This window comes from Kribbella sp. NPDC058693 (genome assembly GCF_042715335.1).
Classification (GTDB): Bacteria; Actinomycetota; Actinomycetes; order Propionibacteriales; family Kribbellaceae; genus Kribbella; species Kribbella jiaozuonensis.
The window spans coordinates 1,603,260-1,643,872 of record NZ_JBHXSQ010000003.1; the positions used below are offsets into that span (position 1 = coordinate 1,603,260).

Sequence of the window (40,613 nt, forward strand, 5' to 3'; positions counted from 1 at the left end):
CAACAACCCCGTCAAAAACCCACGCGAAGAACACGCAGCCCTCACGCGAACGCCCGCCGTCCCGGCACCCACCCCGGGTGGGGGTCGGAGCCGGCACGGTTGTTGTCAGCGCACGAGGACGATCGAGTTGATCGGGGTGAAGTCGTGCGGTTCGGCCGGGCCCGTCCAGCGGTAGACCGGACCGCAGCCGGTGCCGTTGGAGCCCGTGCAGATTTGGAAGCCCGCGCCGCCGGTCTGGCTGTTGATCAGCGTCTTGGTGCCGATCACGTTCGACAGGTTGTGCGCGCCGTAGCTGTACCAGATGTTCTTGCTCAGGATGCTGCCGTTCGGCTCCTGCAGACAGACTGCCCCCGACGGGCACGCCGTCGCCGTACCTGCGGTCGCCGCGTCGGCGGTCGGCGCGAGCGCCACGCCCGTACCGATCACAGCGGCGGCGATTCCGGCGGCAGTCATCGCGATCTTGCGCATGCTTTCGTCCCCTCTTGTCCGTACGGTCCCCGGTCGGAGACCGCACTTCGAAGTTAGGAGACTTCCGCCGCGCTGTGGGGCGCTCCGGCCCGGTTTCGGTCTGCTCCGAAACGGGTTGCGATCAGGCGCTGCTACTTCACCAGCACGAACGAATTGATCGTGGTGAGGTCGGACGGTTGGGACTCGCCGACCCAGCGGTTCACCGGGCCGCAGGGTGCGCCGCCGTTGTAGCCCTTGCAGACCTTGAAGCCTGCGTTGTTGGTCTGGTTGTTGACGATCACATGAAAGCCGATGACGCCCGACAGGTTGTGCGGGCCGAAGCTCCAGAAGATGTTCTTGGCCAGGATGTGCCCGTCGGTCTCACGTATGCAGACCGCCCCCCTCGGGCATGGCGTCGCCGCTTGAGCGCTGGGCACCAGCGCCATACCCATCCCGAGCACACCGGCAGCAATCCCCGCGGCAGTTGTCGCGATCTTGCGCATGCTGTTTCCCCTCGTGTCCGAGCCCTCCGATCGAAGGCTTCGGCCGCGAAAGTAGTCCGCGCGGGGTCTGCCACAGAGCCGCTTCGAAAGACTTCGAAGCGACCGTGCTCAGCTCATCCGAGTCTCGGCGAAGTCCAGCCAACGCGCGGTGTCGGCCGGCCCGTGATGCCGAATCGACCAGTCGACCAGACGCAAACTCATATGCGCCCAGTACAACCGCAGCACGCCGGGCTCCAACACACCCTCAAGCAACTCATCGAACCACCCGAGCTCCGCGTCGAGCGGCTCCGAGCCCGCGTCGAACCGAAGCCCTGTCTCGCCGTCGAACCGGGGTCGGGTCTCGCCGTCGAGCTGGAGCGGGGACTCGCCGTCGAACCGCGGCTGCGTCTGGGCGGCGAACTGGGATCGGGGCTCGGCGTCAAGCACGGGTCGCGTCGCCGCGTCGAGCGGCGGTCGCGTGTCGGCATCGGGCTGGAGTTGGATCGCGGCGACGTGCGGCGGTCGCCTCTCGGCGTCGAACCGCAGGCGCGACTCCGCGTCGAACCGTAGGGTGACGAGGCCGAAGCGGCGGTCGCCTCGGCCGATGCCGTCCCAGTCGACGATGCCGGTCAGCTCGCCGGCTTCGTCGACCAGCACGTTGCCGGTGTGGAAGTCGAGGTGGACGAGGTCGTCACCGGTCATCCCGCTCGGCTCGTCGCGACCGACCTCGCGTACCCAGTCGAGCAGCCGTCGCGTGCGACCGTCGTACCGCAGGAGAGACTCGTGCAGGCAGAAGCCCGGTCCGCTCTCGAGCAGATACATCGACGGCACCGGCAGATCAGCGCCCAGCCCCGCGAACCGATCGGTCAACGCGATCATCCCCTCGAGCAGCGCCCGGTCGACCACCTCAGGCGGCCGACCCGGCAGACGCTCCTGGACGACGGCCACCCCGTCGGTCACCTCGGTCAACAGCTGGTACTGCGGCACCGGCAACCCACCCGACCGCGCCGCGTCGAGGACCCTCGCCGTACGCCGCAGGTCGTCAAGCGAACCGAACCCGCGCGTGAGAACCCCATCCCGCCCATCAGGCCACCGCACAAACCCGGCGCCAACCTCACCCGCAGCCGCCCGCCCGACGAAGGTCAGCCCGGCCCCCGACCGCTCATTCACCTCACGAAGCAGTTCCTGAGCGTCGAGCTTGGCAACCGGCGCAGGCATCCCGTCATCAGACACGACCGCCGACCGTACTCGCGGTCGACCCCTGGCACCATCTGAATTGTTTGATGAGGATGTCAGCCCATCGCGGTGCTACGCGCGGCTCCTTCGTCGCCGTGCTGCGCGCCGCCCCGCCCATCCTTTCCGGCTATCGCCGGCGCATCCTTTCCGGCTGTCGCCGGACTTGCGGGCTATCGCCCGCACCCGTGCGGGCGACCGCCTCCGTGGTGCAGCTGGTTCGTATCTGGCGAGGTGGCTGCGGCGCGGGGGCCCGTCGTCCGGCGGGTTTGTATCTGGCGAGGCGGCTGCGGCAGGCCTCGTGGTGCGGCGGGTTCGTGCCTGTCGAGGTGGCTGACGGCGGGCCCACCGCGGTGCCACGCTCAGCTCCTTCGTCGCGGTGGTGCGCGTCGCTCCCACCCATCCAGCGCTCGAGCGTACGAACCTGCCCCTCGGCGCGTGACCGCTACGCCGTGGCGTCGGCTCGTGGTGGCGTCGGCTGGTGGGTGGCGTCGGCTGGTGGGTGGCGTCGGCTGGTGGGTGGCGTCGGCTGGTGGGTGGCGTCGGCTGGTGGGTGGCGTCGGCTGGTGGGTTGGGCTGGTGGTGGGTGCTGTTGGCACGACCTCGCTCCGCCGGGCATGACGAGGTGGGGCCATCCACGATCCGCCTCGACGAGTGCGGACCGGTGTCGCCACGGGTCCTCCCGCAGCCACCTCGCCAGATACGAACCAGCCGCACCGCGGGTGCAGTCGCACGCGCGGCAGCGCGCACGGGTGCGGGCGGCAGCCCGCAAGTCCGGCGACAGCCGGAAGGTCCCGGCGGCAGCCGGAAAGATGCTCCGGGCGATAAGCCCGGGGGTGGGTGGGGCGGCGCGGAGCACGGCGACGAAGGAGCCGCGCGTAGCACCGCGATGGGTCTACTCACACGACGAACTTGTTCGTAACGAACATGTTCGTTAGGCTGGAAGCATGGATGAGCCGAGGAGTCGGCGGGAGCGGCCGGCTAAGGAGGCGTTGACGCGGCGGGGGATTGTCGCGGCTGCTGTCGACGTGATGGGGGCCGAGGGGCTGGGTCGCGTCACGATGCGGCGGTTGGCGAAGGAGCTTGATACCGGGCCTGCTTCGCTCTACGTCTACTTCCGCAACACGGCCCAGTTGCACGCTGCCGTGCTCGACGAGTTGCTCGGCGCCGTGGACCTCTCGCCGGTCGACGCGAAGGGCGACTGGCGGGATCGGCTTCAGGCGGTGTTGGCGTCGTACACGCTGGTGCTTTTCGAGTATCCGAGCCTCGCGCAGTCGGCCGTGAGTGCGCGGCCATCCGGCCAGAACTATCTGAGGCTGGTCGAGTCGATCCTGACGTTGCTCGACGAAGGTGATGTGCCGCCCCGGCAGGCGTCATGGGGTGTCGATCTGCTGCTGCAACTGGCCACCTCGACCGCTGCCGAGCATGCGGGTGGCGACGACCCCGAGGAATGGAACGCGGTGGCCGCCGCCCTTCGAGCGGTCCAACCCGAGACGCATCCGCGGATCGCGGCGCTGGGGGAGGACCTGCTGAGCGGGGCCGGCCCGGACCGGACCTCCTGGGGCGTCCGCGCACTGATCAACGGAGTGCTCGCCACTCCACGCACGGAAGACGGAGTGCTCGGCACTCCACGTACAGAAAACGGAGTGCTCGGCACTCCGCGCACAGAAGGAGAACGAGCATGATCGCGATCATTGGCGCCGGCCTCGGCGGTTTGACGCTGGCCCGCATTCTGCACGTCAACGGCATCGAGGCCGTTGTCTACGAAGCTGAATCGTCACCGACCGTCCGCACGCAGGGCGGCATGCTCGACATCCACGAGGAGTCCGGTCAGGCGGCGCTGAAGGCAGCCGGTCTGTACGACGATTTCCTGCGGATCATCATGCCCGGCGGCGAGTCGATGAAGGTCTACGACCAGCACGCCGTACTGCGGTTGTCGCACGACCACGAGGGCAGCGGCCGGCCGGAGGTGCATCGTCGTGACCTGCGTGACCTGCTGCTCGGGAGCTTGCCGGACGGTATGATCCGCTGGGGCTCGAAGGTCGTCGGCATCTCCAACGATCGCGAGGTTCGGCTGGCCGACGGAAGCACGTTCACCGCCGACCTTCTGATCGGGGCGGACGGTGCGTGGTCGAAGGTACGGCCACTGGTTTCGGACGCGACCCCGGCGTACCTCGGCCTCTCGTTCGCCGAGCTGAATCTGCTCGACCCCGACACGCGCCACCGGGACGCAGCCGAGCTGATCGGCGGCGGCATGATGATGGCCCTCGGTAATGGTCGCGGCTTCCTGGCCCACCGTGAACCCGATCGCCTGCACGTGTACGCCGCAGCGCGAGTCGACGAGCCGTGGACCGCGGTCACGAATGACGACCTGCTGGCCGAGTTCAAGGACTGGGACGACCGCTACCTCCGTCTCGTCCAGGAAGCCGACGGCGAGCTGACCCCGCGCGCGATCCACGCCCTGCCGATCGGGCACCGCTGGAGCCGGGTCCCCGGCGTCACCCTCCTCGGCGACGCCGCCCACCTGATGTCCCCGTTCGCAGGCGAAGGCGCCAACCTGGCCATGCAGGACGCCGCCGACCTGGCCGCCGCCCTCATCGCCAACCCCGAGGACACCGAGGCAGCCCTCACCACCTACGAATCAACCCTCTTCCCCCGAGCCGAAGAAGCCGCCAAGGAATCAGCCGAGAACCTGAACATCTCCTTCGCCCCCGACGCCCCAACAGGCATCCTCAACTTCTTCGCCGGCATGGGCTGAGGCCGGCATGCGCAGGGCCGGTAGCTGCCTAGCCGCGATCGGAGGCGGCGGGGAAGACGGCGCCCGTGTACTTCTCGCCGGGGCCTTGGCCGGGCTCGTCCTGGATTGAGCTGGCTTCGCGGAAGGCTAGTTGGAGGGAGCGGAGGCCGTCCTTGAGCGGTGCGGCGTGGTGGTGGCCGAGGGAGGGGGCGGCTGCGTCGAGGAGGCCGGCCAGGGAATCGATCAGGGAGCGGGCCTCGTCGAGGTCTTTGTGGTCGGGCAGGTCGGCGGCCAGGCCGAGGTTGACGGCGGCGGCGCTCATCAGGTGAAGTGCGGCGGTCGAGATGATCTCGACGGCAGGAACCTCGGCGATGTCACGAGAAGCGGTCGAGAGCGGGTCCGGCTGCACGGCGTCGGGCTGCGAAGTGGCATCTGCGTCGGTCATGCTGTTACTCTTACATGGCGACCGACCCGGTCTGTTGGTGACCCCTGAGTGGAATATTCGAGGGTTACCAGTGGTTCTGGTCTAAGCGGAGGGCCACCTCCCACCCAGTCGATGAACAGTCGGCGGGTCCCGGTCAACGCTGAGGAATTCTGGAGGATATCCGGAGCATCACAGCGATCGTACGGCGTACCACCCGGAGGGGTTGGGGCGTCGTCGATCTGGGAATTGGGCCTTCGTGTGATCGCACGAGGGCCCTTTGTGTTTTCCAGGGGGCTCGCGGCGATGACGAGGTGGCACCAGTACTAGTTCAACCCAGGAGGACCCATCACCACTGATTTGCGCGTCAACGAGCGCATCCGCGTTCCCGAGGTGCGACTGGTCGGACCGAACGGTGAGCAGGTTGGCATCGTCCGGATCGAAGACGCACTGCGGCTGGCCCAGGAGGCCGATCTCGACCTGGTCGAGGTCGCGGCAACCGCGCGGCCTCCGGTCTGCAAGCTGATGGATTTCGGCAAGTACAAGTATGAGACCGCGCAGAAGGCGCGCGAGTCCCGCCGGAACCAGACCAACACCATCATCAAAGAGATGAAGCTGCGGCCGAAGATCGACCCGCACGACTACGAGACCAAGAAGGGTCACGTGGTCCGGTTCCTGAAGGCCGGGGACAAGGTCAAGATCACCATCATGTTCCGCGGACGTGAGCAGTCCCGGCCCGAGCTCGGGTTCCGGTTGCTGCAGCGGCTGGCCGAAGACGTGAACGAGCTCGGCTTCGTCGAGTCCTCGCCGCGCCAGGACGGCCGGAACATGATCATGGTGCTCGGACCGCACAAGAAGAAGTCCGAGGCGCGCGTGGACGTGGAAGCCGAGAAGGCGCAGCGCAAGGCCGAGCGGGAGGCCGAGGAGCAGGCGGAGCGCGCGGAACGCGCCGAGCAGGCCCAGGCCCACGAGGCAGAACGCGCCGCCGGCGTCACGAAGAAGCCGAAGGGTCCGGCCGACAACCTCGACCCGGAGTGACGGAACGCTCCGGCCGCCAGGTCAGTCACAGCAGCCGGAGCCGGTCACACCAGAGTTCGAGTCAACGAAGATAATCAGGAGCACAACAGCCATGCCGAAGATGAAGACCCACTCGGGGATGAAGAAGCGCGTCCGGATCACCGGCACGGGCAAGGTTCGCCGCGAGCAGACCGGTGTCCGTCACCTCGCCGAGGCGAAGACGTCGAAGCGTAAGCGGCGCCTGAGCGGCACCGTCGAGGTTGCACCCGCGTTCGCGAAGAAGGCCAAGAAGCTTCTCGGCATCTGAGCAGCACCCATAACCCCCCGAACATCCCCGCCGAGTGGGCCTACCTCTCTCCGGCGCAGAAATACAAGGAGTAACACCTCATGGCACGCGTGAAGCGGGCAGTCAACGCCCACAAGAAGCGTCGTACCGTACTGGAGCAGGCCAGCGGCTACCGCGGCCAGCGCTCGCGGCTGTACCGCAAGGCCAAGGAGCAGGTCACCCACTCGCTCGTCTACGCCTACCGTGACCGCAAGGCGCGCAAGGGCGACTTCCGCAAGCTGTGGATCCAGCGGATCAACGCCGCGGTCCGAGCCGAGGACCTGACCTACAACCGCTTCATCCAGGGCCTGCGGCTGGCCGAGGTCGAGGTCGACCGCAAGATCCTGGCCGACCTGGCTGTCAACGACCCGGCGGCGTTCTCCGCGCTCGTGCAGGTGGCCAAGGCCGCCCTGCCGGCGGACGTGAACGCGCCGAAGACCGACGCCGCGGCCTGAGCAACACCCGTACACCACAGTGGCGAGTCCCGGTCTGCTGACCGCGCAATCAACGCGCATCAAGCAGGCTCGGCGGCTCGCCACTCGTGCGTTCCGGCGCAAAGCCGGCCGCTTCCTCGTCGAAGGCCCGCAGGCGGTCCGGGAAGCTCTCGAGCACCGCGAGCTCGTCGTCGAGGTGTACGCCGAACCCGAGGTCGCGACCCGTCATCGTGACCTGTATGACCTCGCCGCGGCGGCCGGCGTCCCGTGGTTCGAGGTCAACCGTGCCGCTGTCGAGGCATTGAGCGAGACCGTCACCTCGCAGGGCGTCGTCGCCGTCTGCACGCTGGTGACCGTGCCGTTCGCGCCGACCGGCAAGCTGATCGCGGCCGGCGTACAGGTCCGCGACCCCGGCAACGTCGGCACCTTGATCCGTACTGCGGACGCGGCCGGCGCGGATGCCGTCGTACTGTCCGCGGAGTCCGTCGACCCGCACAACCCGAAGGCGGTCCGGGCCAGCGTCGGCAGCATCTTCCACGTGCCCGTCACCGTGGACGTCGACATCGTCACGGCCGTCGAGGCCTGGCGCGAGCAGGGTCTGCAGGTGCTCGCCGCCGACGGGTACGGCGCTACCGATCTCGACACCTGCATCGACGACGGGACGCTCGCCAAGCCGACTGTGTGGCTGTTCGGCAACGAGGCCCACGGCCTGCCTGACGACCTCAACGCCATCGTCGACCACTCCGTGAAGGTCCCGATCTACGGCCGCGCCGAGTCGCTCAACCTCGCAACCGCCGCCGCGATCTGCCTGTACGCCTCCGCCCGCGCCCAACGCCGATGACCTTCGATCAACCGGGCCGGTTCTGGCGCGGAAACCTCCACACCCACACGAACCTGTCCGACGGAGCGCTGTCGCCACGCGAGACCGCGGACGTGTACCGCAACGCCGGGTACGACTTCGTCGCGATCACCGACCACTTCCGGCCCGAGTACGGGTACCCGGTCACCGACACCAGAGACCTGCGGACGGACGGATTCACCACGCTGATCGGCGCCGAGCTCCACGCCCCGCGGACCGAAGCCGGTCAGCAGTGGCACATCATCGCGGCCGGCCTGCCGCTGAACTTCGCGTCCCCGTCCAACTCCGAGACCGGTCCTGAACTCGCCCGCCGAGCCCGGGCCGCCGGCGCCTTCATCGGCATGGCTCACCCGTCAGCGTCACTCCTCACAGCGGCCGACGCCGAGAGCCTCGACGCCGCCCACTCGATCGAGGTCTACAACGCCCTGTCCGACCGCGAGAACCGCGGCGACAGCTGGCACCTCGCCGACGTCCTGCTCAACCGCGGCCACCGCCTCACGACGTACGCCGCCGACGACGCCCACCTCCAACCCCAGGACCCGCCGCCCTGCCAGGCCTGGGTCCACGTCCGCGCCGAAGCCCTCGACCCGGACGCCCTCCTGACCGCGTTGAAGGCCGGTCACTTCTATTCCAGCACCGGCCCCGAGCTGTACGACGTACGCATCGAAGGCGACGTCATCGCCGTCCGCTGCTCACCCGCCACCAAGATCCTCCTCACCGGCGGCCACCCCGGCGCAGAACTTGCCCAAGGCACCGACCTCACCGAGTGCGCGCTTCCCCTCACCCTCTTCCGCAACACCCATTGCCGCATCACGATCGAGGACGCCTCCGGCCACCGCGCCTGGACCAACCCGATCCAGCTGCCACGCTGATTGACGGGGCGGGGCATCGCGTGTCAGCGTTGGGCTAGCGCGCGCCAGGGCGCCTCTTCTCCGCGGCAAGCACTGAGTGCACCTGGATGGTGGGAGTAGTACCTGTATCGACCGGTGAACCCTTCGGGACGGTCTGATTCAGCGGAGCGGGCTGTCTGGAAGGACTGATGATGTCGACTACACCCCTGCCCGCGAAGGCGAGTCTCAGCCAGTTGCGCGCCCGGGCGAAGGAGCTCCGCAAGGCGGTCGTCAAAGGCCGGCCCGATGCCATCGAGCGGGCTCGCGCGCATCACCCGGCGTATGACGAGGCGACCTTCACGTTGCGGGACGCACAGCTGACGATCGCTCGGGAGTACGGCCTGGCCAGCTGGCCGGAGTTGATGGAGAAGGTCGCCACCGAGCTGGTGGAAGGCCGCGAGCTGCACCGGTACTTCGGCGTCGAGCTCAACAACGAGACCTGGGACCTGCTCGAAGAGATCGACGAGACGAGCCCGCTCGAAGACCAGGAGCGGTTGCTGTACGGCGCTTACGCCGCCTGCCTGCACTGGTTGGAGGCGGGCAACGAAGCGAATCACGCGCGCGGCGAACACCTGATCGCACGGGTGGCGCTCCGGATCGGACGCGTCGAGGTCGGGCTGCAACATGCAAAGCGTTGTCTCGAGCTGATCGAGACGTACCCCGAGCAGATGGGCGACTGGGACGAACCGTTCGCCCGCGAGGCACTGGCTCGGGCGCTGGCGGCGACAGGTCAGCCAGCCGCCGCACGCGTCGAGCTGGAGAAAGCTCGTGAGCTGACGAAGCTCGTTGCCAGTGAGGGCGATCGCAAGGTGCTGGACGAGGAGCTCGCCAAGGAGCCGTGGTTCGGCCTTACTTCTTGACGCGGGCCTGCAGACCGTCGAGCAGCGCGTCGAGGCCGAAGACGAAGTTCTCGGTGAGCTCGGAGTCCAGGTTCACCGACGTACGGCGGCGGACCGACTCCTGCATCTGCGGGTAGTCGGTCGCCACCGACTGCGCCTGCTCGAGCAGCTCGCTCACCCAGCTCTCCTCGGAGCGGCCGGACTTCCGGACCATCTCCCGGGTCGCGACCTCGGCGCTGACCGTGCCGAGCACGTACGACATCACGCTCCCCATCGCGAGATCGACCTCGCGCGGCGTGAACCCGGCCGCTCCGAACAGCACCAGACCGCGCTCGCCGAGCGACATCGCGTTCGGCCCGATGCTCGGCCGCGTGTACATCACCTCGGGCAGCCACGGATGCCGCAGTACGGCGGACCGCAGGCTGTGCCCGAACAGCAGCGCCCCGCTCCGCCACCCGGCCAGCTCCGGCTCGGGTACGTCGATCTCCGCCCAGACCTGGTCGATCAGCAGGTCGACGAGGTCGTCCTTCGTCGGCACATGCCAGTACAGGCTGGTCGCGCCGGAGCCGAGCCGGGCGGCGAGCTTGCGCATGCTCAGCCCGCCGACCCCCTCGCTGTCGAGGATCTCCATCGCGGTCTTCACGATCTGCTCCCGGCTGAGCGTCTCGCGCGCCGGTGCAGCTGAGCGTTGCCGGGACCAGATCGTTTCCCTCATGCGCCCATCCTACAAAGCACTCGCACACCGTACGAGTTTGTCGTACAGTGTGCGAGTGACTAGTACACCGTTCGAGTCCTCCGAGACGTCCGCTGACACGCCCGCAGCGACCGGTCACCCGCGTCGCTGGTGGATCCTGCTGATCCTGTGCCTGAGCCTGATGGTTCTGGTCGTCGACAACACCGTGCTGAACCTGGCGATCCCGTCGCTGATGCGCGACCTGGGCGCGACGCCGGCGGACATCCAGTGGGTGATCGACGCCTACATCCTGGCGTTCGCCGGGCTGCTGCTGACCGCGGGAAGCCTGTCCGACCGATTCGGCCGGCGGAAGATGCTGCTCCTCGGCCTGGTGATCTTCGGCGCGGCCTCGCTGCTGGCGACGCTGGCCGACAATCCGTGGCAGCTGATCGCCTGCCGCTTCCTGATGGGCGTCGGCGGATCGCTGCTGATGCCGAGCACGCTGTCGCTGCTGTTCACCGTGTTCCCGCCGGAGGAGCAGCGCAAGGCGATGGCCGGCTGGTCGATGGTCGCGATGCTCGGCGTGGTCGCCGGTCCGACCATCGGCGGCGTGCTGCTGAACCACTTCTGGTGGGGTTCGATCTTCCTGCTGAACGTGCCGATCGCCGCGCTCGCGATCATCGGCACGCTTGCGCTGATCCCCGAGTCGAAGGGTCCGGCGCGCGACGTCGACCCGGTCGGCGCCGTGCTGACGATCGTCGGAATGGCGTCGATCGTCTGGGCGATCGTGTCGATCCCGGCGCACGGCTGGGGATCCGCCCGGGTCCTTGGTGGTCTCGCGGTCGGAGTGGTCGCGTTGACCGCGTTCGCGCTGTGGGAGAAGCGGAGTGAGCACCCGATGGTGCCGCTCGCGCTGTTCCGGGATCGCCGGTTCAGCGGTACGAGTTTCTCGATCGTGCTGCTGTCGTTCACTGCGGGCGGGTTGCTGCTGGCGTTGACGCAGTACCTGCAGTTCGTGCTCGGGTACAGCCCGTTGAAGGCTGGGCTGGCGCTGATTCCGTACGCCGTTGCCGCGGCCGCCTTCAACGGGCTCGGGGCTGCGCTGGGCAAGAAGGTCGCGGACCGGACGCTGATCTCTCTCGGGCTGCTGATCATCGCGGGCAGCTTCGCGATCCTGACGCGGGTGTCCGACTCGAGCGGATACGGGCTGCTGATCATCGGCCTGCTGGTGATGGGCATCGGCGGTGGCCTGGCGGGACCAGCGGCGTACACGCTGTTGATGCAGGCCGTTCCGGCGGAGCATCGCGGTGTGGGTTCGGCGATGAACGACACCGTGCAGCAGACCGGTGCGGCGCTGTCGGTCGCCGTACTGGGCAGTGTGCTCGCGGCGGCGTACTCCTCGGCGCTGCCGGACTCCGTGCCGGAGGCAGCCCGGAAGTCGATCGCGGACACCCTCGCACTCGGGCCGGATTTCTTCGCCTCCGCCAAGCACGCATTCATTGACGCGATGTCGATCTCGATGACCGTCGGAGCCGGCGGTGCGATCGCGGGTGCAGTGGTTGCGTTGGTGCTGCTGCCGCGTGGCGAGGCCAAGGTGCAGGACTCCGCTCAGGCACAGGTGGACGACCCAGTGCACTGACACGATGTGCGCATGCTGCAGGGGAGTGACGCGCAGGGAGTCGTGAATCTGATGCTCTCTTGCACGTTGGTGCTGATCCCGGTCGCTCTCGTGACATTCGCGATCGGCTGGCGGAGATCACACCGGTTCGTTCTCAAATGGGCGCAGGCCGCCGGCGTCGTGTCCACGATGCTGGCTCTCGGGTACGTCGTGACCGCGGCGACCTGCCTCATCCTGGAAGACCGCGCGCCGGGGCCATCGGCGTATCCGATCTTCCTGCTGCCGGTCGGCGTCGGCGCGCTGCTGGCCGCGCTGGCGGTCCTCGGCGCGATCGTCCGGGGCAGATACAAAATGGGCTGATCCACAGGGTTGTGGACAGCCGATTCACGCTCTTGGGGTTCGGGTTTCTAGACTGCAATTCGCAGAAGTTCCGAATTGAGAGCGAGCCATGTCCGGTCCCAACACTGATTACGACCCGGTCGAAGTGACGCCGCTGCATGCCGAAGAGGTGGAGCGGACCCGCGACGAGGCACTGACGGCGTTTACCGAGGCGGCCGATCTGGCCGCCCTGCAGGAAGCCAAGTCCACCCACCTCGGCGACAAATCGCCGATCGTGCTGGCCAACCGGGAGATCGGCGCGCTGCCGCCGCAGGCCCGCAAGGAGGCCGGTCAGCGGATCGGCGCGGCCCGGAAGGCGATCAACGAGGGCTTCGCGTCCCGGCTCGCCGTCCTCGAGGCCGCGCACGAGGAGCAGATGCTGGCCACCGAGCGTGTCGACGTGACGCTGCCGTGGCACACCCCCGAGCTCGGCGCGCGGCACCCGCTCTCGCTGATCTCCGAGCAGGTCGCGGACGTCTTCACCGCGCTCGGCTGGGATGTCGCCGAAGGCCCGGAAGTAGAGGCCGAGTGGCTCAACTTCGACGCGCTGAACTTCCAGCCCGACCACCCGGCGCGGCAGATGCAGGACACGTTCTTCGTCGAGCCGGCCGGCTCCGGCAAGGTGCTGCGGACGCACACGTCGCCGGTGCAGGCGCGGTCGATGCTGAGCCGCAAGCCGCCGATCTACGTGATCTGCCCGGGCCGCGTGTTCCGCACCGACGAGCTCGACGCGACCCATACGCCGGTCTTCTACCAGGTCGAGGGCCTGGTGGTGGACGAGGGCATCACGCTCGCGCACCTGAAGGGCACGCTCGACCACTTCGTCGTCTCGATGTTCGGCGAGGGTCTCGAGGCGCGTCTGAGGCCGAACTTCTTCCCGTTCACCGAGCCGTCGGCCGAGGTCGACCTGAAGTGCTTCGTCTGCCGCGGCGAGTCCGTCGGCAACCCCGACCGCCCGTGCCGCACCTGCGGCAGCGAGGGCTGGATCGAGTGGGGCGGCTGCGGCGTGGTGAACCCGCGGGTCCTGCAGGCCAACGGCATCGACACCGAGCGGTACTCCGGTTTCGCGTTCGGCATGGGTCTGGAGCGGACGCTGATGTTCCGCAACGGGGTCGAGGACATGCGGGACATGGTCGAGGGTGACGTGCGGTTCAGCCGCCAGTTCGGGATGGAGATCTGATGCGGGTCCCACTGTCATGGCTTCGTGAGTACGTCGACCTCCCGGCCGGGGTGACCGGTCGCGACGTCGGGGAGAAGCTGATCCGGGCCGGCCTCGAGGTCGAGACCGTCGAGGAGTCCGACCTGACCGGTCCGCTCGTCGTCGGCAAGGTGCTGACGTTCGAGGACGAGCCGCAGAAGAACGGCAAGACGATCCGCTGGTGCTCGCTCGACATCGGCAAGGACGAGCCGCAGTGGGTCGTCTGCGGCGCGAACAACTTCGCCGTCGGCGATCTCGTGGTCGTCGTGCTGCCGGGTGCGGTGCTGCCCGGTGGGTTCGCGATCTCGGCGCGGAAGACGTACGGGCATATCTCCAACGGGATGATCTGCTCTAGCGCGGAGCTCGGCCTCGGCGATGACGGTACGCACGGCATCGTCGTACTGGAGCCGGGTGAGGCGACGCCGGGCGATGACGCGATCGAGCTGCTGGCGCTGGCCGACGACGTGCTCGATATCGCGGTGACGCCGGATCGCGGGTACTGCCTGTCGATCCGCGGGGTCGCGCGCGAGGCGGCCACGGCGTACGGCGTTGCGTTGAAGGATCCTGCTCAGCTGGCGCTGGATGGGTCGGGTTCCGGTGGGTACCCGGTGCGGGTGGACGATGCCGAGGCGTGCAGCGTGTTCGTCACCCGGACGGTGACCGGGATCGACGCGAAGGCGTTGTCGCCGCGGTGGATGCAGAAGCGGCTGCTCGCGTCCGGGATGCGGCCGATCTCGATCGGGGTCGACGTCACGAACTACGTGATGCTCGAGCTCGGTCAGCCGATCCACGGGTACGACAAGGCCCGGCTGTCCGGCGAGATCGTCGTACGGCGGGCGAATGCCGGCGAGAAGCTGATGACGCTCGACGACCAGACCCGTGAGCTGGACGTCGAGGACCTGCTGATCACCGACGACTCCGGCGCGATCGGTGTCGCCGGAGTGATGGGTGGGGCGTCGACGGAGATCTCCGACGCGACCACGGACGTGGTGATCGAGGCCGCGCACTTCGACCCGATCGTCATCGCGCGCGCGTCCCGCCGGCACAAGCTGTCGTCGGAGGCGTCCCGCCGCTTCGAGCGCGAGGTCGACCCGCTGCTGCCGAGGTACGCCGCCCAGCGGGTCGCCGACCTGCTGGCCGAGTACGCCAACGGCACAATCCTCCCCGACGAAACAGTCGTAGACACCCACCCGTCCCCGGCTCCCGTCAACTTCCGCGCCGACCACGCAGCCCGCGTTGCGGGTGCGCCGATCACCATCGCCGACACGCTGCAGCACCTGCGGTCGGTCGGTTGCACCGTCGACCGCGCCGCCGCGGACGCGGTGCCCGCGCCGCTCGCGGCGGGCGTCCACGCCCCCGCCCTCGTCATCGACGCCCCGGCCCGGCCTGCGGCCGGCCCGGGCGGGGAAGAGGCTGAAGGCGGACCGGCCGCCGTCGGCGGCTCCGCGACGGCCGTCGACCTTGCTGGTGATGATCTGCTGACGGTGACTCCGCCGTCGTGGCGGCCTGATCTGCGGGACCCCAACGACTTTGCCGAAGAGGTTATTCGGTTGTTCGGGTTCGACAACGTGCCGTCGATCCTGCCTGCCGCGCCTGGTGGGCAGGGGCTGACGGTTTCGCAGCGGCGGCGGCGTCGGGTGGCGACGGCGCTGGTCGGTGCGGGGCTGACCGAGGTGGTGTCCTACCCGTTCACGGGTGAGGCGGACTTCGACGCGATGGGCTTCCCCGCCGACGACCCACGCCGTACGACGGTGAAGCTGGTCAACCCGATCTCCGACGAAGAGCCGTCGATGCAGACCACGCTGCTCGCGACCCTGCTCCGGACCGCGGAGCGCAACGTCGGCCGCGGCGCGACCGACCTGGCGATCTTCCAGACCGGCCTCGTCTTCCTCCCGAAGGCCGAGACCAAGCCCGCGCCGCTCCCGTCGGTCGCGCACCGGCCGAGCGACGCCGAGATCCAGTCGCTGTACGACGCCCTGCCGGACCAGCCGCTGCACATCGGCGTAGTTCTGACCGGCTCCCTGACCCCGACCGGTTGGTGGGGCAAGGGCCGACCGGCGGGCTGGGCCGACGCCGTCCAGATCGCCAGGCTGATCTCGTCTGCAGTCGGTGTCGAGCCCGTAGTCACGAACGTCGAGCTCGCGCCCTGGCACCCAGGCCGCTGCGCGCAATTCTCGGTCAACGGCAAGGTGGTCGGCCACGCCGGCGAGCTGCACCCGAAGGTCTGCCAGGCGTTCGGTCTGCCGACCCGCTCGAGTGCCGTCGAGCTCGACCTCGAAGCGTTGATCGCGGCCGGCCCCGAGTCGATCACGGCGCACCCCTTCTCGTCGTACCCGGTGGCCAAGGAGGACGTGGCGTTGATCGTCGCGGCCGACGTGGCAGCGGCCGACGTGCAGGCCGCGCTGGCCGAGGGCGCAGGTCAGCTGCTCGAGTCGGTCCGGCTGTTCGACGTGTACACCGGCGAGCAGATCGGCGAGGGCAAGAAGTCGCTCGCGTTCGCGCTGCGCTTCCGGGCGCCGGACCGGACCCTGAAGGAGAACGAGGTCGCCGATGCCCGGCAGGCCGCCGTCCAGGTCACCGTCGACCGGTTCAACGCCGTCCAACGGGTCGGCTAGTTCCATGACCGAGGAGGCGCGATGAGCGGCCGTCACCCGCGGGTGGCGGTCGCCGCGCCCAACGAGGCGGCCGCGGAGGCCGGCGTGCGGGTTGCCGCCGAGGGTGGCAACGCGGTGGACGCTGCGATCGCGGCCACCCTGGTCACGATGGTGAACGAGATCGGCGTCGTCTCGCCGGCCTCGGGTGGATTCGTCACGTTGCAGGTGGCTGGTGGTGAGGCGATCACCATCGACGGCTGGGTCGAGATGCCCGGCCGTGGCCTGTCGAGCGATCGGTTCGGCCAAGGCGTCTGGGACATCACCACGGACTACGGCGGCGGTACGACGACCACCGTCGGCCACGGCTCCGTCGCGACTCCCGGCGGGATGAAGGCCCTCGATCTCGCCCATCGGCGGGCCGGTAAGGCAGCGTGGCGTGAGGTCGTCCAGCCCGCGATCGAGGTGGCCCGCAACGGCTTCCCGCTCAGCCGCACGTCCGGGTACTACCTCGGCTTCACCCACGAGATCATCTTCGGCTGGCACCAGCCCAGCCACGGCGTCGTCCACAACGAGGACGGCGAGGTGATCAAGGCCGGCAGCACCGTCGTGATCCCCGAGCTCGCCGAAGCCCTGGAGCTGATCGCCCGCGACGGCGCCGAGACCATGTACACCGGCCGGCTCGCGCAGCTCCTGATCCACGACATGGCCGCGAACGACGGCATCCTCACCGCCGAGGACCTCGCGGCGTACGAGGCCGTCGTCCGTCCGGCTCTCGTCGTCAAGCAGAACGGCTGGCGCCTGGCGACCAACCCGCCGCCGGCCGTCGGGGGAGTCGCCGCCGCCGCGATGCTCGCGCTGCTCGACGGCGTACCGGCCGACGGCAGCTGGAACCAGTTCGAGATCGAGCGACTCGTCGACGTGCAGCACGCCGTACTCGGCCGCCGCCTCGCGGAGCTCGACGAAGAAGACGTCCGGCGGCTCGAAGGCCAGAAGCTGCTCGACCTGGCCGCGGCCGGCGACCTGCGCGCGCTGACCTCACCGAGTACGGCGACGGTATCGGTCGTCGACGACGAAGGCGACGCGTGCGCGATCACCGTCTCGTCCGGCTACGGCTCCGGCGTACTCACCCCAGGCACAGGCATCTGGCTGAACAACGCCCTCGGTGAGCAGGAGCTCCTGCACGGCGGCCCGCACAGCCTCGCGCCGGGCACCCGCCTCACCTCGAACATGGCTCCCAGCGTCGCCCGTCGCGAGAGCGACGGCGCCGTACTGGCGATCAGCTCGCCGGGATCTGACCGGATCCCGACCGCGCTCGCCCAGGTCTACGCGCTCTATACCCACGGCGGTCTCTCGCTCCGCGAAGCCGTCGAGCATCCACGCCTGCATGTCCGCGTCCGCGAGGACATCGTCGTCGACTACGAGGACGACCTCCCGGTCTCCGGCTCGACCGCGCTCCCGACCCGCCCGATGCCGCCGCACTCGATGTACTTCGGCGGCGTGGCGGCCGCGTTCTGGGATCCGACCGACGGCCTCCTCGCCGTCGGCGACCCCCGCCGGACCGGCGCGGTGGCCATCTCCCCCTGAGTGCCCTAGTAAGGTCAGCCACCTCAGATCCGAAAGGTGACCCGATGCGGGACCCGCACCCCGAGCTCTCCGTCGTCGTACCGATGTACGACGAGGAGGAGGTGCTGCCGATCTTCTTCGAGCGGATGCACCCGCTGCTCGACGGCCTGGGGATCACCTACGAGCTGCTCGTCGTCGACGACGGCAGCCGGGACAAGACCGCCTCCCTGCTGCTCGCGGCCGCCGAGGACTGGCCGCAGCTCCGGGTGGTCCGGCTGCTCCGCAACAGCGGTCACCAGGCCGCGCAGTCGGCCGGCTTCCGGCGCGCCCGCGGTCAGTACGTCGTCACGATCGACGCCGACCTCCAGGATCCGCCGGAGGTCATCGCCGAGTTCCTCGAAACGGTCAACGAGCAGGACGTCGACGTTGTGTACGGCGTACGCTCCGACCGCTCCAGCGACTCGTGGGCCAAGCGCACCAGCGCCCGGCTCTACTACCGGTTGATGTGCCGCCTGGTCGGCAAGGACATCCCGTTCGACGCGGCCGACTTCCGACTGGTGACGCGACGCGTGGTCGATGCGGTGAACGCGTTGCCGGACGACGGGCGGGTCTTCCGCCTGGTGATCCCGTGGCTCGGCTTCCCGAGCGCCGAGGTGCGGTACGTGCGGGCGGAGCGAGCCGCCGGCACGACGAAGTACAACTTCTCGAAGATGCTGCGGCTCGCGTTCGACAGCGTGACCGCGTTCTCCGCCGCGCCGCTGCGGCTGGCGACCTGGCTGGGGCTGCTCGGTGGCGCGATGTCCGGGTTGTTCGTCGTCGGTGCGCTGGTGATCAAGCTGACCGGCCGGAGCATTCCCGGCTGGACGTCGACCGTGCTCGCGGTCAGCGTGATCGGCGCGATCCAGTTGCTGTGCCTCGGTCTGCTCGGTGAGTACGTCGCGCGCCTGTTCCAGTCGAGTCAGCGCAGACCGCAGTTCCTCGTCGGGTACGACAGCCTCGGCGACCACGGCCATCAGGAACCGCTGCACCACAAGGCCCCGTCTGACAGATGAAAAGGTCGCTTCCGTGGCTGCTGCCGATTCTGGTAGCGGCCGGCGGGTTCGTTTCGCTGGGCGATGTCGGAACGGGTCCGATCGTCAAGTACGCCGCGTACTTCGCGTTGGCGATCGCGCTGCCCGGCACGCTGCTGCTCCGCGCGGCCTGGCGCAGTACCGGTAACTGGGCCGAGGACCTCGGACTCGGCTCGGTCGTCGGCGCGACCTGGCAGCTGATCGGCTGGGCGATCTTCACCGCGCTCGGCTGGCAACGCTGGTTGATCGTCTGGCCGGCGCTGGTCCTGATCGGCTTCGCGATCTTCGGGCGCTCCCATTGGCGCATCGTCGATCCGAGACCGCTGCCGGTTGTCTGGACCTGGGGACTGGCCGTCTCGGCGGCGGTGATGATGGGCGCGGCCACGTTCGGCGTGATGGCGTACCACCCGATGCCACCGCACGGCGAGGCGTACTACCCGGACCTCCTCTACCACCTGTCGATGGTGAACGAGCTGACCCGGACGGTGCCGCCCGAGATCCCACAGGTGGTGGGGGAGCGGCTCGAGTACCACTGGTTCGCGAACGCCGACATGGCCGCCGCAGTCGACACCACCCGCCTCACTCCGATGGTCGTGCTGTTCCGGCTCTGGATACTGCCCTGGCTGGTCGTTTCACTCCTCGTCTGCGCGACACTGGCCCGCACCGTCAGCCGCACGTGGTGGACCGGCGTACTCGCGGCTCTCGCACTGGCCGCGCCGCAACTGTTCCTACTTGTCGACACGAGCGTGAACCTCGCACCGCCGGTCAGCTTGCTCAGTCCGTCGCAGACATTCGGCATGGTCGCCGGCGTGGCAGTCGCGATCTTCCTGATCGAGCTTCTGTTCAAGGGCGGCACCCACCGGCTATGGCTGCTCGCTGTTCCCGTTGCAGTCGTCGGCGGCGGTTCGAAGCCCACAGTGCTCCCTCTGCTGGTCGCAGCAGTCGGCCTGGCCGCGCTGTACCTACTGATCACCACGCGACGTCTGCCGTGGCGTCTGATCGGTACGACGGTCGCACTGCTTCTGGTAGGTGCAGTCACCTTCCTGACGGTGGCCGGCAGCACCAGTGGGTCGCAGCTGCAGTTCCTCGCCGTACTGAAGTCGCTGCCGGTCTACACAGCGGCCACCGGCGACACCACGCAACCAGGTGACGGCGGTCTGATCCTCCCAGCGCTCGCACACGGCCATGTGCTCGGCACACTCAGCCTGCTGCTCGGGCTACTGCTGACTCTGCAAGCGATGTCCTGGGCCGGGTTCGGTGTTGTCGGCCGCAAGGATCCGGTCGCGTGGTTCCTGCTCGGCGCGATGATCGCGGGCTGGGCCGGCTACCTGCTGATCGACCACCCGTCGGTGAGCGAGTCGTACTTCGTCTACATGGCCGCACCGTTCAGCCTGGCCGGAGCCGGATGGTTCGCCGCGACCAGTGCACGCGCCTCGCGTCGACCAATCCCGATAGCGATCGCGGCCTTCGCGCTCTCGATCGTGTACGCCGGCATGCTCGTCTGGGCCCGTGGTGTGCCGGCCGCGTCAACCGGTCGGCAGCTGTGGTTGAGCACGCGGATGTTGCTCGTCGTCCTCGGCATCACGCTGGTCCTGCTCGCGGCGTGGCGGCTGTTCTTCCGGCAAGCAGGCGGCGGCATGTTCGTCGTACTCGTGCTGTTGTCGACGGCACCCATCAGCTCGTTCCTGCAAAGCGCCGTACGCGGTGACACCGAGAAGGCGCCGACCTATCGGGCCGCGCGCTGGTGGGTGTACCCGGACGAGGCCGAGGCAGCGTTGTGGCTCGGTGAGAACTCGGCGCCGACCGACGTCGTCGCGACCAACACCTGGTGCCGCCCGGCCGGTACGACGGCGCCGGGCTGCGATGCGCGCGGGTACCTCGTCAGCGGGATCGCCGGTCGTCGCACCTTGATCGAGGGCTGGGCGTACACGAACCAGGCGATGGCCAAACAGGGCAACGGCGGCCGCCGCTACACCGAGCAGGCGTCGCCATGGCCGGACCGCGTCGCCCTCACCAACCAGGCCCTCACTGCGCCGACCGCCGTGGTACTGCGACGGATGCGCGACAAGTACGGCGTCCGCTGGCTGTATGCCGATGCGCGCAACGGCCCGGTCTCGCCCGCACTCGACCAGCTCGCCGTACGCCGACACAGCATCGGCAAGGTCGTCATCTACGAACTCGGAGAGTGATTCTCCCGTAACATTGGGTCGGCGCGGACCGTTGTGTCTACGCAGGTCCGCCCGCCCGCGGCCGATGCACTTCGGCACCCTGATCGTTCGGGAGGGCGGGACACATGCGGGCTACCCGACCGGGGGCCATTCTTCTTGCCACCGGCCTGTTGAGCCTGGCCACTGTCACCGCGAACGCGTATCAGGTGCCGGCCACTCCGTTCACCGAGCAGGCGACCGCGGTCATGCCGGGTTCGGCGTTGCGGCAGACGATCACGGCGAGCGGGCACACCGAGCTCGGAGACCCGACAACAGCCGGCTTCCGTGGTATCGGCCCGACGACCTACCAGCCCGCGATCGGCAAGGACGTCCCCGCGCAGGACGTCGTGGTCAACACCGGCGACTGCGCGTCGACCGGCGGCTGCGGCGATCGCGGCACGGTGACGATCGCGTTCTCCCAGCCCGTCCGCAACCCGGTCCTGCACCTCGGCGGCATCGGCGGCTCCGTCACCCGGACCGACAGCGGCAAGCCGATCGCGCAGTCCGAGCTGCACTCGATCCTGAAGCTGACCACCGCCGGCCTCAGCCTGACGAAGCTTGGGCAAGGCAACAACCTCGCCGTCACCAGCGACACGATCACCGCCGCCAACCACGACGCCGGCCCGAACTGCGTCAACACCAAATCCCCGTCCGGTCTCGACACCTCCGCGACCGCCGCATGCGGATCGGTCCGGGTGAACGGCATCGTCAACAAGCTCACGTTCGCGATCAGCGCGCAATTCACGAAGCACCCGAAGCTCCCGGCCATCAACAACGCCTCCTCCGGCGACGCGTTCTCGATCGTCGCGTCCACGCCCGAGGACTTCGGTGACGCACCCACGTCGTACGGCGCTGCGTGGTCGGTGCTCAGCGACGTACAGCTCGGGAAGGACGTCACCGAAGACAACGCCGACGTCGCGAACGGCACCACCGGTCCGACCGCAGCGGATCAGGCCGACGACGGTGTCGTCTTCAAGCCGCTTCGCACCAACCAGACGACGTACGCCGCCGACCTGCAGCTCGCGGGTACGTCGAAGGCCGGGCGCGCGTGCGCGTGGATCGACCTCAACGTCAACGGCACGTTCGAGCCGGGCGAGCGAGCCTGCGCCGCATTCGCCGCTAAGCAGACGACCGTCACGTTGCGGTGGTCCGAGCTCGCTCCCAAGGCCGGAGCGTCGTACGCGCGGGTGCGGGTCGGCTACAACGACGTACAGGTCGAGAAGTCGACCGGAGCCGCCGACTCGGGTGAGGTCGAGGACTACCCGTTCGCGATCACGCCGCCGCCACCGCCGGTGCTGACCGACGACACCGCGACGACTGCGTTCAACACCGCGGTCATCGTCCCGGTGCTCGCCAACGACAAGCCCGGCGACCCCTCGGCCCCGCTGGCGCCCGCGACTCTCTGCCTCCTCGACGGCAGCGAATGCGTCGAGATGGTGAACGTGGTCGGCCAGGCTAAGTACGTCGCCAAACCCGACGGCACGATCCGCGTCGAGCCGGTGCCCGGGTTCGTCGGTCCGGCCGAGCCGGTCACGTATCGCGTTGCCGACAGCAATGGCATCACCGCGACCGCCAAGGTGACCGTCACGGTCTCGCTCCCGGACCACCCGGTAGCCATGCCCGACACGGCGACCACTCCGCAGAACGTCAGCGTGTCGGTCAAGCCGTTGGCCAACGACCGCGCCGCGGCCGGTGTCCAACTTGATCCCGCGTCCGTCGTACTGCGCGATCCGGCCGACGCGACCTTCAAGAAGAAGGTGATGATCGCCGGCGAGGGTGAGTACGTCGTGAAGCCCGACGGCGGCGTGGACCTCGTACCGCAGCCGCACTTCACCGGCGTCGGCACGTCGATCGGCTACCGCGTCACCGACACGACCCAGCAGACCGCCGAGTCCACGCTCGCCGTCACGGTCACGCCGGTCACGCCGACGGCCAACGGCGACTCGATCTCGACCGCGTTCGACACCGACGTCGTCGTACCCGTGCTCGACAACGACCTGCCCGGCTCGCCGGACGCACCGCTTGTGCCGACCACGCTGCGGCTCGTCGACCCGGCCACCCGACAGCTCGTCGACAAGGTGACGATCGCGCAGCAGGGCACCTATCTGGTTGCCGCCGGCGAGGTGAGCTTCCAGCCGGTGCACGGGTTCAAAGGCGTCGGTACGCCGCTGACCTACCAGGTCCTCGACAAGAACGGTACGCCGGCACGCGCCGTACTCACCGTCTCCGTCGACGCGCCCGGGCCGCCGGTCGCGAACCCGGACACGATCACCACGCTGCAGGGTCGGTCGGTGGTCATTGCCGTCCTCGACAACGACAAGCCCGGTCCGACCGGTGCCGTACTGAAGCCGGAGACCGTGCGGTTGCTCGCGCTGTCCGACGGGGATCCGTTGACGACTCTGGTGGTCGCCGGTCAAGGCAAGTACACGGTCAAGCCGGACGGCCAGGTGCTGTTCGAGCCATTGCCGACGTTCAGCGGAACCGCGACGCCGATTCATTACCAGGTTGCCGATAGCAACGATGCGATCGGGAAGTCGACGCTGACCGTGCGGGTGACGAAGGTGCAGCCCGACGCGTCCGACGACATTGCGAGTACGGCGTACGACACGAACGCGACCGTGCCGGTGCTGGCGAACGACGACGCGGGTGACCCGTCCGTGCCGCTGGTGCCGAGCAGCGTGCGGCTGACCGACCCGACGACGAAGGAGCCGACAGCAACGGTCGTGATCGCGGGCCAGGCGACGTACACGGCAACGCCGGAGGGCAAGGTCTTGGTCGACCCGATGCCGAAGTTCACCGGCGTCGCGACGCCGGTCACCTACCGCGTCTCGGACGTGAACGGTACGACGACCACGGCAACGCTGACCGTCACCGTCGCGAAGCCGCCCGCGCCGACCGTGGCGCCCGACACCGCCACCGGCAAGCAGAACCTTCCGCTGTTGGTGAAGCCGTTGGACAACGACACCGCCGGGCGCGGATCCGGACTCGATCCGCTCAGCCTCACACTCGTGGACCCGGCAGATGGTTCGCTGAAGAAGCTGGTGAAGATCCCAGGCCAGGCCGACTACCAGGTCAACCCGGACGGCACGGTGAGGGTCGATCCGCTGCCGGGTTTCACCGGTGCTGCGACCAAGGTGACGTACGGGATCTCGGACTGGTTCGGACAGTCCGCGCGGTCGACGATCACAGTCACGATCACCCCGATCACTCCGGATGCGGCCGATGACACGGCACGGACGCCGTACGGGAAGACTGTCACGGTCAACGTGCTTGCGAACGACAAGCCCGGTGACCCGTCGGCGCCGCTGGTGCCGGGCAGTCTGCTCCTCGTCAACCCCGCCGATGGGTTGCCGACGGCATCGGTGCGGATCCCGAACGAGGGTGTGTACACGGCGGCCGGGGGATCGGTCCGGTTCGATCCGGCGGCGACCTCCCGCGGACCTGGTACACCGCTGACCTATCAGGTTGCCGACAGCAACGGGACCAGGACGACGGCTCGCCTGACGGTGACGGTCGGCAAGCCGCCGGTCGCGGTCGCCGACCATGCCTCGACTCTGCAGAACGTGACCGTGACGGTGAACGTGCTGTCGAACGACATCCCGGGTACGGACGCGACCCTCGACCGCGGCTCGATCGGTCTGCTCGACGCGACCGAGTATGGCAAGAAGCTGACGGTCCCCAAGCAGGGCACGTACGCCGTGCTGCCGAGCGGGGCGATCGAGTTCGACCCGCTGCCGGGGTTCCAGGGCAAGGCGCTCCCGATCCGCTATCGGGTCGCGGACTCGGACGGCAACTACGCGGCGACCACGCTGAGCATGACCGTGACGCCGGTCCGGCCGGTGGCGGTCGGGGACTCGGCGATCACGCCGTACGGGCATGCGGTCACGGTGAACGTGCTGGTGAACGACAAGGCGGGTGATCCGTCCGCGCCGCTGGTCCCGTCGAGCCTGGTCGTGAAGGATGCGGCCGGGCATTACGGCAAGGCGATGACGCGGGCCGGCGAGGGGAGTTATCGCGTCGGCGACGGCGGGGCGGTGACGTTCACGCCGGTGAAGGGGTTCGAGGGCGTGACGACGCCGACGGCGTACCGGATCGCCGACGGCAACGGGACGACCGCCGAAGGTCTGCTGGTGCTGACCGTCGGCAAGGGTCCGTCGGCGGTCGCGGACGTTGCGACCACCAAGCAGAACGTGAACGTCACCGTTGATCCGCTCGCGAACGACGAACCGGGGACGGGCGCGCAGCTCGATCGGACCAGCGTGCAGCTGTACGGCGGTTCGTGGACCGGCAAGGTTGCGATCCCGGGCCAGGGCGTGTTCACGGTGGCCAACGGAAAGATCGTCTTCGATCCCGAGCCGGCGTACCGCGGCACCGTCTCCGTCCCGTATCAGGTCACCGACACCACCGGGAACAAGGCGAGCGCGTCGGTCACCGTCACGGTCGCGCCGGTCACGCCGGTGATTGCCGACGATACGGCGACGACGCCGTACGAGACTCCGGTGACGGTCGACGTGCTCGCGAACGACAAGCCGGGTGATGCGAGCGCGCCGTTGGGCAACGTGCAGCTGGTTGATCCGTCGACCGGGGATCCGGTGGCGACGCTGACTGTGCCGGGGGAGGGGACGTTCACGGTGCAGCCGAGCGGGGCGATCCAGGTCGCGCCCGAGGATGGGTTCGCCGGGCTGACGGTTCCGGTCGGATACCAGGTTGCCGACCGCAACGGAACGGTCGGCGACGGCACGTTGACGATCACGGTGCAGGACCGTCCGGTCGCCGTACCGGACGTGACGCGGACCAAGCAGCATGTCGCCGTCACGGTCGACCCCCTCGCGAACGACAAGCCAGGCCCGGACGCGAAGTTCGAAGCTGACTCCCTGCTCCTGGTCGGGCCGGGCGGTGCGCTCGTCAACCAGCTGACGGTTCCCGCGCAGGGTACGTATGTCGTTGCCGCCGGCAAGATCACGTTCAGCCCGGTCGCCGCGTTCACGGGCACCGCACGACCGACGGCGTACGACGTCAAGGACACGAACCAGAACTCGGCCCGCGCCACCATCACCATCACAGTCGCGCCGGTGCGTCCGATCGTCGTCGACGACAACGCCGACACCGCCTTCGGCAGGGCGGTCGTGGTCCCGGTCCTCGACAACGACAAACCCGGCGACCCGTCCGCACCGCTCCGACCGGCCTCCGTCGTACTGCGTGACCCGGCCGACGGCAAGGAGAAGAAGTCCGTCACCGTGCCACGCGAAGGCAGCTACGCGGTCAACGCAGACGGCGCCGTCACGTACACGCCCGCGAAGGGCTTCGTCGGTACGACGCGATCGCTCGCCTACCGCGTCACCGACGCGAACGGCACCTCCGACACCGCGCTCCTCGACGTGACCGTCGCCGGACCACTGCTGATCAAGGCGGTGCCCGACACAGCAACCGGTACGCCGGGCAACCCGGTCGCGGTCAACCCGCTCCTCAACGACAGCGGCGCGATCAGGCCGAGTTCAGTCTGTCTCCGCACGGCCACCGGCACCTGCGCCAAACACGTCACCGACGGCACAGGCACCTGGTCGGTCGCCGGCGACGGCACGGTCACCCTCAAACCGGCCGCCGCCTTCATCGGCACCGCCAAGGCGACCTACCAAGTCGGCGAGTCCACCGCCCCGGTCAAGTTCACCGTCGGCGCCGAGCCCATCGAGAACCCCCGCACAAACACCAGCGCTGATCTCCCACCAACCGGCGGCCCGCCAGCGATCGTGCTCACCCTCGGCACCCTGCTCGCGGCCCTCGGCGCCACCCTCCTGGCCCTGGCCCGAACCCGCCGCTAGAGGTCCTGCACCAGCATGATCTCGTCGCGGTAGTCGTCGGCGCTGAGGCGGATCGCGCGTGGCTGAGTGCCGACGATGCGATAGCCGAGCGGCCCGTAGAACTTCTCCAGGCCGAGCCCGCCGCGGATCGTCAGTTGGAGTTGCTCGAGGCCGAGATCGACCGCCGATCCGCGCAACCCCTCCATCAGTACGCGGCCGGCGCCGTTGCCCTGGTGCTCCGGGTGGACCATCACCCGCAGCACCGTGCGCCAGTGTTCCTGCAGCCAACTCCCGCGACTCACCAGCAGGCCCATCCCGACGTACCGCTCACCGTTGTGGAGCACGCCGAGCAGGTCCAGGCCCGCCGCGACCCGGCCGAGCGAGCCGTCGAGGTCCTCGGCGATCTGCTCGACCGGCGCGGGCGGCGTGTACCCGACCGCGCCGCCCGCGTTCGTCGCCGCGACCCAGGTGTCCAGCAGGTCCGCCCGCAACCCCGGGGCCAGCGCCTCGTCCGAGTCCATAGCCAGGTACTTCACCGCACCTCCATCTGCGACTGAGTTGCAGATAGTCTACGGCTCAGTGGATGTGCTCGAGCTTGTCCGGGTTCCGGATCAGGTACAGCTCGTTGATCAGGCCGTCCTCGGTCTTCAGGAACGCGACCGTGTCCGGCGAGTCCCCGTCGTACGCGATGTAGGCGATCTCGCCGTTGAGCGTTCCCATCCGGACCTCGAAGCCCGGGTTCTCGGCGATCACCGCGAACAGCCAGCGCGCGATCTTGTCCGCACCATGGATCGGCCGCAGCGCCGCCTTCTTCTTCCCGCCGCCGTCGCTGATCAGTACAGCGTCCGGCGCGAGCAGCGCGACCACCTGGTCGAAGTCGCCCGACCCGGCCGCCTGCATGAACCGCATCGTCACCTCGTCGTGGCGCGCCTTGTCGACGTGGTGCCGCGGCTGCCGCGCGGAGACGTGCTCGCGGGCCCGATGAGCGAGCTGCCGTACGGCGGGCTCCGACCGGCCGAGCGTGTCCGCGATCTCGTCGTACGGGAGATCGAACACCTCACGCAGTACGAACGTCGCACGCTCGAGCGGCGACAGCGTCTCGAGTACGACGAGCATCGCCATGCTGACCGAATCCGCCAGCTCGACCGCGGCCTCGGGGTCGTCGTCCGTCGCGAGGGGCTCAGGCAGCCAGGGGCCGACGTACTGCTCCCGTCGGGCCTTCTGCTCCCGCAACCGGTTCAGCGCCAGCCGTGTGGTGATGCGGATCAGATAAGCCCGCGTGTCGCGCACCTCGTCGTGGTCGACCCCGGTCCAGCGCAGCCACGCCTCCTGGACCACGTCCTCGGCGTCGCTCACGCTGCCGACGACGCGGTACGCCGCGCCGACCAGCACGGACCGATGCTCGGCGAACTCGCTCGCCAACTGTTCCTCGGTCATTTGACCGGCCTCAGTTCGCAGGTCTCCTTGAAGCCCTGGCTGGTCAGCCCGAGGGCGGCGTTCGTGCGGGAGCGGTAGTTCTCCAGCGAGATGACCGACGTGAGCTCGACCAGTTGCTCGTCGGTGAGGTCTGCGCGCAACCGCTCGACCTGCTCATCGGTGACCTCCGGCGGGGTCGCCGTCATCGCCTCGGCGTAGTCCATCACCGCGCGCTCCAGATCCGAGTAGACGTCGCTGTCCCGCCACCCTGGCACATCGCGCAGCTTGGCCGGGTCGACACCCTGGTGATGGAACTCCCAGTAGCCGAAGTCCATGCACCAGCTGCACCCGATCCGCGCCGACGTCACCATCACCGCGAGCGCCTTCAGCTCCGGATCGAGCTTGTTCCACCGAGCCGCCGACCCCTCCAGCAGCAGCATCGACGTCAGCACCCGCCGGTTGTGCAGCGCTGCCTGCCCCGGCTCCAGCACCGTCCCGTACTTCCGCCGGCTGCCCCACTCGGCCAGCCGGACAAACCAGCCCCGCTGATGCTCCAACGCGATCCGCGCCATCTCACCCTCCAGAGTTCGTCGTCGACCACTGGACACGCGGCAGCACGCGCCGTGTGACATGACGCGCGTCACAGCACGTGGTTGGCTGGTGGTCTCAGGAGGCGGAACCGGTTGGATATTCATCCGGTTCGTGGCATACTCATTCATATGAGTGTGAAGGTGGCGGTGGCCGGTGCCAGCGGATACGCGGGAGGCGAGCTGCTCCGGTTGCTGAGCAGCCACCCCGAGGTGGAGATCGGCGCCCTGACCGCCGGCGGAAACGCCGGTACGGCGCTCGGCGTGCACCACCCGCACCTCGTGCCGCTGGCCGGGCGCATCCTGGTCGAGACCACGGCGGAGAATCTCGCCGGTCACGACGTGGTGTTCCTGGCCCTGCCGCACGGACAGTCCGCCGGAATCGCCGACCAGCTCGGCGAGGACGTCACCGTGATCGACTGCGGCGCGGACTTCCGGCTGACCGAGGCCGAGGCGTGGGTCGAGTTCTACGGCGGCGAGCACGCCGGCTCGTGGCCGTACGGGCTCCCGGAGCTCCCCGGACAGCGGGACAAGCTCCGCGGGTCGAACCGGGTCGCCGTACCGGGTTGTTACCCCACCGTCTCCACGCTGGCCCTGCTTCCCGCCGTACAGCACGGGCTCGTCGACCCCACCCAGCTGGTGGTGGTCGCAGTCAGCGGTACGTCGGGCGCGGGCAAGGCCCCGAAGGCGCATCTGCTCGGCGCCGAGGTGATGGGTTCCGCGTCGGCGTACGGCGTCGGCGGGGTGCACCGTCATACGCCGGAGATCGAGCAGAACCTCACGCCGTACGCCGATCAGCCGGTCAGCGTCTCGTTCACGCCGGTGCTGGTCCCGATGGCCCGCGGCATCCTCGCCACCTGCAGCGCGCCGATTGCCGATGGCACCGACCTCGCGAAGGTCCGGCAGGCCTATGAAGATGCCTACCGCAACGAGCCGTTCGTGCACGTGCTGCCCGAGGGGCAGTGGCCGCAGACGCAGGCCACCCTCGGCGCGAACACCGTGCAGTTGCAGGTAGCCCTCGACCAGCGCACCGGCCGCGCCGTCGTCGTGGCCGCGATGGACAACCTCACCAAGGGCACCGCCGGCGGAGCCGTGCAGTGCATGAACCTGGCCATCGGGCTCGACGAAGCCCTGGCCCTGCCTCTCGTAGGAGTCGCACCGTGACCGTTACAGTTACCCCAGCCACCCAAGTCGATCGGAGCGCCGGTGTCACCGCGCCGGCCGGCTTCCGCGCGGCCGGGGTGATCGCCGGGATCAAACCAGCCGGTACGCCGGACCTCACCGTCGTCGTGAACGACGGCCCGTCCAACGTCGCCGCCGGCGTCTTCACCACGAACAAGGTGAAGGCCGCGCCGGTGCTCTGGTCCCAGCAGGTCCTGACCGCCGGCGCGTTGAAGGCCGTCGTACTGAACTCCGGCGGCGCGAACGCGTGCACGGGCCCGGAAGGCTTTCAGGACACGCACAAGTCCGCCGAGAAGCTGGCCGAGTTGCTCGATGTCGGCGCGGCGCAGATCGGCGTCTGCTCGACCGGCCTGATCGGCGAACGTCTCCCGATGGACCAGCTGATCCCGGGGATCGAGACCGCGGTCGGTGCCCTCGGCGCCACGACCGGTCACGACCTGTCCGCGGCGACCGCGGTGATGACGACCGACAACGTGCCGAAGCTGGGCGTGCTGCGGCACCCGGACGGCTGGAGCATCGGCGGGTTCGCGAAGGGCGCCGGGATGTGCGCGCCGAACATGGCGACGATGCTCAGCGTGATGACCACCGACGCCGTACTCGACCAGCCGCACCTCGACCACGCGCTGCGGAACGCGGTCGCGAAGACGTTCAACCGGCTCGACGTCGACGGCGGTACGTCGACCAACGACACCGTGCTCCTGCTCAGCTCGGGTGCCTCCGGTGTGACTGTTACTCCCGAGGCGTTCGAGGCGGCGTTGACTGTGCTGGCTGCTGACCTGGTGAAGCAGTTGCAGGCCGACGCCGAGGGCGTCACCAAGCACGTCAGCATCACCGTGCAGGGCGCCGCGACCGAGGCCGAGGCGCTGGCCGCCGCCAAGATCGTTGCCGAGGACAACCTCTGCAAGACCGCGTTCTTCGCCTCCGACCCGAACTGGGGCCGGATCGCGATGGCGGTCGGCAACGCCCCGACCGCGTTCGACCCGTCGCTGCTCGACATCACGCTGAACGGCGCGGCCATCTGCGTCGCCGGCGGCAAGGGCGTCGACCGGTCCGATGCGGACCTCAGCGGCCTGGAGATCGACGTACTGATCGACCTGCACGCCGGTCCCGCCTCGGCGACCGTACTCACCACCGACCTTTCGCACGCTTACGTCGAAGAGAACTCGGCCTACTCCTCGTGAACAGTCATGCAGACGCGGTCGAGAAGGCCGCCGTACTGACCGAAGCCCTGCCCTGGCTGAAGGAGTTCCACGGCAAGACGGTCGTCGTGAAGTACGGCGGGAACGCCATGGTCGACGACAAGCTCAAGCAGGCCTTCGCGTCCGACATCGTCTTCCTCCGGTACGCCGGGGTGCGGGTGGTCGTCGTCCACGGCGGCGGGCCGCAGATCAGCGACATGCTCGGCCGGCTCGGGATCGACAGCGAGTTCCGCGGCGGCCTGCGGGTCACCACGCCGGAGGCGATGGATGTCGTCGGCATGGTCCTCGTCGGCAAGGTCGGCCGCGAGCTGGTCGGTCTGCTGAACGCGCACGGTCCGTTCGCGGTCGGCATGTCCGGTGAGGACGCAGGCCTGTTCACCGCGGAACGCCGTACGGCGCTCGTCGACGGGGAGCACGTCGACATCGGGCTGGTCGGCGACGTGGTCGAGGTACGGCCGGAGGCGGTGGTCGACCTGATCGACGCCGGCCGGATCCCGGTGGTGTCGACGATCGCGCCGGACGAGGACGGTCAGGCGCACAACGTCAACGCCGACACCGCGGCCGCCGCGCTCGCGGTCGCGCTCGGCGCCGAGAAGCTCGTCGTACTGACCGATGTCGCCGGGCTCTACCGGAACTGGCCGGACAGCGACGAGATCATCACGCAGATCGACGCGGCCGAGCTGGCCGAGCTGCTGCCGTCGCTGGCCTCCGGAATGGTGCCGAAGATGGAAGCCTGCCTGCGCGCGGTCCAGTCGGGCGTGTCCCGGGCGACCGTGATCGACGGGCGCGTCCCGCACTCGCTGCTCCTCGAGATCTTCACCGACGCCGGAAGTGGAACCCAGGTGATCCCCTCATGACCGAACTCGTCACTGTCGACGGCTCCCAGGCCGCACTCACCGAGCGGTACTCCGGTGCGCTGATGAACACCTTCGGTGCGCCGAAGCGCGTGCTGGTGCGCGGCGAGGGCGCGTACCTGTGGGATGCCGACGGCAACAAGTACCTCGACCTGCTCGGCGGCCTCGCGGTGAACTGCCTCGGTCACGCGCACCCGTTCGTGGTGTCCGCGGTGACGTCGCAGCTCGCGACGCTCGGCCACGTGTCGAACTTCTTCGCCTCCGCGCCGCAGATCGCGCTGGCCGAGAAACTGCTCGGTCTCTTCGATGCCCCGGGCAAGGTGTTCTTCACCAACTCCGGCACCGAGGCGAACGAGGCAGCCTTCAAGATCACCCGGCGGACCGGCCGGACCAAGATCGTCTCGACGGTCGGTGCGTTCCACGGGCGGTCGATGGGCGCGCTCGCGGTGACCTGGAAACCGGCGTACCGCGAAGCGTTCGCGCCGCTGCCCGGCGACGTGGAGTTCGTTCCGTACGGCGACGCCGAGGCGCTCGCCGCAGCCGTCGACGACCAGACGGCGGCCGTCGTCCTCGAGCCGATCCAGGGCGAGAACGGCGTCGTCGTACCGCCGGCCGGATACCTGCGGGCCGCTCGGAGCATCACCGCCGAGCACGGCGCGCTGCTGTGGATCGACGAGATCCAGACCGGGATCGGCCGGACCGGCACGTGGTTCGCGTTCGAGCCCGAGGGCATCACCCCGGACATCGTGACCGTTGCGAAGGGCCTCGGTGCGGGCATCCCGATCGGCGCATGCATCGGGCTGGGCGCGGCGGCGGACCTGCTGCAGCCGGGCAACCACGGTACGACGTTCGGCGGCAACCCGGTCGCGTCGATCGCCGGCCTCGCGGTGCTGACCGTGATCGAGCGGGACGGGCTGCTTGCCCAGGTGAATGCCGTCGGCAACCACCTCGCGTCGTCGATCATCGCGCTCGACCACCCGATGATCGCGGGCGTCCGCGGGCGCGGGCTGCTGCTCGCGATCGAGCTGACCGCGCCGGTGTCGGACCAGGTGGCGGCGCTCGCCCTGGACGCCGGGTTCGTGATCAACAATCCGATTCCGAACGCGTTGCGGCTGGCGCCGCCGTACATCCTGAGCAAGGCTGATGCGGACAGTTTCGTCGCGGCCCTTCCCGGGTTGCTCGACAAGGTGGAGGTCTGATGGTTCGGCACTTCCTTCGGGACGACGACCTCTCGCCGGTCGAGCAGGACGAGGTACTGACGCTGGCCGCGCAGTTGGCTGGGGACCGGCACGGGCACAAGCCGTTGAGCGGGCCGAAGACGGTCGCGGTGATCTTCGACAAGACGTCGACGCGGACCCGGATCTCGTTCGCGGTCGGGATCTCCGAGCTCGGCGGCGTACCGCTGGTGATCGACGCGCAGACCTCGCAGCTGGGCCGCGGCGAACCGATCGCGGACACGGCCCGTGTGCTGGACCGGCAGGTCGAGGCGATCGTCTGGCGGACGTTCGGTCAGAGCCGGATCGAGGAGATGGCGGCCGCGTCGCGGGTCCCGGTGATCAATGCGCTGACCGACGAGTTCCACCCGTGCCAGATCCTGGCCGACCTGCAGACCGTGCGCCAGCACAAGGGCGCGACCGCCGGGCTGAAGCTGGTCTACCTCGGGGACGGCGCCAACAACATGTCGCACTCGTACCTGTTGGGTGGCGCGACCGCCGGCATGCATGTCGTTGTCGGATCGCCGACGGAGTACCAGCCGGATCCCGCGATCCTGGCGCGTGCTGCTGAGATCGCCGCGTCGACCGGGGGATCGGTGGCGTGGACGGCGGACGCGATCGCGGCGGCCGACGGCGCGGATGTGCTTGCCACCGACACCTGGGTGTCGATGGGGCAGGAGGCCGAGGCGGCTTCGCGTGAGGCGCCGTTCGTGCCGTACGCCGTGACGGAGCAGCTGCTGTCCAAGGCGAAGCCGGACGCGATCGTGCTGCACTGCCTGCCCGCGTACCGTGGCAAGGAGATCGACGCGGCCGTGATCGACGGCCCGCAGTCGGTCGTCTGGGACGAGGCCGAGAACCGGCTGCACGCGCAGAAGGCGCTGCTGTCGTGGCTGTTGGCAAGGAGTTTCGGGGCATGAGTATCGCCGTACCGACGACCAAGACCGCGCGCCAGCAACGGATCGTCGACCTGCTCGGCCGGCAGCCGGTGCGGTCGCAGACCGAGCTGGCTGACCTGCTCGCTGCGTCCGGCCTGGTTGTCGGGCAGGCGACGCTGTCGCGCGACCTGGTCGAGATCGGTGCGGTGAAGGTCCGCGATTCGTCCGGCCAGCTGGTGTACGCCGTACCGGGTGAAGGCGGCGACCGTACGCCGCGAGCCGGCGAGGCAGCTGCTTTCGAGGCGCGCTTGGCCAGAGTGGCGTCCGAGCTGCTGGTGTCGGCGGAGGGCAGTGCCAACCTCGTGATCCTGCGAACCCCGCCGGGTGCGGCCCAGTACTTCGCGTCGGCGATCGACCACGTGGGACTGGACGACGTACTCGGCACCATCGCCGGCGACGACACCGTCATGGTCGTGTCCCGTAACCCGGTCGGCGGCGAAGCCCTCGCCGCCCGCTTCTTGTCCCTGGCCGCACGTGAACCGAAGTAAGGAATTGTTGTGAGTACTGCTGGACTGTGGGGCGGCCGGTTTGCGGGCGGCCCGGCGGATGCGTTGGCGGCGTTGAGCAGGTCGACGGACTTCGACTGGCGGCTGGCGCCGTACGACATCGCCGGTTCGAAGGCGCACGCGAAGGTGCTGCATCGCGCGGGCTTGCTGACCGACGAGGATCTGACGGCGATGCTGGCAGGTCTCGACGGGCTGCTCGAGGACGTTTTGTCGGGGAAGTTCCTGCCGGCTGAAGCTGACGAGGACGTGCACACCGCGCTGGAGAATGGATTGCTCGACAGGCTCGGTGCCGAGCTGGGCGGTCGGCTGCGGGCCGGGCGTTCGCGGAACGACCAGGTCGCGACGCTGTTCAAGAGCTACTTGCGTGAGCACGCCCGGATCATCGCCCGGCTCGTGCTGGAGCAGGTGAACGCGCTGGCCGATCAGGCTGCGCAGCACCTTGGCGTCGCCATGCCGGGCCGGACGCATCTGCAGCACGCGCAGCCGGTGTTGCTGTCCCACCATCTGCTCGCGCACGCATGGCCGCTGATCCGGGACCTGGATCGGCTGGCTGACTGGGATGCTCGAGTTGCGGCGGATTCGCCGTACGGCTCGGGTGCTCTGGCCGGCAGCTCGCTGGGGCTGGACCCGGTGTTCGTCGCCCACGAGCTGGGCTTCACGAACTCGTCGGCGAACTCGATCGACGGGACCTCGTCGCGGGACTTCGTGGCGGAGTTCGCGTTCATCACCGCGCAGATCGGCGTCGACCTGTCCCGGCAGGCCGAAGAGGTGATCATCTGGGCGACGAAGGAGTTCGGTTTCGTCGAGCTGGACGACGCTTTCTCGACCGGGTCGAGCATCATGCCGCAGAAGAAGAACCCGGACATCGCCGAGCTCGCCCGCGGCAAGGCGGGCCGCCTGATCGGGAACCTGAGCGGCCTGCTGGCGACACTCAAGGCGCAGCCGCTCGCGTACAACCGGGACCTGCAGGAGGACAAGGAGCCGGTCTTCGACTCCATCGACACCCTCGAGGTCCTGCTGCCCGCGTTCACCGGGATGATCCGGACGCTGCGCTTCAACACCGCCCGCCTGGAAGAGCTCGCACCCCAGGGCTTCTCGCTGGCAACCGACATCGCCGAGTGGCTGGTCCGCCAGAAGGTCCCGTTCCGGGTAGCCCACGAGTTGGCCGGCGCCTGCGTCCAGGCCTGCGAGAAGCGCGGCATCGAGCTGTGGGACCTGTCCGACGACGACCTCGCCGCGATCTCACCCCACCTCACCCCAGAGGTCCGCTCCGTCCTCACCGTCCAGGGCTCCCTCGCCTCCCGCAACACCCGAGGCGGCACGGCGCAACCCCAGGTCGAGGCCCAGCTGACCGAACTCCGCACCCGCGCGGGAGAGCACAGCACGCGTCTCGCTTAGGGTGCTGCGCATGCGCCGTTCTCTTCTTGCTGGTCCTGTGCTGGAAGTGGCGCCTCAGCTGCTCGGCATGCTGGTGAGCAGCACCACCGACGAGGGCACCGTCGTCGTACGCCTCACCGAGGTTGAGGCGTACGACGGCCCGAATGACCCGGGCTCGCACGCCTACCGTGGCGAAACGCCCCGGAACGCGATCATGTTCGGCCCACCCGGCTTCCTGTACGTGTACTTCACGTACGGCATGCACTTCTGCATGAACGTCGTCGTCGGCCCGCCCGGCAAACCATCGGCCGTCCTCCTCCGCGCCGGCGAGATCATCGAAGGCGTCGAACTCGCCCGCGCCCGCCGCGGCCAACCAGCCGTGGAGAAGGTCGCCTTCAATCAGGTCAGGCAGGGCCCGGTGGTGAAGCGACCGAAGGTCAACCCCGACCGGGACCTCGCTCGCGGCCCGGCCCGTCTGTGTGTTGCCCTCGGCATCAGAGGCGAAGGCAACGGCACCGACCTCTTCGCCAAGGACTCACCGATCCGGCTCTTGTCGGGCCCCGGCTTCGACGGCGAACCATCCACCGGTCCGCGCGTAGGGCTCCGTGAGGCAGCCGACCGCGCGTGGCGTTTCTGGATCCCGGGCGACCCGACGGTTTCGCCGTACCGCCCGCACGTTCCGAAGCGCCGCGCCTAACGCTTGGCCAACTCCAGCACGTAGTCGAGCTGCGGAAGCCCGTGCTCCACTTCCGGATCCGGGAACAGCCCGATGTGATGCACGCCGGCGGCCTCCAGCGCATCGATATGCGCAGCCGCGTCCTCGAGCGTCCCGATCGCGCCGATCTGCGTCCACCAGTCCGTCGGCATCCCCACGAGTCCCTCGACCCCGGAGTCGTCGAACAACTTCTTCATCTCGTCGAAGAACGGCAGCGCAGTCACCCCCGGGTGGTTGTCACCGATCCGCCACCCCAGCCACGGCGCAGTCCACTCGTACGCCGTCTTGCGGTCGTCCCGCACGCACATCGCGGCGAACACCGCGACCACGAACCCATCCGGCGATCCGGCGTACTCCACCGACTGACGCACGTACGCCGGAGTGGCCGGCTCCGCGAGCACGACACCGCCCGCGACCCGACCGGCCAGCGCCATCGACTTCGGACCCATCACGCCGAGCAGGATCGGCGGCGGGGTGACCGGCGGCGCGTCGAGCTTTACGTCCTTCAGGTACACCGCCTTGCCCTCGAAGCTGACCTCCTCGCCGGCGAGCAACCGGGTGACCGTCGTGGTGACTTCCTCGAGAGTTGTCAGCGGCGACTTCGGCCGGACACCCATCTGCTCCATCCACGACTGCACGCCGTGACCGATGCCCGGCAGGAACCGCCCCGGCCCGAGCGCGTCCAGCGTCGCGAACTCCATCGCCGTTACCGCCGCCGTACGAGCCACTGCGGGTGCGATGCCGAGACCGACCGTGAGCCGCTCGGTCGATGTCAGCGCAGCCGATACCAGCGACGGGCCGGCCGTGAAGAAGCAGTCCTCGATGATCCACAGCTCGTCCGCGGCACCGCGGTCGAGCCGCCGCGCCACGTCGGTGACGAGGGCGGCGGGGAAGGTACGCGGGAAGCACATTCCGACACTGGTCATGAGGAGACGGTAGGAGACGCCGCCGACAGTTCGTGAAGTGCGGGTCAAAGCTTGTCGCCGCGCGCGAGTGAGGACGACTAGGGGACCGTGCTCCGGGTAGGTTTCTGGTATGGCCCGTCCGCACTACGCGTCCCGTCTCGAGGACTGGTTCAACGTGGGAGTGCAGGCTGTGTTGCGGCGGCGTGGCTGGCAGGAGCGGATCATCCCGCAGGTCGGTTACGGCAATACGGAGTTCGTCCGGGTGCTGGCCCGCGTCGTACTCGGCCGGGACCCGATCAACCAGCCGCGGTACGAAGAGGACCAGGTGGTGCGCGGCTGGCGGGTCTTCGTCACGGCGCCGGCCACCAAGGTGCTGGTGTCGGTCACCGTCAACGGGCGGACGTACGACGCTGTCACCGACCGCGGCGGGTTCATCGACCTGACTGTGCCGGAGGTGCTGCCGGCGGGCTGGCACGAGATCATGCTCGGCGTCCACGGCGAACGGCAGGCCCGGGCGCGCATCTTCGTACCGGACCCGGACGCGACGTTCGGACTGGTCAGCGACATCGACGACACGGTCATCCTGACGATGCTGCCGCGTCCGTTCATCGCGGCCTGGAACACGTTCGTCCGCGACGAGCAGGCGCGCCGCGTCGTACCAGGAATGGCAGGGCTGTACGACGAGCTGCTGGCGGACCACCCCGGTGCGCCGATGTTCTACCTGTCCACGGGAGCGTGGAACACCGCGCCGACGCTGACCCGCTTCTTCGCGAGGCACGGGTACCCACCGGGGCCGTTGCTGATGACGGACTGGGGGCCGACGAACACGGGCTGGTTCCGCAGCGGCCAGGAGCACAAGCGGACCGCACTGCGCCGGCTGGCGCGCGAGTTCCCCAATGTGCGCTGGGTGCTGATCGGCGACGACGGCCAGCACGACCCCCAGCTGTACGGCGACTTCGCGCAGTCGCACCCGGATCACGTGCTGGCCATCGGCATCCGCCAGCTGACCCCGGCCGAGCAGGTCCTGTCCCACGGTCTCCCCGTACCGAACCCGGACCCGGGCGCTCACGACCCACAACGTCCGACCGCGGTGACCGTGCAGGGGCCGGACGGACATGCGCTCCGTCCGCAGCTCCGCGCCGTACTGACACGTCCGGAACCCACCTGAGCGCTGTCCGGTCGGCGTACAGGACACTAGGGGCGACCGACGTACTCGAGGAGAGACCAAGTGACCGAACGCCGCACCCAGGTACTGGATGACCTGGAGAGCCGTGGCCTGATTGCCCACTCCACCGACCCGGATGCCCTTCGGGCCTCGATGGCGGAGGGACCGATCACCTCTTATGTCGGCTTCGACCCCACCGCACCCAGCCTGCACATGGGGAACCTGCTGCAGCTGCTGACGCTGCGGCGACTTCAGCTGGCCGGCCACAACCCGATCGGGCTTGTCGGCGGCGCCACCGGGTTGATCGGAGATCCCAAGGAGTCGTCGGAGCGGGTGCTGAACCCGAAGGACGTCGTCCAGCAATGGGTCGAGAAGGTCCGCGCCCAGGTGGAGAAGTTCATCGACTTCGACGAGTCGCTGCCGAACCCGGCCCGGATCGTCAACAACTACGACTGGACCAAGGACCTCAACACCCTCGACTTCCTGAGGGACATCGGGAAGCACTTCCCGGTGAACCGGATGCTCGGCCGCGAAGTGGTGAAGGCGCGGCTGGAGCAGGGGATCAGCTACACGGAGTTCAGCTACGTGCTGCTGCAGTCGCTGGACTACCTGGAGCTCTACCGCCGGTACAACTGCACTCTGCAGACAGGCGGCAGTGACCAGTGGGGGAACCTGACCGCCGGCGTGGAGCTGATCCGCCGTAGCGATGGCGGGAGGGCGCATGCGCTGGCCACCCCGCTGGTGACCAAGGCGGACGGCACCAAGTTCGGGAAGACCGAGTCGGGCTCAGTCTGGCTGGACCGGGAGCTGACGTCGCCGTACGCCTTCTACCAGTTCTGGTTCAACAGCGACGACCGAGACGTCATGCAGCTGGTGCGGTACTACACCTTCCGTACGGCGGAGGAGATCGCCGCGCTCGAGCAGGCGACCGCGGAACGTCCACAGGCTCGCGAAGCGCAACGTGTCCTCGCGGAGGACGTGACGACGCTGGTGCATGGCGCCGAGGAGACCCGGCGTGTGCAGGAGGCTTCTAAGGCGCTGTTCGGCCAGGGGGAGTTGGCGTCACTCGACGGCTCCACGCTGGTCGCGGCGCTGCGAGAAGCACCCCACGTGGAGCTGGGCGCCGGCGAGCCAATGCCAACGTACGGCGACCTCCTGGTGAAGTCCGGACTGGTTGCCAGCAAGTCCGCTGCACGGCGAACTGTGGCTGAGGGCGGCGGGTACCTGAACAACGAGAAGGTGAAGGACGCGGAGTACGTGCCTGGCACGGACGACCTGCTGCCCGGCGGCGTGCTCGTGCTGCGGCGCGGGAAGCGTTCATTTGCAGGGGTTCTGGCGTCACCGGTGCAGGGCTGAGGGCTGCGGTGCGGGGGTGGGCTCCACTCCCACACTCGGGTTGCCGAAGGCAAATTACAGGCCTGTGATTCAGCACACCGGGAACCGATTTGACCGGCTACCTGCGAGCCACGTAATGTTCTTCTTGTTGGAGCGAGGCGCGGGACGCGAAAGCGGCCGGTCGCTCCGAACCCCCCAAGGCTAGCTGAGCCGAACCGGGTTGTCTGATCCGGGGCGGTAGCTTGGATGCGGGTGGATGGTCAGAAAATCGGGTCTTGACTCGGTGGATCTGATCCGGTAAGGTAGCGCAGGTTGCCCCGGAAGCCTGGCCGAAAGGTCATGCTGCGGTGTGCGTCCGATTCTTGAGAACTCAACAGCGTGCCGAAAGTCAATGCCGAAATTTAGCATTATCCCCGTTCATGGGCTTCGGATGATTTCTG

General features: G+C 68.7%; 35 protein-coding genes. 26 read left to right on the top strand and 9 right to left on the bottom strand.

Annotated elements, in window-relative coordinates; genetic code table 11:
• Positions 1-105: 105 nt before the first annotated feature.
• The 3 genes from ACFWUU_RS25970 to ACFWUU_RS25980 form a co-directional block, all read right to left on the bottom strand.
• Positions 106-468, bottom strand: coding sequence for a hypothetical protein (locus tag ACFWUU_RS25970; RefSeq protein WP_137257958.1), 363 nt, complete (start codon positions 466-468; stop codon positions 106-108).
• 131 nt (positions 469-599) lie between these two features.
• Complete coding sequence (locus ACFWUU_RS25975; RefSeq protein ID WP_380178971.1) at positions 600-950, bottom strand: hypothetical protein; 351 nt, start codon at positions 948-950, stop codon at positions 600-602.
• 108 nt (positions 951-1,058) lie between these two features.
• A complete protein-coding gene (locus ACFWUU_RS25980) occupies positions 1,059-2,162 on the bottom strand; it encodes a phosphotransferase (RefSeq protein ID WP_380178973.1) in 1,104 nt (367 codons plus the stop codon).
• A gap of 947 nt (positions 2,163-3,109) precedes the next feature.
• Between ACFWUU_RS25980 and ACFWUU_RS25985 the strand changes: the two genes are divergently transcribed.
• Positions 3,110-3,847, top strand: coding sequence for a TetR/AcrR family transcriptional regulator (locus ACFWUU_RS25985; protein ID WP_380178975.1), 738 nt, complete (start codon positions 3,110-3,112; stop codon positions 3,845-3,847).
• Positions 3,844-4,920 carry an FAD-dependent oxidoreductase gene (locus ACFWUU_RS25990; RefSeq protein ID WP_380178977.1) on the top strand — a complete coding sequence of 359 codons (1,077 nt, stop codon included), beginning with the start codon at positions 3,844-3,846 and terminating at the stop codon, positions 4,918-4,920. The genes ACFWUU_RS25985 and ACFWUU_RS25990 overlap by 4 nt, the downstream gene beginning before the upstream one ends.
• 28 nt (positions 4,921-4,948) lie before the next feature.
• On the opposite strand, the gene ACFWUU_RS25995 is transcribed toward ACFWUU_RS25990, so the two are convergent.
• Complete coding sequence (locus tag ACFWUU_RS25995) at positions 4,949-5,344, bottom strand: DUF1844 domain-containing protein (RefSeq protein WP_380178979.1); 396 nt, start codon at positions 5,342-5,344, stop codon at positions 4,949-4,951.
• A 336-nt stretch (positions 5,345-5,680) separates the two neighbouring features.
• On the opposite strand from ACFWUU_RS25995, the gene infC reads away from it, so the two are divergent.
• The 6 genes from infC to ACFWUU_RS26025 all read left to right on the top strand — a co-directional run bounded on the left by infC (position 5,681) and on the right by ACFWUU_RS26025 (position 9,705).
• On the top strand, positions 5,681-6,358 hold the full coding sequence (gene infC, locus ACFWUU_RS26000) for a translation initiation factor IF-3 (protein WP_202877958.1): 678 nt from the start codon (positions 5,681-5,683) through the stop codon (positions 6,356-6,358).
• A 91-nt stretch (positions 6,359-6,449) separates the two neighbouring features.
• Positions 6,450-6,644, top strand: coding sequence for a 50S ribosomal protein L35 (rpmI, locus tag ACFWUU_RS26005; protein WP_130439409.1), 195 nt, complete (start codon positions 6,450-6,452; stop codon positions 6,642-6,644).
• 80 nt (positions 6,645-6,724) lie between these two features.
• On the top strand, positions 6,725-7,117 hold the full coding sequence (gene rplT / locus ACFWUU_RS26010) for a 50S ribosomal protein L20 (protein WP_130439407.1): 393 nt from the start codon (positions 6,725-6,727) through the stop codon (positions 7,115-7,117).
• A 19-nt stretch (positions 7,118-7,136) separates the two neighbouring features.
• Entirely contained in the window at positions 7,137-7,937 is an 801-nt protein-coding gene (locus ACFWUU_RS26015) for a TrmH family RNA methyltransferase (RefSeq protein ID WP_380178981.1), read from the top strand.
• On the top strand, positions 7,934-8,827 hold the full coding sequence (locus ACFWUU_RS26020; RefSeq protein ID WP_380178983.1) for a CehA/McbA family metallohydrolase: 894 nt from the start codon (positions 7,934-7,936) through the stop codon (positions 8,825-8,827). Before ACFWUU_RS26015 ends, ACFWUU_RS26020 begins: the two co-directional genes overlap by 4 nt.
• A 170-nt stretch (positions 8,828-8,997) precedes the next feature.
• Positions 8,998-9,705 carry a hypothetical protein gene (locus ACFWUU_RS26025; protein ID WP_380178985.1) on the top strand — a complete coding sequence of 236 codons (708 nt, stop codon included), beginning with the start codon at positions 8,998-9,000 and terminating at the stop codon, positions 9,703-9,705.
• Here the strand turns inward: ACFWUU_RS26025 and ACFWUU_RS26030 are convergent.
• Positions 9,695-10,399, bottom strand: coding sequence for a TetR/AcrR family transcriptional regulator C-terminal domain-containing protein (locus ACFWUU_RS26030; protein ID WP_380178987.1), 705 nt, complete (start codon positions 10,397-10,399; stop codon positions 9,695-9,697). The genes ACFWUU_RS26025 and ACFWUU_RS26030 overlap by 11 nt on opposite strands.
• A gap of 55 nt (positions 10,400-10,454) precedes the next feature.
• Between ACFWUU_RS26030 and ACFWUU_RS26035 the strand changes: the two genes are divergently transcribed.
• The 8 genes from ACFWUU_RS26035 to ACFWUU_RS26070 all read left to right on the top strand — a co-directional run bounded on the left by ACFWUU_RS26035 (position 10,455) and on the right by ACFWUU_RS26070 (position 26,804).
• Positions 10,455-11,996: an MFS transporter gene (locus tag ACFWUU_RS26035; protein ID WP_380178989.1), complete on the top strand. Its 1,542-nt coding sequence runs from the start codon at positions 10,455-10,457 to the stop codon at positions 11,994-11,996.
• Between the two features lie 12 nt (positions 11,997-12,008).
• Positions 12,009-12,335 (top strand): hypothetical protein, encoded by a 327-nt coding sequence (locus tag ACFWUU_RS26040; RefSeq protein WP_380178991.1) that lies wholly within the window; start codon positions 12,009-12,011, stop codon positions 12,333-12,335.
• 88 nt (positions 12,336-12,423) lie between these two features.
• A complete protein-coding gene (gene pheS / locus ACFWUU_RS26045) occupies positions 12,424-13,533 on the top strand; it encodes a phenylalanine--tRNA ligase subunit alpha (RefSeq protein ID WP_380178993.1) in 1,110 nt (369 codons plus the stop codon).
• The gene (locus ACFWUU_RS26050; RefSeq protein ID WP_380178995.1) at positions 13,533-16,166 is read left to right on the top strand and encodes a phenylalanine--tRNA ligase subunit beta; all 2,634 of its coding nucleotides are present in this window, start codon (positions 13,533-13,535) and stop codon (positions 16,164-16,166) included. The genes pheS and ACFWUU_RS26050 overlap by 1 nt, the downstream gene beginning before the upstream one ends.
• 21 nt (positions 16,167-16,187) lie before the next feature.
• Positions 16,188-17,729 carry a gamma-glutamyltransferase gene (locus ACFWUU_RS26055; protein ID WP_137257944.1) on the top strand — a complete coding sequence of 514 codons (1,542 nt, stop codon included), beginning with the start codon at positions 16,188-16,190 and terminating at the stop codon, positions 17,727-17,729.
• Between the two features lie 44 nt (positions 17,730-17,773).
• Positions 17,774-18,760 (top strand): glycosyltransferase family 2 protein, encoded by a 987-nt coding sequence (locus ACFWUU_RS26060; protein ID WP_380178998.1) that lies wholly within the window; start codon positions 17,774-17,776, stop codon positions 18,758-18,760.
• The gene (locus ACFWUU_RS26065) at positions 18,757-20,967 is read left to right on the top strand and encodes a hypothetical protein (RefSeq protein WP_380179001.1); all 2,211 of its coding nucleotides are present in this window, start codon (positions 18,757-18,759) and stop codon (positions 20,965-20,967) included. The genes ACFWUU_RS26060 and ACFWUU_RS26065 overlap by 4 nt, the downstream gene beginning before the upstream one ends.
• A 104-nt stretch (positions 20,968-21,071) precedes the next feature.
• On the top strand, positions 21,072-26,804 hold the full coding sequence (locus ACFWUU_RS26070) for an Ig-like domain-containing protein (protein WP_380179003.1): 5,733 nt from the start codon (positions 21,072-21,074) through the stop codon (positions 26,802-26,804).
• Here the strand turns inward: ACFWUU_RS26070 and ACFWUU_RS26075 are convergent.
• Genes ACFWUU_RS26075 through ACFWUU_RS26085 form a run of 3 tightly spaced genes read right to left on the bottom strand, consistent with a single transcriptional unit; the run spans position 26,801 to position 28,771 of the window.
• Positions 26,801-27,319, bottom strand: coding sequence for a GNAT family N-acetyltransferase (locus ACFWUU_RS26075; protein WP_380179005.1), 519 nt, complete (start codon positions 27,317-27,319; stop codon positions 26,801-26,803). The genes ACFWUU_RS26070 and ACFWUU_RS26075 overlap by 4 nt on opposite strands.
• 40 nt (positions 27,320-27,359) lie before the next feature.
• Positions 27,360-28,220 carry an RNA polymerase sigma-70 factor gene (locus ACFWUU_RS26080; protein ID WP_380179007.1) on the bottom strand — a complete coding sequence of 287 codons (861 nt, stop codon included), beginning with the start codon at positions 28,218-28,220 and terminating at the stop codon, positions 27,360-27,362.
• Positions 28,217-28,771, bottom strand: a complete 555-nt coding sequence (locus ACFWUU_RS26085) for a carboxymuconolactone decarboxylase family protein (protein ID WP_380179009.1) — start codon at positions 28,769-28,771, stop codon at positions 28,217-28,219. The genes ACFWUU_RS26080 and ACFWUU_RS26085 overlap by 4 nt, the downstream gene beginning before the upstream one ends.
• 147 nt (positions 28,772-28,918) lie before the next feature.
• On the opposite strand from ACFWUU_RS26085, the gene argC reads away from it, so the two are divergent.
• Genes argC through ACFWUU_RS26125 form a run of 8 tightly spaced genes read left to right on the top strand, consistent with a single transcriptional unit; the run spans position 28,919 to position 36,750 of the window.
• Positions 28,919-29,950, top strand: a complete 1,032-nt coding sequence (argC, locus tag ACFWUU_RS26090) for an N-acetyl-gamma-glutamyl-phosphate reductase (protein ID WP_380179011.1) — start codon at positions 28,919-28,921, stop codon at positions 29,948-29,950.
• Positions 29,947-31,149 carry a bifunctional glutamate N-acetyltransferase/amino-acid acetyltransferase ArgJ gene (gene argJ, locus ACFWUU_RS26095; protein WP_380179013.1) on the top strand — a complete coding sequence of 401 codons (1,203 nt, stop codon included), beginning with the start codon at positions 29,947-29,949 and terminating at the stop codon, positions 31,147-31,149. The genes argC and argJ overlap by 4 nt, the downstream gene beginning before the upstream one ends.
• The gene (gene argB / locus ACFWUU_RS26100) at positions 31,146-32,024 is read left to right on the top strand and encodes an acetylglutamate kinase (RefSeq protein ID WP_134109219.1); all 879 of its coding nucleotides are present in this window, start codon (positions 31,146-31,148) and stop codon (positions 32,022-32,024) included. The genes argJ and argB overlap by 4 nt, the downstream gene beginning before the upstream one ends.
• Entirely contained in the window at positions 32,021-33,220 is a 1,200-nt protein-coding gene (locus tag ACFWUU_RS26105; RefSeq protein ID WP_380179015.1) for an acetylornithine transaminase, read from the top strand. The genes argB and ACFWUU_RS26105 overlap by 4 nt, the downstream gene beginning before the upstream one ends.
• A complete protein-coding gene (gene argF / locus ACFWUU_RS26110) occupies positions 33,220-34,152 on the top strand; it encodes an ornithine carbamoyltransferase (protein ID WP_380179017.1) in 933 nt (310 codons plus the stop codon). The genes ACFWUU_RS26105 and argF overlap by 1 nt, the downstream gene beginning before the upstream one ends.
• On the top strand, positions 34,149-34,658 hold the full coding sequence (locus tag ACFWUU_RS26115) for an arginine repressor (protein WP_137257933.1): 510 nt from the start codon (positions 34,149-34,151) through the stop codon (positions 34,656-34,658). The genes argF and ACFWUU_RS26115 overlap by 4 nt, the downstream gene beginning before the upstream one ends.
• Positions 34,659-34,661: 3 nt before the next feature.
• A complete protein-coding gene (gene argH / locus ACFWUU_RS26120; protein WP_380179063.1) occupies positions 34,662-36,074 on the top strand; it encodes an argininosuccinate lyase in 1,413 nt (470 codons plus the stop codon).
• Between the two features lie 10 nt (positions 36,075-36,084).
• Positions 36,085-36,750: a DNA-3-methyladenine glycosylase gene (locus ACFWUU_RS26125; RefSeq protein ID WP_380179019.1), complete on the top strand. Its 666-nt coding sequence runs from the start codon at positions 36,085-36,087 to the stop codon at positions 36,748-36,750.
• On the opposite strand, the gene ACFWUU_RS26130 is transcribed toward ACFWUU_RS26125, so the two are convergent.
• The gene (locus ACFWUU_RS26130) at positions 36,747-37,694 is read right to left on the bottom strand and encodes an LLM class flavin-dependent oxidoreductase (RefSeq protein WP_380179021.1); all 948 of its coding nucleotides are present in this window, start codon (positions 37,692-37,694) and stop codon (positions 36,747-36,749) included. The genes ACFWUU_RS26125 and ACFWUU_RS26130 overlap by 4 nt on opposite strands.
• A 109-nt stretch (positions 37,695-37,803) precedes the next feature.
• Here ACFWUU_RS26130 and ACFWUU_RS26135 point away from each other — a divergent pair, with 109 nt between their 5' ends.
• Both ACFWUU_RS26135 and tyrS read left to right on the top strand, forming a co-directional pair.
• Positions 37,804-38,841 carry an App1 family protein gene (locus ACFWUU_RS26135; RefSeq protein ID WP_380179023.1) on the top strand — a complete coding sequence of 346 codons (1,038 nt, stop codon included), beginning with the start codon at positions 37,804-37,806 and terminating at the stop codon, positions 38,839-38,841.
• Positions 38,842-38,901: 60 nt separating this feature from the next.
• Positions 38,902-40,194, top strand: a complete 1,293-nt coding sequence (gene tyrS, locus ACFWUU_RS26140) for a tyrosine--tRNA ligase (RefSeq protein WP_137257929.1) — start codon at positions 38,902-38,904, stop codon at positions 40,192-40,194.
• Positions 40,195-40,613 lie beyond the last annotated feature (419 nt).

What these genes read in the sequence shown, in the direction of transcription:
- ACFWUU_RS26065 (WP_380179001.1), top strand. Translation starts at nt 18,757, where the DNA reads ATGAAAAGGTCGCTTCCGTGGCTGCTGCCGATTCTGGTAGCGGCCGGC.
- ACFWUU_RS25985 (WP_380178975.1), top strand. Translation starts at nt 3,110, where the DNA reads ATGGATGAGCCGAGGAGTCGGCGGGAGCGGCCGGCTAAGGAGGCGTTG.
- ACFWUU_RS25990 (WP_380178977.1), top strand. Translation starts at nt 3,844, where the DNA reads ATGATCGCGATCATTGGCGCCGGCCTCGGCGGTTTGACGCTGGCCCGC.
- ACFWUU_RS25970 (WP_137257958.1), bottom strand. Translation starts at nt 468, where the DNA reads ATGCGCAAGATCGCGATGACTGCCGCCGGAATCGCCGCCGCTGTGATC.
- ACFWUU_RS26030 (WP_380178987.1), bottom strand. Translation starts at nt 10,399, where the DNA reads ATGAGGGAAACGATCTGGTCCCGGCAACGCTCAGCTGCACCGGCGCGC.
- ACFWUU_RS26040 (WP_380178991.1), top strand. Translation starts at nt 12,009, where the DNA reads ATGCTGCAGGGGAGTGACGCGCAGGGAGTCGTGAATCTGATGCTCTCT.
- ACFWUU_RS26085 (WP_380179009.1), bottom strand. Translation starts at nt 28,771, where the DNA reads ATGGCGCGGATCGCGTTGGAGCATCAGCGGGGCTGGTTTGTCCGGCTG.
- rplT (WP_130439407.1), top strand. Translation starts at nt 6,725, where the DNA reads ATGGCACGCGTGAAGCGGGCAGTCAACGCCCACAAGAAGCGTCGTACC.
- ACFWUU_RS26125 (WP_380179019.1), top strand. Translation starts at nt 36,085, where the DNA reads ATGCGCCGTTCTCTTCTTGCTGGTCCTGTGCTGGAAGTGGCGCCTCAG.
- ACFWUU_RS26115 (WP_137257933.1), top strand. Translation starts at nt 34,149, where the DNA reads ATGAGTATCGCCGTACCGACGACCAAGACCGCGCGCCAGCAACGGATC.
- ACFWUU_RS26080 (WP_380179007.1), bottom strand. Translation starts at nt 28,220, where the DNA reads ATGACCGAGGAACAGTTGGCGAGCGAGTTCGCCGAGCATCGGTCCGTG.
- ACFWUU_RS25975 (WP_380178971.1), bottom strand. Translation starts at nt 950, where the DNA reads ATGCGCAAGATCGCGACAACTGCCGCGGGGATTGCTGCCGGTGTGCTC.
- ACFWUU_RS26020 (WP_380178983.1), top strand. Translation starts at nt 7,934, where the DNA reads ATGACCTTCGATCAACCGGGCCGGTTCTGGCGCGGAAACCTCCACACC.
- ACFWUU_RS26070 (WP_380179003.1), top strand. Translation starts at nt 21,072, where the DNA reads ATGCGGGCTACCCGACCGGGGGCCATTCTTCTTGCCACCGGCCTGTTG.
- ACFWUU_RS25995 (WP_380178979.1), bottom strand. Translation starts at nt 5,344, where the DNA reads ATGACCGACGCAGATGCCACTTCGCAGCCCGACGCCGTGCAGCCGGAC.
- pheS (WP_380178993.1), top strand. Translation starts at nt 12,424, where the DNA reads ATGTCCGGTCCCAACACTGATTACGACCCGGTCGAAGTGACGCCGCTG.
- argC (WP_380179011.1), top strand. Translation starts at nt 28,919, where the DNA reads ATGAGTGTGAAGGTGGCGGTGGCCGGTGCCAGCGGATACGCGGGAGGC.
- ACFWUU_RS26135 (WP_380179023.1), top strand. Translation starts at nt 37,804, where the DNA reads ATGGCCCGTCCGCACTACGCGTCCCGTCTCGAGGACTGGTTCAACGTG.
- ACFWUU_RS26055 (WP_137257944.1), top strand. Translation starts at nt 16,188, where the DNA reads ATGAGCGGCCGTCACCCGCGGGTGGCGGTCGCCGCGCCCAACGAGGCG.
- argF (WP_380179017.1), top strand. Translation starts at nt 33,220, where the DNA reads ATGGTTCGGCACTTCCTTCGGGACGACGACCTCTCGCCGGTCGAGCAG.
- ACFWUU_RS26060 (WP_380178998.1), top strand. Translation starts at nt 17,774, where the DNA reads ATGCGGGACCCGCACCCCGAGCTCTCCGTCGTCGTACCGATGTACGAC.
- ACFWUU_RS26050 (WP_380178995.1), top strand. Translation starts at nt 13,533, where the DNA reads ATGCGGGTCCCACTGTCATGGCTTCGTGAGTACGTCGACCTCCCGGCC.
- rpmI (WP_130439409.1), top strand. Translation starts at nt 6,450, where the DNA reads ATGCCGAAGATGAAGACCCACTCGGGGATGAAGAAGCGCGTCCGGATC.
- ACFWUU_RS26025 (WP_380178985.1), top strand. Translation starts at nt 8,998, where the DNA reads ATGTCGACTACACCCCTGCCCGCGAAGGCGAGTCTCAGCCAGTTGCGC.
- ACFWUU_RS26130 (WP_380179021.1), bottom strand. Translation starts at nt 37,694, where the DNA reads ATGACCAGTGTCGGAATGTGCTTCCCGCGTACCTTCCCCGCCGCCCTC.
- ACFWUU_RS26105 (WP_380179015.1), top strand. Translation starts at nt 32,021, where the DNA reads ATGACCGAACTCGTCACTGTCGACGGCTCCCAGGCCGCACTCACCGAG.